Annotated in this window: 55 protein-coding genes, 6 pseudogenes and 1 riboswitch (1 of these 62 running past the window's edge); of the genes and pseudogenes, 31 read left to right on the top strand and 30 right to left on the bottom strand. The window is 69.8% G+C overall.

Annotation, left to right across the window (positions count from 1 at the left end):
* A protein-coding gene (locus ACZ4RZ_RS19890; RefSeq protein ID WP_467746195.1) for a substrate-binding domain-containing protein crosses the window boundary here: on the bottom strand, window positions 1-199 show its beginning. 899 nt of this gene lie to the left of the window's left edge; the window shows 199 of its 1,098 coding nt (coding positions 1-199); its start codon is at window positions 197-199; its stop codon lies beyond the left edge, outside the window.
* Window positions 200-405: 206 nt separating this feature from the next.
* Here ACZ4RZ_RS19890 and ACZ4RZ_RS19885 point away from each other — a divergent pair, with 206 nt between their 5' ends.
* Window positions 406-2,865 carry a SpoIIE family protein phosphatase gene (locus ACZ4RZ_RS19885; protein WP_467746194.1) on the top strand — a complete coding sequence of 820 codons (2,460 nt, stop codon included), beginning with the start codon at window positions 406-408 and terminating at the stop codon, window positions 2,863-2,865.
* A gap of 32 nt (window positions 2,866-2,897) precedes the next feature.
* On the opposite strand, the pseudogene ACZ4RZ_RS19880 reads toward ACZ4RZ_RS19885, so the two are convergent.
* From ACZ4RZ_RS19880 to rpmF, 3 genes and pseudogenes are all read right to left on the bottom strand, one after another.
* A pseudogene (locus ACZ4RZ_RS19880) lies at window positions 2,898-3,014 on the bottom strand (SCO5389 family protein); the annotation flags it as partial.
* A pseudogene (locus ACZ4RZ_RS19875) lies at window positions 2,995-3,225 on the bottom strand (adenylyl-sulfate kinase); the annotation flags it as partial. The pseudogenes ACZ4RZ_RS19880 and ACZ4RZ_RS19875, both read right to left, overlap by 20 nt.
* A 1-nt stretch (window position 3,226) precedes the next feature.
* A complete protein-coding gene (rpmF, locus tag ACZ4RZ_RS19870) occupies window positions 3,227-3,397 on the bottom strand; it encodes a 50S ribosomal protein L32 (RefSeq protein WP_362021517.1) in 171 nt (56 codons plus the stop codon).
* Between the two features lie 190 nt (window positions 3,398-3,587).
* On the opposite strand from rpmF, the gene ACZ4RZ_RS19865 reads away from it, so the two are divergent.
* From ACZ4RZ_RS19865 to ACZ4RZ_RS19855, 3 genes and pseudogenes are all read left to right on the top strand, one after another.
* Window positions 3,588-4,268, top strand: coding sequence for a DUF6445 family protein (locus tag ACZ4RZ_RS19865; protein ID WP_467746192.1), 681 nt, complete (start codon window positions 3,588-3,590; stop codon window positions 4,266-4,268).
* Between the two features lie 25 nt (window positions 4,269-4,293).
* Window positions 4,294-4,401, top strand: a pseudogene (locus ACZ4RZ_RS19860) (cytochrome); the annotation flags it as partial.
* Between the two features lie 136 nt (window positions 4,402-4,537).
* A complete protein-coding gene (locus ACZ4RZ_RS19855; RefSeq protein ID WP_467746191.1) occupies window positions 4,538-4,894 on the top strand; it encodes a luciferase domain-containing protein in 357 nt (118 codons plus the stop codon).
* A gap of 175 nt (window positions 4,895-5,069) precedes the next feature.
* On the opposite strand, the gene ACZ4RZ_RS19850 is transcribed toward ACZ4RZ_RS19855, so the two are convergent.
* Window positions 5,070-5,987: a hypothetical protein gene (locus tag ACZ4RZ_RS19850; protein WP_467746189.1), complete on the bottom strand. Its 918-nt coding sequence runs from the start codon at window positions 5,985-5,987 to the stop codon at window positions 5,070-5,072.
* Window positions 5,988-6,448: 461 nt separating this feature from the next.
* Here ACZ4RZ_RS19850 and ACZ4RZ_RS19845 point away from each other — a divergent pair, with 461 nt between their 5' ends.
* From ACZ4RZ_RS19845 to ACZ4RZ_RS19825, 5 genes are all read left to right on the top strand, one after another.
* A complete protein-coding gene (locus ACZ4RZ_RS19845) occupies window positions 6,449-7,117 on the top strand; it encodes a TetR family transcriptional regulator (protein WP_467746478.1) in 669 nt (222 codons plus the stop codon).
* Between the two features lie 163 nt (window positions 7,118-7,280).
* Window positions 7,281-7,661, top strand: a complete 381-nt coding sequence (locus ACZ4RZ_RS19840) for a Zn-ribbon domain-containing OB-fold protein (RefSeq protein WP_467746476.1) — start codon at window positions 7,281-7,283, stop codon at window positions 7,659-7,661.
* Window positions 7,662-7,698: 37 nt separating this feature from the next.
* Window positions 7,699-8,010, top strand: a complete 312-nt coding sequence (locus ACZ4RZ_RS19835) for an FAD-dependent monooxygenase (protein ID WP_467746187.1) — start codon at window positions 7,699-7,701, stop codon at window positions 8,008-8,010.
* A gap of 61 nt (window positions 8,011-8,071) precedes the next feature.
* Window positions 8,072-8,290, top strand: coding sequence for a hypothetical protein (locus ACZ4RZ_RS19830; protein ID WP_467746186.1), 219 nt, complete (start codon window positions 8,072-8,074; stop codon window positions 8,288-8,290).
* Window positions 8,291-8,472: 182 nt separating this feature from the next.
* Entirely contained in the window at window positions 8,473-8,928 is a 456-nt protein-coding gene (locus tag ACZ4RZ_RS19825) for a nuclear transport factor 2 family protein (protein ID WP_467746184.1), read from the top strand.
* Between the two features lie 11 nt (window positions 8,929-8,939).
* Here the strand turns inward: ACZ4RZ_RS19825 and ACZ4RZ_RS19820 are convergent, their stop codons facing one another.
* Complete coding sequence (locus ACZ4RZ_RS19820; RefSeq protein WP_467746182.1) at window positions 8,940-10,034, bottom strand: NAD-dependent epimerase/dehydratase family protein; 1,095 nt, start codon at window positions 10,032-10,034, stop codon at window positions 8,940-8,942.
* 339 nt (window positions 10,035-10,373) lie between these two features.
* Between ACZ4RZ_RS19820 and ACZ4RZ_RS19815 the strand changes: the two genes are divergently transcribed.
* The 3 genes from ACZ4RZ_RS19815 to ACZ4RZ_RS19805 all read left to right on the top strand — a co-directional run bounded on the left by ACZ4RZ_RS19815 (window position 10,374) and on the right by ACZ4RZ_RS19805 (window position 14,112).
* Window positions 10,374-11,054, top strand: a complete 681-nt coding sequence (locus ACZ4RZ_RS19815; protein ID WP_467746181.1) for a class I SAM-dependent DNA methyltransferase — start codon at window positions 10,374-10,376, stop codon at window positions 11,052-11,054.
* 53 nt (window positions 11,055-11,107) lie between these two features.
* The gene (locus ACZ4RZ_RS19810) at window positions 11,108-12,991 is read left to right on the top strand and encodes a SpoIIE family protein phosphatase (RefSeq protein WP_467746179.1); all 1,884 of its coding nucleotides are present in this window, start codon (window positions 11,108-11,110) and stop codon (window positions 12,989-12,991) included.
* Between the two features lie 230 nt (window positions 12,992-13,221).
* Complete coding sequence (locus ACZ4RZ_RS19805; protein WP_467746177.1) at window positions 13,222-14,112, top strand: NAD(P)-dependent oxidoreductase; 891 nt, start codon at window positions 13,222-13,224, stop codon at window positions 14,110-14,112.
* A 242-nt stretch (window positions 14,113-14,354) separates the two neighbouring features.
* On the opposite strand, the pseudogene ACZ4RZ_RS19800 reads toward ACZ4RZ_RS19805, so the two are convergent.
* From ACZ4RZ_RS19800 to ACZ4RZ_RS19780, 5 genes and pseudogenes are all read right to left on the bottom strand, one after another.
* Window positions 14,355-15,160, bottom strand: a pseudogene (locus tag ACZ4RZ_RS19800) (pectate lyase).
* 31 nt (window positions 15,161-15,191) lie between these two features.
* Window positions 15,192-16,172 carry a pectate lyase family protein gene (locus tag ACZ4RZ_RS19795; RefSeq protein WP_467746175.1) on the bottom strand — a complete coding sequence of 327 codons (981 nt, stop codon included), beginning with the start codon at window positions 16,170-16,172 and terminating at the stop codon, window positions 15,192-15,194.
* 367 nt (window positions 16,173-16,539) lie between these two features.
* Window positions 16,540-17,064, bottom strand: coding sequence for a hypothetical protein (locus ACZ4RZ_RS19790; protein ID WP_467746174.1), 525 nt, complete (start codon window positions 17,062-17,064; stop codon window positions 16,540-16,542).
* Between the two features lie 263 nt (window positions 17,065-17,327).
* Window positions 17,328-17,963: pseudogene (locus ACZ4RZ_RS19785) on the bottom strand (phosphotransferase).
* Window positions 17,964-18,087: 124 nt separating this feature from the next.
* Entirely contained in the window at window positions 18,088-18,963 is an 876-nt protein-coding gene (locus tag ACZ4RZ_RS19780; protein WP_467746173.1) for an oxidoreductase, read from the bottom strand.
* Between the two features lie 304 nt (window positions 18,964-19,267).
* On the opposite strand from ACZ4RZ_RS19780, the gene ACZ4RZ_RS19775 reads away from it, so the two are divergent.
* Window positions 19,268-19,726: a hypothetical protein gene (locus tag ACZ4RZ_RS19775; protein WP_467746171.1), complete on the top strand. Its 459-nt coding sequence runs from the start codon at window positions 19,268-19,270 to the stop codon at window positions 19,724-19,726.
* Between the two features lie 239 nt (window positions 19,727-19,965).
* Here ACZ4RZ_RS19775 and ACZ4RZ_RS19770 read toward each other — a convergent pair whose 3' ends face one another.
* Window positions 19,966-20,352, bottom strand: coding sequence for a PPOX class F420-dependent oxidoreductase (locus ACZ4RZ_RS19770; RefSeq protein WP_467746169.1), 387 nt, complete (start codon window positions 20,350-20,352; stop codon window positions 19,966-19,968).
* A gap of 52 nt (window positions 20,353-20,404) precedes the next feature.
* Complete coding sequence (locus tag ACZ4RZ_RS19765; protein ID WP_467746167.1) at window positions 20,405-21,040, bottom strand: HAD family acid phosphatase; 636 nt, start codon at window positions 21,038-21,040, stop codon at window positions 20,405-20,407.
* Between the two features lie 254 nt (window positions 21,041-21,294).
* On the opposite strand from ACZ4RZ_RS19765, the gene ACZ4RZ_RS19760 reads away from it, so the two are divergent.
* Entirely contained in the window at window positions 21,295-22,641 is a 1,347-nt protein-coding gene (locus ACZ4RZ_RS19760) for an NAD(P)/FAD-dependent oxidoreductase (RefSeq protein ID WP_467746165.1), read from the top strand.
* A gap of 11 nt (window positions 22,642-22,652) precedes the next feature.
* Here the strand turns inward: ACZ4RZ_RS19760 and ACZ4RZ_RS19755 are convergent, their stop codons facing one another.
* Window positions 22,653-23,411: a type 1 glutamine amidotransferase domain-containing protein gene (locus tag ACZ4RZ_RS19755; protein ID WP_467746164.1), complete on the bottom strand. Its 759-nt coding sequence runs from the start codon at window positions 23,409-23,411 to the stop codon at window positions 22,653-22,655.
* A 139-nt stretch (window positions 23,412-23,550) separates the two neighbouring features.
* Here ACZ4RZ_RS19755 and ACZ4RZ_RS19750 point away from each other — a divergent pair, with 139 nt between their 5' ends.
* On the top strand, window positions 23,551-24,936 hold the full coding sequence (locus tag ACZ4RZ_RS19750; protein WP_467746163.1) for a S1 family peptidase: 1,386 nt from the start codon (window positions 23,551-23,553) through the stop codon (window positions 24,934-24,936).
* A gap of 91 nt (window positions 24,937-25,027) precedes the next feature.
* Here ACZ4RZ_RS19750 and ACZ4RZ_RS19745 read toward each other — a convergent pair whose 3' ends face one another.
* The 4 genes from ACZ4RZ_RS19745 to ACZ4RZ_RS19730 all read right to left on the bottom strand — a co-directional run bounded on the left by ACZ4RZ_RS19745 (window position 25,028) and on the right by ACZ4RZ_RS19730 (window position 26,755).
* On the bottom strand, window positions 25,028-25,216 hold the full coding sequence (locus ACZ4RZ_RS19745) for a hypothetical protein (protein ID WP_467746162.1): 189 nt from the start codon (window positions 25,214-25,216) through the stop codon (window positions 25,028-25,030).
* 71 nt (window positions 25,217-25,287) lie between these two features.
* Window positions 25,288-25,422, bottom strand: coding sequence for a hypothetical protein (locus tag ACZ4RZ_RS19740; RefSeq protein WP_467746161.1), 135 nt, complete (start codon window positions 25,420-25,422; stop codon window positions 25,288-25,290).
* A gap of 71 nt (window positions 25,423-25,493) precedes the next feature.
* Window positions 25,494-26,189, bottom strand: a complete 696-nt coding sequence (locus ACZ4RZ_RS19735; protein WP_467746160.1) for a L,D-transpeptidase family protein — start codon at window positions 26,187-26,189, stop codon at window positions 25,494-25,496.
* Between the two features lie 146 nt (window positions 26,190-26,335).
* Window positions 26,336-26,755, bottom strand: coding sequence for a hypothetical protein (locus ACZ4RZ_RS19730; protein WP_467746158.1), 420 nt, complete (start codon window positions 26,753-26,755; stop codon window positions 26,336-26,338).
* Window positions 26,756-26,819: 64 nt separating this feature from the next.
* Here ACZ4RZ_RS19730 and ACZ4RZ_RS19725 point away from each other — a divergent pair, with 64 nt between their 5' ends.
* On the top strand, window positions 26,820-28,004 hold the full coding sequence (locus ACZ4RZ_RS19725; RefSeq protein WP_467746156.1) for a TIGR03118 family protein: 1,185 nt from the start codon (window positions 26,820-26,822) through the stop codon (window positions 28,002-28,004).
* Between the two features lie 34 nt (window positions 28,005-28,038).
* Here ACZ4RZ_RS19725 and ACZ4RZ_RS19720 read toward each other — a convergent pair whose 3' ends face one another.
* Window positions 28,039-28,305, bottom strand: a complete 267-nt coding sequence (locus ACZ4RZ_RS19720) for a GntR family transcriptional regulator (protein WP_467746155.1) — start codon at window positions 28,303-28,305, stop codon at window positions 28,039-28,041.
* A gap of 53 nt (window positions 28,306-28,358) precedes the next feature.
* Here ACZ4RZ_RS19720 and ACZ4RZ_RS19715 point away from each other — a divergent pair, with 53 nt between their 5' ends.
* Complete coding sequence (locus tag ACZ4RZ_RS19715; protein ID WP_467746154.1) at window positions 28,359-29,762, top strand: pyridoxal phosphate-dependent decarboxylase family protein; 1,404 nt, start codon at window positions 28,359-28,361, stop codon at window positions 29,760-29,762.
* Here the strand turns inward: ACZ4RZ_RS19715 and ACZ4RZ_RS19710 are convergent.
* Window positions 29,759-30,556 carry an SDR family NAD(P)-dependent oxidoreductase gene (locus tag ACZ4RZ_RS19710; RefSeq protein WP_467746153.1) on the bottom strand — a complete coding sequence of 266 codons (798 nt, stop codon included), beginning with the start codon at window positions 30,554-30,556 and terminating at the stop codon, window positions 29,759-29,761. The two genes, ACZ4RZ_RS19715 and ACZ4RZ_RS19710, sit on opposite strands and share 4 nt — an antisense overlap.
* 50 nt (window positions 30,557-30,606) lie before the next feature.
* On the opposite strand from ACZ4RZ_RS19710, the gene ACZ4RZ_RS19705 reads away from it, so the two are divergent.
* The gene (locus tag ACZ4RZ_RS19705) at window positions 30,607-31,143 is read left to right on the top strand and encodes a hypothetical protein (protein ID WP_467746151.1); all 537 of its coding nucleotides are present in this window, start codon (window positions 30,607-30,609) and stop codon (window positions 31,141-31,143) included.
* A gap of 2 nt (window positions 31,144-31,145) precedes the next feature.
* Here the strand turns inward: ACZ4RZ_RS19705 and ACZ4RZ_RS19700 are convergent, their stop codons facing one another.
* From ACZ4RZ_RS19700 to ACZ4RZ_RS19690, 3 genes are all read right to left on the bottom strand, one after another.
* Window positions 31,146-32,072 (bottom strand): SDR family oxidoreductase, encoded by a 927-nt coding sequence (locus tag ACZ4RZ_RS19700; protein WP_467746150.1) that lies wholly within the window; start codon window positions 32,070-32,072, stop codon window positions 31,146-31,148.
* Window positions 32,073-32,197: 125 nt separating this feature from the next.
* The gene (locus ACZ4RZ_RS19695; RefSeq protein ID WP_467746148.1) at window positions 32,198-32,827 is read right to left on the bottom strand and encodes an MBL fold metallo-hydrolase; all 630 of its coding nucleotides are present in this window, start codon (window positions 32,825-32,827) and stop codon (window positions 32,198-32,200) included.
* Window positions 32,827-33,912, bottom strand: a complete 1,086-nt coding sequence (locus tag ACZ4RZ_RS19690) for an S-(hydroxymethyl)mycothiol dehydrogenase (RefSeq protein WP_467746146.1) — start codon at window positions 33,910-33,912, stop codon at window positions 32,827-32,829. Before ACZ4RZ_RS19690 ends, ACZ4RZ_RS19695 begins: the two co-directional genes overlap by 1 nt.
* A gap of 215 nt (window positions 33,913-34,127) precedes the next feature.
* On the opposite strand from ACZ4RZ_RS19690, the gene ACZ4RZ_RS19685 reads away from it, so the two are divergent.
* Window positions 34,128-35,882 (top strand): ABC transporter ATP-binding protein, encoded by a 1,755-nt coding sequence (locus tag ACZ4RZ_RS19685; RefSeq protein ID WP_467746145.1) that lies wholly within the window; start codon window positions 34,128-34,130, stop codon window positions 35,880-35,882.
* A 4-nt stretch (window positions 35,883-35,886) separates the two neighbouring features.
* Here ACZ4RZ_RS19685 and ACZ4RZ_RS19680 read toward each other — a convergent pair whose 3' ends face one another.
* Complete coding sequence (locus ACZ4RZ_RS19680) at window positions 35,887-36,756, bottom strand: prolyl oligopeptidase family serine peptidase (RefSeq protein ID WP_467746144.1); 870 nt, start codon at window positions 36,754-36,756, stop codon at window positions 35,887-35,889.
* Between the two features lie 117 nt (window positions 36,757-36,873).
* Here ACZ4RZ_RS19680 and ACZ4RZ_RS19675 point away from each other — a divergent pair, with 117 nt between their 5' ends.
* Both ACZ4RZ_RS19675 and ACZ4RZ_RS19670 read left to right on the top strand, forming a co-directional pair.
* Window positions 36,874-37,782, top strand: coding sequence for a helix-turn-helix domain-containing protein (locus tag ACZ4RZ_RS19675; protein WP_467746142.1), 909 nt, complete (start codon window positions 36,874-36,876; stop codon window positions 37,780-37,782).
* A 113-nt stretch (window positions 37,783-37,895) separates the two neighbouring features.
* A complete protein-coding gene (locus ACZ4RZ_RS19670; RefSeq protein ID WP_467746141.1) occupies window positions 37,896-39,257 on the top strand; it encodes an MFS transporter in 1,362 nt (453 codons plus the stop codon).
* Window positions 39,258-39,325: 68 nt separating this feature from the next.
* Here the strand turns inward: ACZ4RZ_RS19670 and ACZ4RZ_RS19665 are convergent, their stop codons facing one another.
* On the bottom strand, window positions 39,326-39,619 hold the full coding sequence (locus tag ACZ4RZ_RS19665) for a hypothetical protein (protein ID WP_467746139.1): 294 nt from the start codon (window positions 39,617-39,619) through the stop codon (window positions 39,326-39,328).
* 171 nt (window positions 39,620-39,790) lie between these two features.
* Between ACZ4RZ_RS19665 and ACZ4RZ_RS19660 the strand changes: the two genes are divergently transcribed.
* Window positions 39,791-40,156, top strand: coding sequence for a nuclear transport factor 2 family protein (locus tag ACZ4RZ_RS19660; protein WP_467746137.1), 366 nt, complete (start codon window positions 39,791-39,793; stop codon window positions 40,154-40,156).
* Between the two features lie 24 nt (window positions 40,157-40,180).
* Here ACZ4RZ_RS19660 and ACZ4RZ_RS19655 read toward each other — a convergent pair whose 3' ends face one another.
* Window positions 40,181-40,645 carry a MarR family winged helix-turn-helix transcriptional regulator gene (locus tag ACZ4RZ_RS19655; RefSeq protein WP_467746135.1) on the bottom strand — a complete coding sequence of 155 codons (465 nt, stop codon included), beginning with the start codon at window positions 40,643-40,645 and terminating at the stop codon, window positions 40,181-40,183.
* Window positions 40,646-41,060: 415 nt separating this feature from the next.
* Between ACZ4RZ_RS19655 and ACZ4RZ_RS19650 the strand changes: the two genes are divergently transcribed.
* The 5 genes from ACZ4RZ_RS19650 (at window position 41,061) to ACZ4RZ_RS19630 (ending at window position 46,625) form a co-directional block, all read left to right on the top strand.
* Window positions 41,061-41,630 carry a 2Fe-2S iron-sulfur cluster-binding protein gene (locus ACZ4RZ_RS19650; protein ID WP_467746134.1) on the top strand — a complete coding sequence of 190 codons (570 nt, stop codon included), beginning with the start codon at window positions 41,061-41,063 and terminating at the stop codon, window positions 41,628-41,630.
* The gene (locus ACZ4RZ_RS19645) at window positions 41,627-42,610 is read left to right on the top strand and encodes an FAD binding domain-containing protein (protein ID WP_467746132.1); all 984 of its coding nucleotides are present in this window, start codon (window positions 41,627-41,629) and stop codon (window positions 42,608-42,610) included. The genes ACZ4RZ_RS19650 and ACZ4RZ_RS19645 overlap by 4 nt, the downstream gene beginning before the upstream one ends.
* A 24-nt stretch (window positions 42,611-42,634) precedes the next feature.
* Window positions 42,635-44,848, top strand: coding sequence for a molybdopterin cofactor-binding domain-containing protein (locus ACZ4RZ_RS19640; RefSeq protein WP_467746131.1), 2,214 nt, complete (start codon window positions 42,635-42,637; stop codon window positions 44,846-44,848).
* A gap of 60 nt (window positions 44,849-44,908) precedes the next feature.
* On the top strand, window positions 44,909-45,568 hold the full coding sequence (locus ACZ4RZ_RS19635) for a hypothetical protein (RefSeq protein WP_467746130.1): 660 nt from the start codon (window positions 44,909-44,911) through the stop codon (window positions 45,566-45,568).
* A gap of 98 nt (window positions 45,569-45,666) precedes the next feature.
* Window positions 45,667-45,753: riboswitch (ZMP/ZTP riboswitch) on the top strand.
* 23 nt (window positions 45,754-45,776) lie between these two features.
* Entirely contained in the window at window positions 45,777-46,625 is an 849-nt protein-coding gene (locus ACZ4RZ_RS19630; RefSeq protein ID WP_467746128.1) for a bifunctional 5,10-methylenetetrahydrofolate dehydrogenase/5,10-methenyltetrahydrofolate cyclohydrolase, read from the top strand.
* Between the two features lie 46 nt (window positions 46,626-46,671).
* On the opposite strand, the gene ACZ4RZ_RS19625 is transcribed toward ACZ4RZ_RS19630, so the two are convergent.
* The gene (locus ACZ4RZ_RS19625; RefSeq protein WP_467746127.1) at window positions 46,672-47,646 is read right to left on the bottom strand and encodes a CU044_5270 family protein; all 975 of its coding nucleotides are present in this window, start codon (window positions 47,644-47,646) and stop codon (window positions 46,672-46,674) included.
* The gene (locus tag ACZ4RZ_RS19620; protein WP_467746126.1) at window positions 47,639-48,202 is read right to left on the bottom strand and encodes an RNA polymerase sigma factor; all 564 of its coding nucleotides are present in this window, start codon (window positions 48,200-48,202) and stop codon (window positions 47,639-47,641) included. The genes ACZ4RZ_RS19625 and ACZ4RZ_RS19620 overlap by 8 nt, the downstream gene beginning before the upstream one ends.
* A gap of 105 nt (window positions 48,203-48,307) precedes the next feature.
* Here ACZ4RZ_RS19620 and ctaD point away from each other — a divergent pair, with 105 nt between their 5' ends.
* Together ctaD and ACZ4RZ_RS19610 are read left to right on the top strand one after the other, a co-directional pair.
* On the top strand, window positions 48,308-49,993 hold the full coding sequence (gene ctaD, locus ACZ4RZ_RS19615) for an aa3-type cytochrome oxidase subunit I (protein ID WP_467746475.1): 1,686 nt from the start codon (window positions 48,308-48,310) through the stop codon (window positions 49,991-49,993).
* On the top strand, window positions 49,990-50,343 hold the full coding sequence (locus ACZ4RZ_RS19610) for a hypothetical protein (protein ID WP_467746124.1): 354 nt from the start codon (window positions 49,990-49,992) through the stop codon (window positions 50,341-50,343). The genes ctaD and ACZ4RZ_RS19610 overlap by 4 nt, the downstream gene beginning before the upstream one ends.
* Window positions 50,344-50,565: 222 nt before the next feature.
* Here the strand turns inward: ACZ4RZ_RS19610 and ACZ4RZ_RS19605 are convergent, their stop codons facing one another.
* Both ACZ4RZ_RS19605 and ACZ4RZ_RS19600 read right to left on the bottom strand, forming a co-directional pair.
* Window positions 50,566-51,660, bottom strand: a complete 1,095-nt coding sequence (locus ACZ4RZ_RS19605; RefSeq protein WP_467746122.1) for a polyprenyl synthetase family protein — start codon at window positions 51,658-51,660, stop codon at window positions 50,566-50,568.
* 17 nt (window positions 51,661-51,677) lie between these two features.
* Window positions 51,678-51,883, bottom strand: a pseudogene (locus ACZ4RZ_RS19600) (response regulator transcription factor); the annotation flags it as partial.
* On the opposite strand from ACZ4RZ_RS19600, the gene ACZ4RZ_RS19595 reads away from it, so the two are divergent.
* Together ACZ4RZ_RS19595 and ACZ4RZ_RS19590 are read left to right on the top strand one after the other, a co-directional pair.
* Entirely contained in the window at window positions 51,828-52,217 is a 390-nt protein-coding gene (locus tag ACZ4RZ_RS19595; RefSeq protein ID WP_467746490.1) for an alpha/beta fold hydrolase, read from the top strand. The pseudogene ACZ4RZ_RS19600 and the gene ACZ4RZ_RS19595 sit on opposite strands and share 56 nt — an antisense overlap.
* 35 nt (window positions 52,218-52,252) lie before the next feature.
* Window positions 52,253-53,485, top strand: a complete 1,233-nt coding sequence (locus tag ACZ4RZ_RS19590) for a glycosyltransferase (RefSeq protein WP_467746474.1) — start codon at window positions 52,253-52,255, stop codon at window positions 53,483-53,485.
* Window positions 53,486-53,573: the final 88 nt, after the last annotated feature.

Raw genomic sequence — 53,573 nt, 5'->3', positions numbered from 1 at the left:
CGGCGGCCGCGTCGCCCGGCCACACCACGGCACCGTGCAGCCGCTGCACCCGGCCCTGTGCGGCGAGCGCCTCCACGTCACGCCGCAAGGTCACCGCGGAGACGCCGAGTTCGGCCGCGAGATCGGCGACCCGGAGGCTGCCGCGCTCCCGGACGAGTTCGAGTACCCGCTCATGACGCTGGTCGACGTGCAGTCGCATGGGCTCCCCCTGGAGCAAGGCCGGACGGACGAACTACGGGGCGAACGCGGAGCGTGATCCCGTGTGCTTACTGTACGCCCACAATCGTATCGATCGTCTTCGATCAATACGATCAGACAAGACCGGACAACCCACACTCCGGCCCTGCAACGTGAAGAATGGGCATGAGGGGGTAAGACCACCTTCGGGGAGCGGAGAGGGTCGCAGTGGGTGCGAGCGAGGAACGAGACGTGCTGGCCCGTCAGCGCTTCGACATGGCGGACGCCGCGCCACTGCTGCTCGATGCCCGGATGGCGGTGACCAGCTGGACCGCGGACGCCGAGCGGCTGCTGGGATATCCGGCCGCCGAGGTGCTGGGACGGCCCGCGGCCGATCTGCTGGTCCCCGAGGACGCGGCGAGGATCCCCGCCCTGATCGAGCGGTGCCACGAAGACAGCGGCTGGTCCGGACTCCTGTCCGCGCGCCACCGGGACGGGCACCCGGTCCTCTCGATGGTGCGGGTCATTCCGGTGCAGCGCAGCGGCGGCCCCGCGCACTGGGTGGTGCTGCTCGCGGATCTGGCCGGCGGCCCCGGCTGGGACCTGAACCGCTCCGCGCTGGAGCAGATGACCGCGCGCTCGCCGGTGGGCATCGCGATCGTGGACACGGACCTGCGGTACGTGTGGTCGAACGCCGCCCTGGAGCAGTTCGGCGGGGGCCCGCCGCAGCGGCGGCTGGGACGACGGCTCGCCGATGTGCAGCCCGGCCTGGACGCCGAGCGGCTCGAAGCGCAGATGCGCCGGGTGCTGGAGAGCGGCGAGCCGGTGGTCTCGTACGAGCACGTGGGCCGCGTCCAGTCCGCGCCGCACCGCGAGACGGCCCACTCCATGTCGTTCGTCCGGCTGGAGGACGACCACGGCCACCCGATCGGCGTCTACTACACCGTCGTCGACGTCAGTGAGCGCTTCCGTGCCCGCCGGCGGCTCGCCCTGCTGGACCGGGCCGGTCAGCACATCGGCCGCAGCCTGGATGTCCTGCAGACCGCGCAGGAACTCGCCGACGTCGCGGTGCCGGGGCTGGCCGACTTCGTCGCCGTGGACCTGCTGGAGTCCGTACTCAAGGGAGCGGAGACACCCGGTCCGGGTCAGGACACGGACGCGGTGCCACTGCGGCGCGCCGGACACCAGTCGGTACAACGCGGAGTCCCCGAAACCGCCGTCGAGATCGGCGAAGTGGCGACCTACCGAGCCGGGTCTCCCCCGATCCGGTGCCTGTTCGACGGCCGGTCCTGGCGCGAGGAGCGGCTCGACCCGCTCGCCATGGAGTGGGCCACGGGTCGTCCCGACGGTCGGGCCGCCACCTTCCTCGACCTCGGGCTGCACAGCGTGATGATCGTGCCCGTCCGTGCCCGCGGCGGCACGCTGGGCATCACCACGTTCTTCCGGCGCGGCCGCCAGGACCCGTTCGACGAGGACGATCTGGGCCTCGCCGAGGAGTTCGTCGGCCGGGCGGCCCTGTGCCTCGACAACGCCCGCCGCTACACCCGCGAGCGTGACGCGGCCCTCGTCCTGCAGCGCAATCTGCTCCCCCACCTCTTCCCCGAGCAGGAAGCGGTGGAGGTCGCCGCCTGCTACCGGCCCGCAGACGAGCTGACGGGGCTCGCCGGGGACTGGTTCGACGTCATTCCGCTGTCCGGGGCCCGGGTGGCCCTGGTGGTGGGCGAGGTCGCGGGGCACGGCATCGACGGAGCGGCCGCGATGGGACGGCTGCGGGCCGCCGTGCAGACCCTCGCCGACCTGGATCTGACCCCGGAGGAGGTGCTCGCCCACCTCGACGACCTGGTCAGCCGCGCCGCCCGGGAGGAGGGCTCTGGCGCCGACACTCGCACGAGCGGTATGCAGGCGGTGGGCGCGAGCTGTCTGTACGTGGTGTACGACCCGGTGAGCGGGCAGTGCTCCATGGCGAGTGCGGGCCATCCCGCGCCCGCGATCGTCACCCCCGACGGCACCGTCACATTCACCGAACTCCCCGACGGTCCCGCGCTCGGCGTGGGCGGACTGCCCTTCGAATCGGTCGAGTTGTCACTGGCGGAGGGCAGCGTGCTCGCGCTGCACACCGACGGGCTCATCGCCACACCCCGGACGCGGCGGGATCCGGCGGCGGGCCGGGAGCGGCTGCGCCGCGCGCTGGAGGCGCGCGGGCAGCCGTTGGACGGACTGTGCCGCACCATCGTGGACGATCTCGTGCCGACGCGTCCCTACGACGACGTGGCGCTGTTGATGGCGCGCACCCGGCGACTGGGGGCCGAGCAGGTCGCGACCTGGGACTTGCGCATCGACCCGGCGGTCGTCGCCGAGGCACGGAAGGTGGCGACCCAGCAGCTGAGCGTCTGGGGCCTGGACGAGCTGGCGTTCACCACCGAACTGGTCGTGAGCGAACTCGTCACCAATGCCATCCGGCACGCCGCCGGCCCGATCCGCTTGCGGCTGATCACCGAACACTCCCTGATCTGCGAGGTGTTCGACGGCGGCGCCACCGCCCCACACCTGCGCCATCCGAAGACGACCGACGAGGGCGGCCGCGGGCTGTTCCTGATCTCCCAGTTCACCCAGCGCTGGGGCACCCGGTACACCCCCGAGGGAAAGATCATCTGGGCCGAGCAGTCCCTCACGGAGCCGCCGGTCTGACGCACGCCGCGACGAACCGGTGGCTCACGACGTCAGCAGTCGCGGAACTCGGGCGACTGGTTGAGGATCTGCGAGCACGGCGAGGTGAACCGGGTGTGAGTGTCTCCGCCGTGGGCTTCGGGACGGAAGGCCGCGACCCGGTGGCAGTTCATGATGGTCCTTGATCTCGCCGAGGCGTGCGCCGAGGGGCGGCGCGGTGAAGCGTGCGTCGTCGCCGAGGCCGAGGGCCTGGGCCAGATGCTGGTTGATGTCACCGTCGATGGCGACGAGGGGCGCTCCGGAGTGCGCCAGGTGGCGGGAGGAGAGGGCCGGCAGCGTGGTCTTTCCGCTGCCGCCCTTTCCTGCGAAGGCGGCGCGCACGTCAGCCTTCCGGGCGCAGCAGACCGCGCTCGTACGCCTTGGCCAGCCGCTGCGGGACGAGGTACGACGAGCCGTCGACGGTGACCGGCACGAGCTGCGGCGTCGCGGCCTTCCACTGCGCGCGGCGGTGACGGGTGTTGCTGCGGGACATCTTCCGCTTGGGGACGGCCATGGGGATCTCCTGGATGGGCGAGCTGGCAGGTCCCACGCTATATGAAAATGGATCTCATTACCAAGAGAGAAATGGACCGCGAGTCGCGGCGATCCTCCAGAGGTCGACAACCATGCGGACAAGCCGAGTTGACGGAAGATTGACCAAGTCTCTGGAGATCGCTGACACAGGCGTCTATAGCGTCTGCCGCATGACCCCACAACCTCAGAGAACACCGGCACTCCCGGTCCTCCCCTATCGCAAACCCACCCGCGATCGCGACTACTGGGTCTTCGACGATGTGCTGCCCGACGTGGATGCCGTGCGGGCGCGGTGCGTCGCCAAGGACGACTGGGTCAAGGGCCACCCGTACACCTCGGAGAGCTGGCCCGGCCTGCGGACGATGCCGGGGCTCGAGCCGGAGGAGTTGACGCGCGTAGAGCGGCTGGTGAAGAAGGCCACCGGTGCCCAGAAGCTGTGGCAGCAGACGACGCCGTCCGGCGCCACCCTCAACCACAACTGCATCCAGGTGGTCGGCAAGGACGAAGGAGAGCCGCGCCCCCACACCGACTCACGCGCGCTCTGCCGTTACGCCGCGGTGCTCTACCTGAATCCGAACGTTCCCAAGAACTGCGGTACCAGCTTCTACCGGCAGAACCTGCCTGGCGGACGGCTGGGCGGCAACGTGGTGGCCGCGCCGCACAACAACCTGGTCGAGGCACTGGGTACGCGCTTCGTCCCGCCGGACTCTTTCATCGAGGACATCGCCGTACCGCACCGGTACAACCGGCTGCTGCTCTACAACGCCAACCTGATGCACAGTGCGACCGAGTACTGCGGCAGCACGATGGAGGACAAGCGGATGACCGCGGTCTTCTTCTGGATGGCGTGACCCCGGAAGGCTTTGCGTGACGCCTGAGTTGATCCCGCGCCACGCCCACATCCGTCTTGCCGCCGTGGTCCGGCGCGCCCGCTGGAATTGCGTCAACGGCGTCAAGAAACTGCCGGTCGAGGTCACCCTGGCCCGACCCGGTGGATCAGGGAGCCTGGCGCCGAGCACCTTCGGAGTTCGAGTCCGTATCCGGACATTCCTGCGCTACGGCCCGGTTACGTCTTCCTCAAGTGCTGGTGGCCGGGGGGTGAGCTGGTCATGATGGGCGCATGACGTTGGCCTTGAGAGCCATGACGCGACTGGCGGACTGGCCGGACCTCGCGGAGGTCCGGCCGAGCTGCGGCACGGGCCGGGCGCTGTCGTCGGCCCAGGGCGAGATCGTCCACTTCCATACGGACCACGACGTCGACCTGCACCTCACGGACCGGGCCATCCGGCGCTTCGAGGATCACCTCAAGGGCGCGACCGCGGTCCGAATGGTGCCGGGCTCGCGATGGGTGACCATTCACCTCGAAGTCGACTCGGACATCGACCTGCTGCTGACGCTGGTGAGCGTCGCCCTCCAAGCCCACCAGACACGGCCGGTTCCGGCTGACGTGCCCTCGGCGGGCTGCAACGGACACTGAGCGCTCGCCGCCACGTCACTCCACCCCCCTCTCTGCACGCTGTGAGACGTCACGCCAGGGCCTGTGTCATGGACGCCACCGGTCTGCGTCATGGAAGAGCCCCGGCACTCAGTCACGGGTGAGTGCCGGGGCTCGTCAACAGGTCATCGAGGTCCGATGACGATGACGCGGGGCGTCAGGAGCGGCCGCCCGCGGCGCGCCGACGACGGGTGGCCACGGTGATCGCGGTGCCCGCCGCGAGGACCGCCACGGCGCCGGCCGCGATCGGCAGGGAGTTGCCACCGCCGGTCTCCGCGAGGTCGCCGGGCGGGGTCGACTCGCCGCCGTTGGGCGAGGGAGCCGGCGGCGTGGTCGACTCGGACGCCGACGGGGTCTCGGGCGCCGAGGGCGACGTCGGGGTCGCGGGCGTCGACTCCGCCGGCGTACCGGGCGTCTGCGCGGGAGGCGTCGAGGCGGGCGGCGTCTGCGGAGTGGTCGGCTGCGTCGTGCAGTCCTTCTTGCCGCCGTTCCACGCCATGATCAGCTTGTCCTTGATGACCGCGTGGTCCGGGCCCGCGGGCAGATCACCGTGCTCGAAGCCGTCATTGGCGTCGTATTTGCCGTCGAACTTGACGGCGCCCCGGTAGAGGTCGATCTGCGCGAAGCAGCCGGCGTCGGGCACCGAGATGTCCAGCGAGTCGGTGGCACCCGGCTTGACCGTGACGGTGTCGAAGTCGTGGAACACCTGGACGCCGGAGGTCTTGAAGGTGGCGCCGTGGGTGCGGTACGCGGCCAGCGAAGCGGTGCAGGTGTCGGCCTCGCTCGCGGTGCGGACCTTGATGTGGACCTTGCCGTCGTCGGTGGGCCTGAGGTTCTCGTCGTCGACGCGGACCGAGTCGTAGAAGTTCGTCCCGTCCAGGGAGAACTGGCAGCGATCGGTCGCGGTCGCCGTACCCGCGCCCTGCCCGGGCGCGTAGCCGCCGGCAGCCTTGTCCCATCCGTCGCCACCGGGCCTGTCGGTGGCCGACGCGGTGGTCGTGGCCGCGGAGAGGGCGAGCGCCGCCGCGCCCGTCCCCAGCAGGCAGCGAAGGGTGACACGTCTCGCTATGGACATGCAGATCCCATCTTGATGATGCGAGACCCGGTCGACGGCAGCGGGCAGCACGAAGCAGCCGGGGGCCGCACCGGGGGTGAGTGGTCGAAGAGACACTGGGCTCATTGGTCACATGGGCCACAGTGCGACCACATAGTCGATCACCGTGAAGAGGCTGTCAACCTCGTTGAATACACAAGGACTTCACGGGCGATCACATTTCAGCCACATGAGGAATCGGAGGATCCGGCGGCATCGGCCGCGGCTCGGACCGGAGGCGCACGGGTCTCCCCCACGCACACCTCGCCGCCCTCGGATCCCGCCCTTCGCGCCCCTCATCGTCGCAACACCCGGAAAGGAACTCAGTTCCCTCCCTAATGCGCACTGAGTGCCATCCTGCCCGCTTCGATGCTAGTTTCCCGTCCATGAACGAGGGACCCCGGCGCCGCGAGCCCGCGGACGCGACGACCGTGAAGCCGCCCATGCGGGACGCCCTGGTCGCGGCGGCGTTCCAGCTCTTCCTGGAGCGCGGCTACGAGCAGACCACCGTCGACGACATCGTGGCGCTCGCCGGGGTCGGCCGCCGGTCGTTCTTCCGCTACTTCCCCTCCAAGGAGGACGTGGTCTTTCCGGACCACGAGCGCTGCCTGACCGACATGACGGCATTCCTGAGCGACGGCGCCGACGCGGACGATCCGGTGCAGCGGGTCTGCGACGCCGCCCGGCTCGTACTGCGCATGTACGCCGAGAACCCGACGTTCTCCGTCCAGCGCTACCGCCTCACCAAGAAGGTCCCCGGCCTGCGCGCGTATGAGTTGTCGGTCGTCTGGCGTTACGAGCGTGCCCTCGCCGAGTATCTGCGCGGGCGCTTCGCCGGCCGGCGCGACGGCACGCTGCAGGCCGACGTCATCACCGCGGCCGTGGTCGCCGCGCACAACAACGCCTTGCGCTCCTGGCTGCGCTCGGACGGACAGGGGGACGCGACCGCCGCGGTGGACCACGCCCTCGGTTATGTGCGGGACACCTTCGGGAGCCCGCCCCTCGACGCCCCCGACGCGGCGCCGGAGGACGTGGTCGTCGTCATCTCCCGGCGCGGCGCCCCGATGTGGCGCGTCGTCCAGGAGATCGAGTCCACGCTCGGGCGGGACTGATCACAGCTGCGCTCGCACCAGATTGAGGGTACCGAGTGCCTTTACCGGTGGCACTCAGTGCCATACTCTGTGGTCGTGCACGGTGATCCGGGCACCTTCAGATTCCGGCCGAGCGCAGGGAGATGACATCGTGTACCACCCAGGAATCGCCCTTCATCCGGGGATCTCAGCCGCGCCTGACGTGTTCGCCGCGGCCTCCGCGGAGCACAAGGCGGACACCCTTCTCTTCCAGCGGTGCCACTGGTGCGGCACCGCGATGTACCAGCGCCTCCTCTGTCCGGTCTGCGCGGGCAGCGATCTGCGGACGGAAGCGAGCGCGGGGACGGGCGTCGTGCGCCATTCCACCGTGATCCACCGCAACACCCCGGCGGCGCGCAACGTGTCCCTCATCGAGATGACCGAGGGGTTCACCGTCCGGGGCAGGGTCATGGGCCCGCCCGCCGCCATCCACAGCGGTGACCGCGTTCAACTCGCCACCGCCCAGGACCCGGTGCGCCAACAGCCCGTGTTCCAGCTCCTCGACGGCCCCTACGGGAGTTGGTGACGGCTGCGTTATCCACCCGCCCACCGGCGCCCAGGGCATGAACACCGGCGTCCAGGACGCCTGCAACCTGGCCTGGAAACTCGCCCTCGCCGCCCGCGGGGAGGCGGGCCCGGCCCTGCTCACAAGCTATGACGCCGAGCGCCGCCCGGTCGGCGAAGGGGTCGTCGGCCGCACGGTCCGCCATGCCACCCAGGGCATGGAATCCGATCCCGACGACCCGCGCACCGTGCTGCTCCGCGAGGCCCAACTGCTGGTCGGGTACCGGGGAGCCCGCTCTCCGGCAGCCCCCCGTACGGGCCCGCCGACGCGCCCCAGCCGGGCGACCGGGCCCCCGACTGCGCCGGCCTGACCGCCGCCGTCGCCACCTATCCGCTGCGCCTGCTCGCATCCTGCGCGGCCGCACCGGGCACGTGCTGCTGTTGTACGCGAGCGACAGCGCCGACTTGGCGGAGGCCACCGCGGCAGCTGAGGCTGCCGGGGCACCGCTCACGTCCGACGGCAGCCCGGGCATCTCCGACGGCCCGGCCCCCAAGGCCGACCTGCAGACCGTCGCCGTCCTCGCCCACGAGGCAGCACCGACCACCCTCGACGGGCCGGCCGTCCTCGGATACCGCGACGCCGCCGGGTAGTTCGACCGCCTCTACCGCCCCGACGGTCCAACCGGCTTCGTCATCCGCCCGGACGGACAACTCGGCGCCCGCTTCCCACTCGCCGAGACGGCGGCGGCCCTGTCCGGCTACCCCCGCCGAGGGCCCCACCCTCGGCTCCCTCATGGCCGAGCGCCGCAGGCTGCTCAACCTCGGCCGAGACGGTGGGCCGCACCCCCGCGGTCTGCCGCCGACTCGCCTCCTCCGCCCGCCGTCGCCTCGCCCACCTGCGCCCGGGCAGCAGCACGGCGCAGGAGCACCGGCAGGTGATCTCCGCGTTCCGTGAGGCGTGCGAGACCGGCGATCTCGACGCGCTGGTCGCCCTGCTGGATCCGGACGTCGAGTCGCGCAGCGACGGAGGCGGCAAGGTGCGGGCGGCCCTGCGTCCGGTCGTCGGCCGGGACAAGGTCGCCCGATTCGTCCTCGGCCTCATGCGCAAGGAGCCCGACCTGGAACTCGTGGAGGACGACGTCAACGGCACCCCCGGCGTGACGGTCCGCCTCACCGGCACCACCCTCGCCGTCCTCGCCATGGACGTGCACGAGGGCTTGATCAGCAACCTGTGGCTCGTACTCAACCCGGACAAACTCCACGCGTGGAGCGGCGATGACACCCACTGAGTGGCACGCGGTCAACCGGCCGTCGTGCGTTCCCGGGCAGCTCCGGGCCGCGGCGGCGTCTGCCTGTTCCGGCGCCAGGCCGTGTAGTGATCGATGAGCGTCTCTCCGATCGGCCGATAGGCGACGCCCAGTTCCTCGACGCTTCTCCGGTTGTCCACCCTGAATCTGATCCCGAGGTGCTTGCGGATGTAGTCCTGCGTGAGTCCGAACGCCGGTCCCAATATCCTTACCGGCCAGTGCGGGAGGTCATGCCGGGGCAGCCGAACATTCCGGGGGAATCTCTCCAGGACGGCCCTCGACATGTCCAGGAAGGACACCATCTCCGCCTGCGCGACGATATAGCGCCCACGTGCGTCGGGATTCTCCGCCGCCGCGATGTGTGCGCTCGCGACGTCTCTGACGTCCGCGACCGTGAAACTGAAGTCGGGCGCCCCGTAGAAGAAATACCCCTTGAACAGTTCGTCGAGGAGAAACAGACTCCCGGAGTCGGAGGCGGGAGTCAGCGAAGGGCCCAGCACCAGGCCCGGGTTGATGGCGATCATGCGCCAACGGCCCTGCGCCCGTTCCGCCTCCCATGCCGCCTGCTCCGCGACTGTCTTCGCATAGTGATACGGGTTGTTCTCCACCGTGCTGGTGGTGTTGAAGTAGCTTTCCGACAGGACTTGGTCGGCCATGTTCCGGACGTCGGCGTAGTCCCCGAAGACGGCGCCGACGGTCGAGGTGAAGACGAGCCTTTCGACCGTGGGTGTTCGTTCCATGCCGGCCAGGACGTTCCGGGTACCGGACAGCGCCGGCTCGACGACGTCCCTGTGACCGTCTTTGATCTTCTCGGGCATGAGGAACGGCGAGGCGACATGGAAGACGACGCGGCAGCCGTCCATCGCCCGGTCGAAGGACCCTTCCCTCAACAGGTCGGCTTCGAACAGCTCCAACGAACCGGGGAATCGATGCTGCATGGCCCGAAGGGGCCCCACCTTCGGCTGGTTGGCCAGGGCCCGGACCGTGGTGCGCACACAGTAACCGCGCTCCAGCAATTGCCGGACCAGATGACTGCCGACGAATCCGCTGCCGCCGGTCACCAGAACAGGCCCATCGACGCTACTCATCCATGGCTCCGATCACACAAGTCCGTCGGCGTGCCCAGCGCGCACCGTACCGAGTCGGCGGGTGCGAATCCAGACCGTCTGCTCCCGGGGCCATCGGTCGAAGGCAGGAATCAATTCACCTGATGCTCAGCGGGTACCGGCCTGCGCGGGCACGGAGAGGATTGGACGGCCGGACGGCTGCCCCGACGGACCCGCCGTGGCGCGCCAGACGCCGACCCGCTACTTTCCTGATGCTCACGGCCTCTGCGGGACAGCGTGGTGGAGGTGCCGACATTCAGCCAGAACCATTGTTCATCCGCTTATGGGACAATCCACTATGCGCGACGAAAGGTAACTTTCGTGACCGACAGTAACTATGGGACGGATTACGAGACCATAGGGCCCGACCGCACGGGTCAGGCCGAGGCCTTCGACGCCATCGGGGACCGCTACGACGAGGCCTTCCCGCACAAGGAGGGCCAGCTTTCCGCGGGCGAATGGCTCATCGAGTCCCTCCGGGCAGGATCCCGCGTGCTGGACCTCGGCTGTGGCACCGGAGTGCCGACCGCGCGCCAGCTGTCGGACGCCGGCTTCGAGGTCGTGGGCGTCGACCTGTCCGGCGGGATGGTGAAACTCGCCCGGGAGTACGTCCCGGATGCGACATTCCATCAGCTGGACCTCGCCGACCTGCGGCCGGACGGCCCGCGCCACCTGGGGCGCTTCGACGCCGTCACGGCTTTCTTCTCTCTGCTGATGCTGCCGCGCGGAGAGATCCCCCTCGCACTGCGAACGATCCACCATCTGTTGGTTCCCGGCGGCCTGTTCGCCCTCTCGATGGTGGAAGCGGATGTGGACGATTTCGCGATCCCGTTCCTCGGGAACACGATCCGGGTCTCCGGCTACCTGCAGGAGGACCTCCGCCACGTCATCGAGACGGGAGGCTTCGAGATCGTGAAGGAGACCTCCTACACCTACGCCCCGGCGGTCGCCGACGTCCCGCCCGAGGAACAGCTCTTCCTCTGCTGCAGGCGGCGGGACTGAGAACCCGCGAGCCGGCGCGGACGACCTGCGGCACCACTGAAGGAACGAAAGGCGTGACGGAGCACCACAACCCCCACGAAGGCCCCAGCGAGGGCGCTCAACGGGCCGACGGCCCGCTGAGCGGGCTGGGGGCTGTCACACCCGTCACGCCGACGGACTCGCGGGTCACCCGCACCCCCCAGCCTTCCCCTCCGCCCAGCCGCCGCGCGCTGCAGGACGCGGCGAGAGGCAGCACCGGGCCGCAGACCGACCGGCTTCGGTATCTCGACGTGGCGACTCGGCGGATCGCCCGCGGGATGGACCTGGACGAGACACTCCGGGAATTGCGCCGGTCAGCCGTTCCCGCGTTCGCGGACGCGATCATCATCCATCTGCACGATCCATTGCCCGTCGGGGACCAGAAGTCGACCCCACCCGTCGTTCTGCAACTGCACAGCATCGACAACGCAGAGGAGACACCGCGCGCCGATCGGTCTCGGACGCCTCTGCTGAAGAGACTTCCTCCGCGTTCGGATGTGGCCGAGCGCGTGCATCCGGCCCGCAACGGCCGACTCAGGAAGCTGCTGCTCGCCGGGCGTCCGGCGTTCGGCGACACACCGGGGGTCGCGCCCGCAGTGGCCGAGTTGCTCGGGCCCGTGGCGAGTGTGCCGGGGACACTGCCGCCCGGGCGCAGGCTGATCATCGCCCCGCTGCACGGCCGTCACCACGTCATGGGCACCGTCGTCCTCCTGCGTCGGCCCGACCGGCTCGCCTTCACCGGTGACGACCTGCTCGTCGCCTCACAGCTCGCGACGCACACCGCCATCGGCGTCCAAAAGGCGGTGATGTACGGGCACGAGGCCTCCGTGGCGGACACGTTGCAGCACACCATGCTCCCGTCGTCACTGCCCGAGCCCACCGGCGTCCGGTTGGCCAGCCGTTACCTGCCCGCCTCGAAGACCGCCCAGGTCGGTGGCGACTGGTACGACGCGATCCCCCTGTCCGGCAACCGCATCGCGCTGGTCGTCGGCGACGTCATGGGGCATTCCATGACGTCCGCCGCGATCATGGGCCAGTTGCGCACCACGGTGCAGACCCTCGCCGGACTCGACCTGCCTCCGGACGAGGTCCTGCACCACCTCGACGAGCAGGCCCAGCGCCTGGGCAGCGACCACATCGCAACGTGTCTGTACGCGATCTACGACCCGATATCGCACCGGCTGCTCATGGCGAGCGCCGGCCACCCGCCCGCGGTCCTTCTGCACGCGGAGGGCCACGCGGAGGTACTGCGCGTCCCTCCCGGCGCTCCGATCGGCGTCGGGGGCGTCGTCTTCGATTCCGTCGAGATGGCCGCGCCCAGCGGAGCGACGCTTCTGCTCTACACCGACGGGCTCGTCGAGTCCCGCGACACGGACGTGGGAACAGGCGTCGAGGCCCTGCGCGCCCATCTCCAGGCCACCCTGCACGGACGCGTCGCTCCCTCACTCGAACTGCTCTGCGACCAGGTGTTGGGCACCATGGCCCCGGGCGACCGAGACGACGACGTCGCGCTGCTCACGGCGCGGTTCGAGGGCTTCCCCCCGGACAGCGTCGGATACTGGTTCCTGGACCCCCACCCGCTCACCGCGGGGCGGGCACGCCGCCTGACCCGCAGGGCACTGCGGCGCTGGGGCCTGGAATCGTTGCTCGACTCCACGGAACTCATGGTCAGCGAGGTCGTGACGAACGCCGTACGGTTCGCCTCACGGCCCATCTCGTTGCGACTGCTCCGCACCGACGTGCTCCGCTGCGAGGTGACCGACGACTCGCCCCAGGTGCCCCGGATGCGGCGGGCCACACCGGGCGACGAAGGCGGTCGCGGCCTGTTCCTGGTCGATCAACTCGCGCAGCGCTGGGGGGCGACGAGGCTGAGCACGGGCAAGGTGGTCTGGTTCGAGCAGCAGATCCCCAGGGAGTAGCCCTGCCCTCGCATCGGCGGGCCGATGGCAGGCGTCGGGCTCCCCCATTGGCTTTTCTACGGCCGACAGACCCATGGTCGCGGGCGTCGCCAAATGGCGGTCCCGAGCGCGAACGGCAACGATGCAGCCAGGAGCACCGCGGACAGTACACGGCGAAGATCCTTTCCATGATGCCTGGCGCCGCCCGGTGGCCCCTGGCCGATGGCAGAGCACCGCAGGAAGTTGACACCATGACCGACGAACGCACCGTGTGTGTCCTGGGCACCGGGATCATGGGGGCCGCGATGGCCCGCAATCTCGCCAGGGCCGGGCACACCGTCCGGGCCTGGAACCGGACCCGCGCCAAGGCCGAACCCCTGGCCGCCGACGGCGCCCACATCGCCGACTCCCCCGCCGAGGCGGTCCAGGGCGCCGACGTCGTCCTGACCATGCTCTACGACGGTCCCGCCGCCCTGGATGTCATGAACCAGGCCTCCGATGCCCTGCGCCCGGGCACGGCCTGGGTGCAGTCCACCACCGCGGGCATCGACAGCATCGGCGAACTGGCCGCCTTCGCCCGCGAGCACGATCTGGTCTTCTTCGACGCCCCGGTCCTCGGCACCCGTCGGCCCGCCGAGGCCGGGCAGCTGCTCGTCCTGGCGGCCGGCCCGAGCGAGCACCGACCTGCCGTGACCCCGGTCCTCGACACCGTCGGCGCCCGTACGGTGTGGACCGGCGAGGACGGCGCGGCGGGCAGCGCGACCAGGCTGAAGCTGGTGGCCAACAGCTGGGTCATCGCGTCCACCAATGCCGGCGGCGAGGTCCTTGCCCTGGCTCACGCGCTCGGCGTGGACCCGCAGAGCTTCTTCGACGCGATCGCGGGCGGTCCGCTCGACATGCCGTATCTGCGTGCCAAGGCGGAGCTCGTGCTGAACCAGCAGCTGTCGCCGGCCCAGTTCGCGGTGGCCACGGCAGCCAAGGACGCTCGCCTGATCGTCGAGGCCGGCGAGCGGCACGGTGTGCGCCTCGACCTGGCCGTCGCCAGCGCGGAGCGGCTGGAGCGCGCCGCCGCCCAGGGCCACGCCGACGAGGACATGGCCGCCAACTACTTCGCCAGCTTCGACGAGAAGCCGTCCGCCTGAGAATCGAGGTACACCCTGGCCGACAGGCCGGCGGCGCTCGGAAAGGAACCCACCCGCGCCCAAATCGACGAAGTACTGCTCAGGGCCCGGGAGTTGATGGCTCGCCACCGCCGCCTGCTCACGGACGAGGACTTGGCAGCGCCGACGAGTGAGGCAAGGTGAGGTGCCCGCATCCGAAACCGGCATGCGGCTGAACGAACCGGCGTGCGGGGCCGATTCGTTCAGCCGCCGGGGAAGAACCGTCAGCTGTAAGTGATGTCGGAGGATGCGTACTTGCAGTAGGTGCCGTCGGGGCCGGTGCCGTTCTTGGCCGGCTCCGCACCTGTGTTGTTGCCGATGTACTTCTGACAGGGGATGATCTTCTTGCTGGTGTCCCCGACGATCTTGATGGCCTTCAGCGTCGCGCTGTCGCCGTAGTTGGTGTTGATGCCGACGATCCGGCTTCCCTTGTAGGTCGACTCGATCGTGTTGAGGTTGATCGTCCGCTTGTACTGCGTCTTGCAGTTGCCGCACGACCGGACGAAGGTGCCGAAGTTCTGCACCGCGAAGTTCGAGACGTTCAGCGTTCCGGCGCCGTTGAACTGGAACACCTTGTCGCTGGCTTCCTTCGCGCCACCGCCGGAGACGGTGTACACGTTGGACGACGAGGAGCCCAGGAACGTCGCCGCATCCTCACCGACGTCCTCCCACCAGACGTTCTGCAGCGTGCAGTTGCCCAGACAGTGAATGCCGTCCGCGGCGGGAGAGCCGATGATGACGTTCTTCAGAACGGTGCCCGCCGCCAGTTCCAGGATCGGCCCCTGGTCCTCGTCCTGGCTGTCGCTGCCCAGGTCACCGGTTCCGTAGAGGCGCTTCATCCCGTAGTCCTTGGTGCCGGAGACCGAGATGGTGGCGGAGACCGCCTGGCTGCCGTTCGCGGTGGGCCAGGTGGCGGCACTCGCCGGAGACAGGGCGCCATCTGCCATGATCATGACAGCCGACAGCCGAGTGCGGCCAGTGTGCCGGTAAGTGCGCGCCGTCGGGCGCGCGGACGTACTGGTGAAGTCATGTCCCAATGCCTTCTTCCAGGTGGGGAGTGGTCAGAGCTTCCCGGCGCCCGCGCCGGACGTCACCGAGGCGACGACCGTCGAGGCCGGCTCGGCGGTGTAGCTGTAGGGCGGGGTGGTGAAGGTGCCGACCTGCGAGATCTCGGTGGCGGCCCCGCCCAGATCGTTGCCGCGCAGGTTGGCGTAGCCCTCCACGTCGCTGTCCCGGTTCGTGGTGACGGCGACCTTCGTGGAACGGAAGACGTTGTTCTCGACGAGCATCTGGGCACCCATGCGCGAGTGGACGGCCGTCTCGGCCCCGACGACGTAGTTGTCGTAGAAGTGGCCGGTGCCGAAGCGCAGGCTGGGGATGCGCGAGTAGACGTTGCTGAAGTAGTTGTGGTGGTACGTCACCCGCAGATGCCCCGTGTCCTCGCTCGCGTTGTTGTCGCTGTGCCCGACGAGCGAGCCCTTGTAGTGGTCCTTGAAGGTGTTCCAGGACACGGTGACGTAGTCGGAGCCGTGATTGATGTCGAGCAGACCGTCGTAGTAGTCCTTGTCGTGGTCGCGGTCCGCCGAGAACGAGTTGTGGTCGATCCACACCTTCGTCGACGCCTGGACGGTGATGCCGTCGGCCGGCGCGACCGGCTTGCTGATGTTCAGATTGCGGACGACGACATTGGTCACCTTCTTCAGGCGCAGTCCGCCGCCGGTCAATCCGGACGACGAACCGACGCCCATGACGGTGGTGTTGGAGCCGATGTCGACCTGACCGCCCAGCGAGATCAGGCCGTTGACCTTGACCACCTTGGCCGCGTCACCCGTGACGGCCGTCTTGAAGGCGTCGAGCGTGCTGACGGTGACCGCGGTCGCGCTGCCGCCGCCGGTGGTCCCGGCGCCGAAGCCGACCGGGGAGGACTCGGCGGCTCCCGCGGCCTGCGGCAGGACGAGCGCGGCGGTGACGGCCAGGACGGCTGTCGCTGCCGCTGTCAGGGCCAGTCGGCGAGTGTGCCTTCGTGGGGGGCGAGTACACATGCGGGTGTGTCCCTTCGGGAGCGTCCGTGGGTCACGTACTCGAACTCTGGGCTGCATACTGAACGATGTGCGGCGCGCGACAACACTCGTACACGGATTCACGGGACCTGGTACGGCTACTTGCCCAGGTGGTGCGGCTCGGAGATCTGGTGTCTCGTATACGAGATGTCACACGCGAGTCACGCTGTTGAACGGGAAACGTAGGGGGTAAGCGCTTTCTAGTCAACGCTTCGCACAGCACTCATCCGGCCAACTCCCTTACCGGGCACGGTCGATGAACGCAAAGGGGCCGGGCCCGACCCACGGAGTGGATCGGGCCCGGCTGGGCGCCCGGGTCAGTTGCCCACGTCGCGCCACGTGCGGAGGGTCAGCTGAGACCGAGGCTGGAGAGAGCGGTCGTCCAGTCGGTGATGATCGCGTCCTGAGCGTCGGTGAGCGTGACGGTGCCGGCGCAGACGGCCTTCTTGAGCTTGTTCTCGACCGTGTCCTTGTTGGCGGCGGTCTTCGTGCCGTACTCGGGCTCGGGCCAGAGGTTGAGCTCACTCTTGGGGGAACCGCCGAGTTCGAGCGGAACGAAGTGGTCTTCCTCGTAGTCGGAGGTGGAGGTGTCGGCGTAGCCGTATTCGACGATCTGCTTCTTCTTCAGGGCCGTGGTGTACGAGCTCGAGGGCCGCACGGTCGCGGTCCAACCGGAGACGCAGATCGTGGAGTCGATGGTGTCCTGGGTGACGTCCGGGTTGAGGTCACCGGGCTGGCAGCTGGGGTCGGGCAGGGGAAGGTAGTCCTGGCTGCAGGTGGCGGCGTGCGCCGTACCGGTGGTGATGGTGAGCCCGGCGGCAGCGAGGGCCAGCGCGGACAGACTGGTGACGAGGGGACGGGATATGCGGGACATCGTGGGGGTCTCCCGATGTGGTGCCCGGCAGAATTCCGAGCGGTCGTGCGCATGACAGCAGTGGGGCCTTCTATGCGGGTAGACCCTTTGACCGGACCGGGAGACGCTTGACGGAAGATTTATCCATGCCCTGGCTACCGCATGTGAAGTAATGGCCTGGGCTTGGTTGTTGAGGAGCGGATGACCTTCACGCGAGGGTGACTCCGCAGCGGGCGGGGACCGTCATGTCGTCCTCAACTCCCGCCCTCCATACCGGAGAACCGTCAGCCGACCGCCAAGAGACGATCAAGCGCCGTCCAACCTGCGGCTGCCCACGTCGGCCGGCCGCCTGGGAGACCCGTTCCCAGGCCTGACCGATACCGACGAGCGAAACGGCGCGAAGGACAGCCCACCCTCGCGCGCGCCGGATCATCGCCTCGTGCGCATTCGCGGACGCGTCCGCGTCCGCGTCTGCCTATGTGTCGAAGAACCGTGAAGCCGCACCCGCGGGAAGGAGCAGCCACGCGGCCGCGAGATCAGTCGCCGGGTCACCGGCGCAGAGTTCACCGAAGTGATGGAGTGCCCCGAGGAACTCCGCCAGACCGTCGGCTGCGTGGTGGGCGCGGGTGATCGAGGCACATCGCCCGGTTCGCCGTGACCCATGTCGCAATGGTCCAGGGCCTCGGGAAGTGGGCGGACGGTTCGCCGATCCGCACGGGGGTCGGCACCGGGAGCGGAAGGCGCGGGGCCAGGACCGGTAGCCAACGGTGCTCCTTGCGCAGAAGAGCCGGGGCGCGTGCCGTGCGCGGCAGGCGCACGGCCAACTCATCCCCGAGCCGCCATAGTTCGTTGTCCCAGCCGGCAACCACCTGACGAAGACCCAGTCCCGCGAGATCAGGATGCTGCTCCTGGAGCGGCATCGCACCAATCCCTCATCGATCTCGACGTCCCCCACGGCTCATCGCGCCCCCTCATGGCACACCGCGGTCACCAACTCGCACGCCACAGCGGGCACTACGGCACTCCTGGCTCCACCAACCGGCTCTACCGACTCTTCTCCCCGACGGTGTCGAGCTCCGCGACCGCCTCCGCGGGCAGCACCAGATCCGCCGCCGCCGTGTTCTCGCGCAAGTGGGCGACGGAGGATGTGCCGGGGATCAGGACGATGCTGGTGGAGCGCTGGAGCAGCCAGGCGAGGGCGACCTGCTGCGGGGAGGCGCCCAGGCGGGCGGCGACATCGTTGAGTGTGTCGGACTGGAGCGGGCTGAAGCCGCCGAGGGGGAAGAACGGGGCGAAGGCGATGTTCTCGGCCGCGCAGCGGTCCACGAGCGCGTCGTCCTGGCGGTTGGCGAGGTTGTAGAGGTTCTGCACGGTGACGACGGGGGCGATCGTCTGCGCCTCGGTGAGCTGGGCGTCGGAGGCGCCGCTGAGGCCGAGGTGGCGGATCAGGCCTCGCTCCCGCAGATCGGCCAGGACTCCGTACTGCTCGGCGATCGACTCGTCGGTCGCACCCTCGAAGGAGGCGAGGCGCAGGTTGACGACGTCCAGGGTCTCCAGGCCGAGGTGCTGGAAATTCTCGTGGACCTGCGCCTTGAGGTCTCCCGTCTCCAGCGACGGGATCCAGCTGCCGTCGCCGCCGCGCCGGGCGCCGACCTTGGTGACGATGCGGAGGTCCGAGGGATAGGGGTGCAGGGCTTGCCTGATCAGTTCGTTGACGACGACGGGGCCGTAGAAGTCACTGGTGTCGATGTGCGTGATGCCGAGGTCGACCGCCGCGCGCAGCACCGCCAGGGCCTCGTCGCGGTCCTTCGGAGGTCCGAAGACGCCGGGTCCGGCCAGTTGCATGGCGCCGTAGCCCATACGGCTGAGGGTGAGGTCGTCCGCGAGCGTGAGGGTGCCGCCGGGGGTTGTGGTGGTCATGTCGCGCCTTCCGTGTTCTGGCCGCCGCCCGCCGGATCCCGTGGATACGCAAGCTCGGCCTGACGTGACTCCCAGCCTCCCTCGCCCGGCGCGGACACGGCAGTGCCCGCTGTTCCTGGGACTGGCAGGGACAGTCACCAGCTCGGCGGACAGCCGCGCCCTCGTGGATGCCCGCCCTCGGCGCGTTCCGTTTGTGAGCGTTGGTCCGTTTGCCGGATGAGGCACCCCTGGGGCATTAGCGTGCACCTGTCAGTGTCACGTGTGTTCACCATGTGCACGAGGGGGGAAAAGTCCCATGGGGAAGATGCGCGCGCCCAGAGTGCTGGGCCGCCTGGCCCTCGCGTTACTCGCGGGAGCCGTTCTCGTGCTGGCCGGACCGGGCTCCGCCCAGGCCACGACCAGCGTCGAGATCCCGGCGCCCACCGAGGGAGGCATCTCGGCGACCGTGAAGTTCTTCGGTGCCGTGGTGCCCCAGCCCTACGATCCCGACCCGAACGCCGCCTTCGGCGACCGCAAGTGCCAGCTCATCTACCACGATTTCGACCCGACACCCGGCTGCGGCGGTTTCAAGCTGGGCGTCACCCTGCACAACGTACGCAACCAGCCCGGCTATCTGGCCGGACTCAGCAGTACCGGTGGCTATTTCAGGGCGTACGCGGACACCGCGCGCACCTTCGGCTGCCTGCGGTCCGACGGCACCTTCGACCACAGCACGAGTTTCGTCGTACGCACCGAGCAGACTCCGCTCTCAGGGGTGTACTAAGAGCCGGACAGCAACTGGCTCCTCGGCCAGTTCGCGCGCTACCCCGACCGGGACTTCGGTCCACCCTTCTTCCTCAACTACCCTGCCGTACAGGTAAATTGCCCCGACGGCATGACCTCGACCCAGTACGGCCTCAAGGTCACCAACGTCAACATCAGCATCGATGACGCGAACGTCTTCGGTACGACGACCTGGAGCGCTCCGGGGCCGTTCTACGCCTAGGGGCGGTGCGCGGCACGTCAGGGGGCCAAGGTGATGCGGATCCCCACCGTGCCGCGCTCGCCGCGTCGCAGGCGACTGCCGAAGAGGGTGAGACGGCCGATGAGACCGTACTTCCGGGCGATGAGCTGCCGGTAGCGGGCGGTCGCGGCCGCGTCGACGATCTCGGCCGTGGCGGGGATCTGGTCGCCGGTCGGCCTGCCCCGCATGTCGCAGGGGCCGACCAGGACGTCCGACCGGTTGCGGATCCGCTTCACCTTCCAGGTGTCCGCGGCGGTCCAGGCGGCGAGCGCCGCGCCGTCGCGCACCACCCACACCGGAGTCGCGACTCCCGTACCGTTCTTGCGGTAGCTGGTGATCAGCAGGTATTTGCCCGAACCGAGCGTGTCCAGCGAGGCCTCGTCCATGGCGAAAGTCTAGGCGGCCGGGTCCGGAGCCCCAGGCACCCGGCCGCCCGGTTCAGGACAACTGGCCGTCGTAGTCGGGCAGCTTGAAGGTGCGCTCGGCGTGGCCTCCGACGAGGTCGGAGGTGTTGTTGCCGACGTTGGCGATGATCGTGTAGCCCAGGGATTCGATCTGCGCGCGCTTGCTGGTCTTGTAGGTGCTGACCTCGTCGAAGAGGTCCGGCAGATCACGCACGTAGAGGCCCGAGACCGGATAGCCGACGGTCTTCAGGTTCCACTTGGTCTCGCTGGCGATGATGCCCGGGCGTGCGGTGACGAAGAAGATGTCGACGCCCCGGGAGTGCGCGTAGCGGGCGAGCTCCAGGGATGCCTTGACCGCCGGAGTGGGGAGCTCGTACCAGGGGTGGAAGTCCGTCTCCAGCGTGGTGTTGTCGATGTCGAAGACGAGGGCGAGCTTCTGCCCGTCGGCGTGCGCGGTGCGCTGTTCGACGTAGGGCAGCGCCTGGTCGATAACGGCCCGGACATCACGCTGCCAGGTGGCGTAGTCGACGTCCTGTGCCGCCGCCGTGCTCGCCACCGCCTGGACCGGGGCCGCGGCGGCGGACCCGGCCGCGGTCACCGTCCCCCCGATGCCCAGCGCCACGACCGCCGAGACCGCGCCTATCCTGCGCCCCACACCGCGTCCTGTCATGCCCGTCCCCTTCTCACGTCGGAGCGGCGAGCGTGCCTCGACACTCGCCGCTCCAGACATGATCACGCCCAGTGATGTACGGATGGGGAAGGAGAAGTTACTACTCGGTAGAGAATCCCGCGGCGGCGATCCCGCGCCTCCTTTGTGGGGTGGCAGGCGCGGGCTTTGTGGGGTGGCAGGCGCGGGCGTCCCGTGTGAGCCTGGGCTCGCGGTCGGCGGGCCGCGGTGTCGGCTCAAGGAGAGAGGCTGCTCGGATGGACGCACCGAACATCGTCATAGTCGGCGCCGGTTTCGCCGGGGTCGAGGCAGCGCGGGGGCTGGAGCGGACGCTCGCTCCCACCGACGCCCGGATCACTATGGTCAGTCCGACCGACTACCAGCTCTATCTGCCGCTGCTGCCGCACGTCGCAGCCGGTGTCGTCACCCCGCAGTCCGTCGCGCCCTCGCTGCGCCGGATTCTGCGCCGCACCGTCCTGGTGCCCGGTGGGGTGATCGGCGTGGATCCGCGAGCCAAGGTCTGCGTGGTCCGCAAGATCACCGGGGAACTCGTCGATCTGTCGTACGACTACTTGCTCCTCACCCCGGGCAGCGTGACCCGCACCTTCGACATCCCCGGTCTGCTGGACGAGGCGCGCGGTATGAAGACGCTCGCCCAGGCCGTGTATCTGCGCGACCACGTGATCGCCCAACTCGACCTGGCGGCCGCCACGTTGGACGAGGACGAGCGAGCGGCGCGGCTGCAGTTCGTGGTGGTCGGGGGCGGTTACGCGGGAACCGAGACCGCGGCATGTCTGCAGCGTCTGACCACCGCGGCGGCGAAGCGCTACCACCCACGGCTCGACCCCGGCCTCATCAAGTGGCATCTGATCGACGTCGCCCCCAAGTTGCTGCCCGAGCTCGGCGACAAGCTCGGGGCGAGCGCGCTGCGCATGCTGAGCGAGCGCGGGGTGCAGATCTCCCTCAAGACGACCGTCGCCTCCGTCACCGAGGACAAGGTCACCCTCACCGACGGCCGGGTGCTGCCCTCACGGACGCTGGTGTGGACGGCCGGTGTCGCCGCGAGCCCGCTCGTCGACTCGCTGGGCGCGGAGACCGTGCGCGGCCGGATCGTCGCCGAACCCGACTTCAAGGTGCCGGGCCTGGACGGGGTGTTCGCGCTGGGTGACGCGGCCGCCGTGCCCGACCTGGCCAAGGGCGACGGCTCGTACTGTGTGCCGACCGCCCAGCACGCCGCCCGACAGGGCCGGCACGCGGCGAAGACCCTGGCGGCGCTGCTGAGCGGGCAGCCCACGACGCCGTACAAGCACAAGGACCTCGGTCTCGTCGTCGACCTCGGCGGCCGCGACGCGGTGTCCAAGCCCCTGGGCATCGGCCTCAAGGGCGTGCCCGCCCAGGTCGTGGCCCGCGGATACCACCTGTACGCGCTGCGTACCGGCGTGGCCCGGTTCCGTACAAGCGCCAACTGGTTCCTCAACGCGGTCGCGGGTGACGACTTCGTCCGCACCGGCTTTCTCGCCGACCGGAAGGGCACCCTGCGCGACTTCGAGCACACCGATGTCTATTTGACTCCGGAGGAAGTGGCCGCCCGCACGCGCGCCTGACGCTCGCGCCCCTAGCGCTCGGCGGCGCTCCGCAGCAGGGCGAGATAGCGGCGGCCGAAGAGGTAGGCGTCTCCCGGCCAGCGGGCCGAGAGGTAGTGGCCGTCCTGGACGACGAAGGCATGCGTGTCGTCGGTGGCGGTGCCGCGCTGTGTGAGGGTGCGCGGGCCTCGTTCGAACTGCGTGTCCGGGTCGGCGAGGGCCGCCCTGACCTCGTCCTCCACGTAGGCGGAATAGGTGCGGTAGTAGCGGCCGAGGCGCCAGGCGGTGGTGAAGTAGGCGGTGCGTTCCATGTACTTGGGCAGGCAGGTGGTACGCCGGCCGGCCAGGACGCTGTGGCCCGTCGCGGTGTCGCGGGCGCGGGCGAGGACGAGGACGCCGTGGCAGATCGCGCCGACGGGCCGCTCCAGCGCCCAGAAGCGTGCGATCCGCTGCTGCAACGCCGATGAGCCGAGGTACTGCCGCATGCCGGGCGCGTGTCCGCCGGGCAGGAGCAGCCCGTCGAACTCCGCCACGTCGACGTCCGACCAGGAGACGGTGGCGTGGAACTCGGGCGCCTCGGTGAGCTCCTGGTAGAACCGCCGGGGTTCCGCCTCGGCGCCGAGCTGCCCGAAGAGCACACCCGTCAGCAGCCTCGGGTCCGCTTGCGGCCGCGTGCCGGCCCGCTCGGTCGCGAAGACGACCTCGTGCCCCGCCTCCGTCAAAATCCGCCAGGGCACGGCTACTTCGGTGACATCGAAATCGCGGTCCGGGACCGGAATCAGCACGCGCATGCGCCCATCATGGCAGGGCGGTCGGTCAAGTTACCCGGCGGTGAACGCGCGGGCGCGGGCGCACGTATGAGGGGAAGGGCTCTCGACCGGGGCCCTCGGCGGTGGTGACGCCGCGCCGTTCGGCTTCGGGAGCCCATGGATGAGGCACGCACGACGACGGATCGTCCGACGAGGGGCGCGACTCGCGGCCGTCGGCGGACTGCTCTGCGGAGGGCTGATGGTGACGCACGCGATGGCGAGTGAACCGTCCGACACGTCGCGTGCCAGCGGAAGTTCGGCCAAGGCCGCGGCCGACACGGGCGCCGAACTGGTCTCACGCCTCGGCACCTCGCGCACCGCCGGCAGCTGGATCGCCTCCGACGGGCGTCCGGTCGTCGCCGTGACCGACACGGCCGCGGCCGCCGAGGTGAAGGAGGCCGGTGCCCGCGCCAAGGTCGTGCGGCACAGCATGCGGGACCTCAAGTCGGCGACGGCGAGTCTGAGTTCGGCACCCCGGGTGGCCGGCACCGCCTGGGCCGTGGACTACACGAAGAACGAGGTGGTGGTGCAGGCCGACAGCACGGTCTCCGCCTCCGACTGGTCACGCATGACGCAGCTGGCCGACGGCATCGGCGACTCCGTGCGCATGCAGCGCACCCAGGGCGCTTTCGCCACCCGGCTGAACGGCGCGCAGCCCATCTTCTCGACGGGTGGGCGCTGTTCGGCGGGCTTCAATGTGACCAACGGCCGGAGCGAGTTCATCCTCACGGCCGGGCACTGCGGGCCCCCCGGGTCCGTCTGGTTCGCCGACAACCAGGGTTCGCAGCAGGTGGGCCGGACCATCACCACGGCGTTCCCCGGCAGCGACTTCTCCCTGGTGCAGTACGACAACGGTCGGCAGACCACTCCGGGGACGAATGTCGTGGCCATCGGCGGCGGAAACGGCGTACGGATCACGGGTGCCGCCGATCCGACCGTCGGTCAGCGGGTCTTCCGCAGCGGCAGCACCAGCGGGCTGCGCGACGGGAAGGTGACCGCGCTCAACGCGACGGTCAACTACCCGGAGGGCACGGTCACCGGGCTCATCGAGACCACGGTGTGCGCCGAACCCGGCGACAGCGGTGGCCCGCTGTTCTCCGAGGGCATCGCGCTCGGTGTGACCTCGGGAGGCAACGGGGACTGCACCTCCGGCGGTACGACGTTCTTCCAGCCGGTCACCAAGGCACTGACGGCACTGGGTGTGCAGCTCGCGGGACAGCCGCAGGCCTCCGCCAGTTCCCCGGCTCAGGCCTCCCCCGCGCCGTCGGTGTCGGCCTCGCAGGGCGCCGCGGTCGCGCCGGGCTCCGCCGCACCGGGCGCTGTCGAGCCGGTGGGGGCGACCGGAAACGCCGAGACGCTCGTCTCCCGGCTCACGAACCCGAGGAACGTCGGCCCGGGACTGCTGGTCGTCGCGGGGAGTCTGATCGCACTGGTGGCGACGCGCTATATCCGTACGGAACAGGACCGCAAGGCCTATCGACGGCAGTATGCGCAGAGTTGGGGCTAGGGCCTGGATTTCGGATCACGCCGATTGCGGGCTACACGACAGGCCCTGGGAAGACGCGGTTCTCGATGGAGTTGGAGCGGAGGCCGGGCGGTCACGCCGCCTGCGTGGGCGACTGCGGAGAGGCTTCCGCCCACTCCAGGACGAGCCGCTGGTACTCCCGCCGCTCCTCCATGCTCAGCGTCCCGCCGGCCCGGAACCAAAGGGCCCGGATCTCCTCGTTGACCTCCGCCGCGGAGCGCTCGGAGTCGGCTTCAGGAGTGGTGGACATGGTGTGAAGCATACGGGCCTTGACGTGAAGACGATGTGAGTAAAGGTACAGCGGACGACAATACGGACCGTGAAGCTCATCACCTACACGACCGGGGCCCCGAGCACCAGTACGTGGATCGCCAACACCGCGGCCCCGCGCGCCCGGTCGTGGAAGTCCGGCACATTCGAGGGCAGCCACCACTTCCGGGTGCACGACTTCGTGAAGGCGGTCGACACCCGGACACTGCCCTCGGCGAACGTGACGCTCCGGGGCGTAACGTTTCGGCCCGTTGGAGAGCCGCGCCCCGTCAGGTGCCCGGCTTGCGGCCGTACACGAACACGTCGTCGCCGGTCTTCAGCAGCGACCAGTACATCTTCGCGGTGGCCGTGGTCATGTTGACGCAGCCGTGCGAGCCGGGCGGGTTCCACATGCTGACGCCGACCGAGTGGAAGGCCTGGCCGCCGTCGAAGAACTGGCTGTAGGGCATCGGCACGTTGTAGATGGTCGAGACGTGGTCGATGTCCCGCCAGTAGATCTTCTTCAGGCCGGTGCGGGTCTCGTATCCGTCACGCCCGGTGCGGACCGGCACCGGCCCGTAGACGAGGGTGCTGCCGTCCTGGATCCAGCTGAGCTGGAGCGTCAGGTTGACGCAGGCGATGCGGCCCTTGTTGACCGGGCAGTTGCCGTCCTTGTTGGGGTTGTTGCCGACGGCCTTCTGCTTGTTCATCAGGTCCATCACGCCCCAGGTGACGGGTCCCGCGTACCCGATGTTCGGGGTGATGCCGTGCTTGGTCTGGAAGGCCTGGATCGCCTTGCAGTCGGCGCTGGACTGCCGCCCGTCGACCGGCCGGCCGAGGAACTTTTCCACCTGCTTCTGATACGGGCCGGTCTGTGTCGTGCAGCTCGCGGCCTGCGCGGGCGTCGTGCCCAGCGCGAGGGTCAGCGGTGCGACCAGTCCGGTGATCCCGAGCGCGACGGCTCCTCGTCTGCGTATGTCCCCCATGGCGGGCCTTTCCTTTCCTGCTGCTCGCGTTTCCTGCCTGGTAGACCCGCGTCGGGGGGTGTGCGTTGTAGGGGAAATCGGGCTGCGACCAAACGGTGACTTTTCTCGTAACCTTGCGACACTTTTGGACGCCTTTGATCTGGGGCCTAGAGGAATCGGTCCTGCCCGGCACGATCGAGGTATACGAGAACAACGTCAGCCTCTGTCTGGAATGGTGTGACGAGGCTGACGTCCGTCCAGTCCTGGACAAGCCGACCGCCAGCGCCCACCTCGCCGTCCTTCTGGAGGAGCGGAACTACGCGACGGCCACCGCCGCTCTGCGGCGGCAGGCCCTTCTCCTTGGCGAGGGTGGCCACGGCGAGACGACGGCAGCGGCGCGGCAGGAAGGCGACCGGCGGGTCGGCGAACATCCGGTCGATGCCGGAGTGCACGTCCACATGGCAGTTCGGGCAGATGTCGACGGTGGGGGTGTCGATCGGCTGGCCCGCGTGGCTCGGTGTGCGGCCAGTTGGGCGCAGCCCGATCGGCGGGGCGGTGCGCCGGACGTTGTGTGTCGGCTGGCGCATACGATTTGCATCATATCTGATGACCTCGACCGGTTTGTCCCACACTGGTGGAGGAGTTACGTACATGGCACAGCAGGTATCGGTCCGTCGATCCCGCCCCTTCAGTAAACGGCTGCTGGCAGCCGCGCTGACCCTGGGCACCGTCGGCACCCTCGCCGCCGCGGCGCCGCCCGGGCCGGGGGAGGCCGCCCCGCGCAAGACGGACCACGGCTTCCTGGAGAGGGACCTCGTCTCCGACCTCGCGGGCAGAGCGGAGGTGCAGGACACGAACCTGGTCAACCCCTGGGGCCTGGCGCTCGCGAAGACCGGAGAGGTCTGGGTCTCGGACAACGGCTCCGACAAGGCCACGATCTACACCGGAGCCGTGGACGGGCAGCCGGTCAGCATCGTGCCCCTGGTGGTGAACTTCCCGGAGGGCGGCGCCCCGACCGGGGTGGTACGCAACGACACCGACGACTTCCAGATCGGGCCCTCAGGCTCCACGGCTGCCGCCAAGTTCCTCTTCGCGGGGGAGCACGGCGACCTCTTCGCATGGAACCCGGACATCACCGGGACGGGCGTCGACACGGTCGCGCACGAGGACGCCATCTTCAAGGGCCTGGCGCTGGTACGCGGCAAGGACGGCAAGGAGAACGGGAAGGACGGCAAGGACGAGAAGTGCGACGAGTCGCGGATCCTCGTCGCGAACTTCAGTGACGCGCGCATCGACGTCTTCGACAAGGACTTCAACCCCGTACCGCCGACCGACAGCCGGTTCGAGGACCCGAACCTCCCCGACGGCTACGCACCGTTCGATGTCAAGACGATCGGTTCCAAGGTCTTCGTGACCTACGCCCTCCAGGACGCCGACAAGGAAGACGACGTCCCGGGACCCGGGCACGGCTTCATCGACGTGTACAGCACGGAAGGGAAGCTGCTGCAGCGCTTCGCGAGCGGCACCGACCCGAAGAACGGGCATGTGCTCAACTCCCCCTGGGGCCTCGAAGTCGCCCCCAAGGGCTTCGGAAAGTTCGCCGGTGACCTGCTCGTCGGCAACTTCGGCGACGGCCGCATCAACGTCTTCGACAAGAAGACCGGCAAGCTCAAGGGAACCCTGAAGGACCGCAACGGCGACCCGATCGAGATCGAGGGCCTCTGGGGCCTGCAGAGCGGCACGAAGCAGTCCGGCGGCAAGGACTCCGTCTGGTTCGCCGCGGGCATCGAGGACGAGGCGCACGGCCTGCTCGGAACCCTGCGGGCCGAGGGCTGACCGCGCACTCTGCGCCGGCCCGGCGGGTGTCCGACTACACCAGCCGGGCCAGCACCTGCCCCGGCCACCGGTCGTCCCCGACCGTATGCGTCTCCGTCGCCGTGAACCCGGTGAGGGCCGTGACGACGGTGGCGCGGCTGAGGTCGAGGGTGCGGGCGAGTTCCCGCTCGGAGGGCAGCGGGGTTCCGGCGGGGAGACGGCCGTCGACCACCGCCTCGCGTACGGCGGCGGACAGCGACCGCGCGAGCGGGCCCTCTTTCGTGCGCCAGGTGCCGAGCGCGGCGGCGAATCCCCTCTGCATTGGTCCACTTTCCCTCCATTGGACCAGGACGTGCGTCCGCCTACGCTGCCGCCATGCACCCCACTCTCGCCGACGACTTCCACCGGCTACCCGAACTCCTGCAGTCCGCCCGCGATGTCGCCGCGCGCGAGGTGAGCGGTCTCCACGACCGTCCCGTCGCCGGCCTCGACAAGGCGCCCGCCCCGGAGCCCCTTCCTGTCGAGGGAGCAGGCGCCGACGGTGCGCTGGCGCGGTTCGCCGAGCGCTGGTCGCCGGGTTTCTCCGGTTCGGCGGGCCCGCGCTATCTCGGCTTCGTCACCGGCGGCGCGACGCCCGCCTCGCTCACCGGGGACTGGCTGACCAGCGCGTACGACCAGAACGTGTCCGGTAGCGGTGGCTCGTTGGCGAGCGCCCTGGAGCGCGAGACGCTGGGCTGGCTGCGCGAGCTGTTCGGGCTGAGTGAGGCGCACAGCGGTGCGTTCGTGAGCGGGGCGACCGTCTCCAACACGGTGGGCCTGGCCGTCGCACGGGAGTGGCTCGGCGAGCGCCGGGGCGTGTCGGTCTCGCGGGAGGGGGCCGGCGCGCTGGGTCCGGTCGACGTTCTGTCCGGCAGCCCGCACTCCAGCGTCGCCAAGGCACTGTCCGTGCTCGGGATCGGGCGGGACCGGCTGCGTCCGGTGCCGGTGCTGTCGGAGGACCGCGAGGCCGTCGACGTCGAGCGGCTCGCCGCCGCCCTCGACGCGCTCGACGGACGCCCGGCCGTGGTCGTGGCGAACGCCGGGACCGTGAACACGGTCGACTTCGACGATCTGCGGGCCATCGCCGCGCTCAAGGAACGGTACGACTTCTGGTTGCACGTGGACGCCGCGTTCGGCGGCTTCGCCGCGCTGTCACCGTCGTACGCGCATCTCGTCGAGGGTCTGGACGCGGCCGACTCCGTCTGTGTCGACCTGCACAAGTGGCTGAACGTCCCCTACGACGCGGCCGTGCAGTTCACCCGCCGCCAGGACCTCCAGGTCCGGGTCTTCCACAACGCGTCGCCGTATCTGGGACTGGCCGGTGCCGATCCCGACTTCCTGCACCTCACTCCGGAGAACTCCCGTCGGCTGCGGGCGCTCCCGGCCTGGTTCTCCCTCACGGCGTACGGGCGCGAGGGGCATCGAGAGATCGTCGAGCGGAACGTGGCGCTCGCCGGGCGGCTGGGCGAGCGGATCTCCAAGGAGGTTCCTCGGCTGCGGCTCCTCGCGCCGGTCCGGCTCAATGTCGTCTGCTTCACCCTCGCCGACGAGCCCAGCGAGGAGCGGGCGCACGCGCTGGCCCACGCGGTCGCCGCCTCGGGCGAGGCCTTCGTGACGCCGACGTTCTACGCCGGGACGCACGCGCTGCGGGCGGCGTTCAGCAACTGGCGTACGTCCGAGGCGGATACGGACCGGGTGTTCGAGGCCCTCAGGCGCCACTGCGCGGACCTCCGCCCCTAAGCACCGCCATGTTGCTTGATCGTCTGCCGGAATCCCGTGTTGACTGCCAGCAGGCCCCCGTCCACGCACAATGTCGTTCCGGTGATCCACGCTGCGTCACGCGAGGCGAGGAAGGCGACGGCGGCCGCGATGTCCTCCGGCTCGCCGACTCGCCCCAGCGGATAGACGTCCGAGACCAGGGCGAGATCGGCCTCGCGGCCTTCCCAGGCCGTGGTGCGGACCGTGCCGGGTGCCACCAGGTTGACGCGCACGCCACGCGCCGCGGCGTGGCCGGCCAGCGTGCGGGTCAGCGACATGAGCCCCGCCTTGGCCGCACTGTAGGCGTGGTTGCCGAAGTCCTGGATGCCGTTGACGGAGCCGATGCTCACGATGGCGCCGCGGCCCGAGGCCACCAGGTGCGGAAGCGCGGCGCGGGCGCAGCGGTAGGCACCGGTCAGGGTGATGTCGAGGTCGCGGGCCCACACCTCGTCCGGCTCGTCCTCGAAGAGCGGGGCGTCGGGCGTGCACCGGCACGCGTTGTTGACCAGGACGTCGAGCGAGCCGAAGGCGTCCACGGCGTAGGCGATCGCCGTCTCGATCTGTGCCCGATCCCCCACGTCGCACCCGAACGGCTCCGCCCGCGCGCCGAGTTCACGGATCGAAGCCGCTGTCTTCTCCGCCTCCGCCAGGTCCACGTCGGTGACGAGGACCTGGGCACCTTCCTCGGCCAGCCGACGCGCGGTGGCCGCGCCGATGCCGCGGGCCGCGCCCGTGATCAGAACTCCGTATCCCTCGAAACGCCTCATCGCAGTCATGGCACGGAAGGTACTGCCGTGATCGTCCCGGGGACAGATACCGTGCGCCCATGTCCGCGTTCATACAACAACTCCCGGCGCTGATCGGCGTGGTCATCGGTGCCCTCGGTTCGTACCTGGCGATCGTGCGGGGCGATCAGGCCCGGTTCCGCAGGGAGCGGGCGGCCCGCTGGGAGGAACGGCGGCTCGCGGTGTACGCCGACTACGCGCGGTCGCTGAAGAAGAGCGTCACTCTGACCTACCGGGTGGCGTCACACCTGGGCAACGACCCGCACCCGCACCCCTTGTCCCCGGAGGAGGCCGCGCCGCTGCTGGCCGAGGCCACCGTCGCACGGGATCCGTCCGGGGAGGCGCTGATCCTCCTGGGCAGTCCGGAGGTGGTGGAGCGGGCGCGGGCGTGGGTGGTCATGGTGATGGAGATGGAGCAGTTCCTGCGCGAGGGGACGCGTGACCCGCAGGCGTGGCAGGCCCTGTTGGAGCGGCAGCGGGCCGGGCGCGAGGGCTACTACGCAGCCGTGCGGGACGATCTGGCGCTGCCCCCGGGCCACTCTGCGCGCTGGCCACTGCCGCCGGTGCATCACACCTGAGCTCACCGGTACCCCGTCGTGTCCGCCGGCTTGCCCGCGTCCTGGATCTCGACGAGGTAGCGCCAGGCGTCCGGGCGGCTGCCGTCACGGTCGGTGAAGCCGTACACCTGCGCGAGCTGCCCGCTGGACAGCGACTCCCCGTTCCAGCGGGCGACGTCCGGGTCGGCGGCCAGGGCGGCGACGGCACGGCCGACGTAGTACGGCGTCTCGGAGATGCCGAAGTGCGGGTTGCGCTCCAGGGCGTCGCGCCAGTTCTCCTCGGTGACGCCATAGTTGTCGAGCATCATCTCCGAGCGCAGCCAGCCGGGTGTGAGCGCCACGGCGGTGGCTCCGCGCGGGCCGAGCTCGTGCCCCAGGGCGAACGCCATGCGCAGGACCGACGACTTGGCGAGGTCGTAGAAGAAGGAGACTCGGTAGGTTTCCCGGTTGTACGCGGCGGTGCCGTCGGTCATCTCGACGACCAGGCCGCCCGGATGACGCAGCAGCAGGGGAAGCGCGTGGTGGTTGGTGATCGCGTGGGTCTCGACGGCGAGTCGCAGCAGCCTGAGGCCGTTGTCGAGGTCGTGCTCCCAGACCGGGGTGTTCCACTCGAAGAGCTTTTCGCCGCCCCAGATGTCGTTGACCAGGACGTCGAGGCGGCCCTGTTCGTCCGCGATGCGGGTGACCAGGGCCTCGACCTCCGCCGTGACGAGGTGGTCGGTGGGGACCGCGATGCCCCGGCCGCCCGCCGCTGTGACGAGGTCCGCGGTGTCCTCTACGGTCTCCGGGCGGTCGTACTCCGAGCGCCGCTCGCGTGTGCTGCGCCCGGTCACATACACGGTGGCGCCGGCCGCGCCGAGTTCCACGGCGATCCCGCGTCCCGCTCCGCGGGTCGCCCCCGCGACCAGTGCGACCTTGCCCCGCAGCGTGCCCTCCAGCGGCCCTGACATGTCCGACCTCCGTGCTCGTGGCACCGACGTGCCTTCCCGTCGGTGGTCTTCCGAGCGTCTCCCGGAAGTCGGACATCTCCTGTCAGGTTTCTACAGTCCGTTCCCTCGTGTCCGGCGCGTCGGCGTCAGTGGCCGCGCGCGATCCACTCCTCCAGGTGCGGCGCCTCGGCCCCGATCGTGGTCGTCTCCCCATGTCCCGTACGGACGACCGTGTCGGCCGGAAGGCCCAGCAGGCGCTCGCGGATCGACTCGACGATCGTCGGGAAGTGGGAGTAGGAACGGCCGGTGGCTCCCGGTCCGCCCTTGAAGAGCGTGTCGCCCGTGAAGACGGTGCCCAGACCGGGGTCGTACAGGCAGACCGCGCCCGGGGCGTGGCCCGGGGTGTGCAGGACGGTCAGGTCGGCGCCGGCCGCCTCGATCACCTGACCGTCCTGCAGCCAGGCGTCCGGGAGGCGGTCGGGGTGGGTCATCTTCCACAGCGGCAGATCGTCGGGGTGCAGCCAGATCTTGGCACCGGTGCGCTCGGCGAGGGCCGGAGCGGCGTCGATGTGATCGTTGTGAGCATGTGTGCACACGATGGCCAGCAGCCGCCGGTCGCCCACCGCATCGGCGATGGCGTCGGCGTCGTGGGCGGCGTCGATGACGACGGCTTCGTGGTCGTCGGCGACGATCCAGACGTTGTTGTCGACCTCCCAGGTGCCGCCGTCGAGCGAGAACGTGCCCGAGGTGACGAGGTGTTCGATGCGCGCGGTCATCACAGCACCACCACCGAGCGCAGCACGTCGCCGTGGTGCATCCGCTCGAAGGCCGGCTCGATCTCGTCCAGGGCGATCGTCTCGCTCACGAACGCGTCCAGGTCGAGGCGTCCCTGGAGATGCAGGTCGATCAGCATCGGGAAGTCGCGGGAGGGCAGGCAGTCGCCGTACCAGGACGACTTGAGGGCGCCGCCGCGTCCGAAGACGTCGATCAGCGGCAGTTCGAGCTTCATGTCCGGCGTGGGTACGCCGACGAGCACGACCGTGCCCGCCAGGTCACGGGCGTAGAAGGCCTGCTTGTACGTCTCCGGGCGGCCCACGGCCTCGATCACGACGTCCGCGCCGAAGCCGCCGGTGAGCTCGCGGATGGCCTCGACGGGGTCGGTCTCGCGGGAGTTGACGGTGTGCGTGGCGCCGATCTTCTCGGCGGTGGTGAGCTTCCGGTCGTCGATGTCCACGGCGATGATCTTCGCCGCGCCGGCGAGACGGGACCCGGCGATCGCCGCGTCGCCGACGCCTCCGCAGCCGATGACGGCGACCGTGTCGCCCCGGCCGACGTTCCCGGTGTTGATGGCGGCCCCGATCCCGGCCATCACTCCGCAGCCGAGCAGCCCGGCCACCGCAGGGGAGACGGCCGGGTCGACCTTGGTGCACTGTCCAGCGGCGACCAGCGTCTTCTCGGCGAAGGCGCCGATGCCGAGGGCCGGTGACAGCTCGGTGCCGTCCGTGAGGGTCATCTTCTGCCGCGCGTTGTGTGTGTTGAAGCAGTACCAGGGCCGCCCGCGCAGACAGGCCCGACACTGCCCGCACACCGCACGCCAGTTGAGGATGACGAAGTCGCCGGGTGCGACGTCCGTGACACCGTCGCCGACCGACTCCACGATGCCGGCCGCCTCGTGGCCGAGCAGGAACGGGAAGTCGTCGTTGATGCCGCCCTGTTTGTAGTGCAGGTCGGTGTGGCACACCCCGCACGTCTGGATCTTCACCACGGCCTCTCCCGGCCCCGGATCCGGCACGACGATGGTCTCGATGCGCACCGGCTCGTTCTTGCCCGGTGCGATCACGCCCCGTACTTCCTGCGCCATGTGATGGGCCCTTCCGTAGATCGGCGTTCCGTCAACCGACCCTACGGTGTGACCGACCGGAAGAAGGTCAGGTGACGTTCGGCGGTCTCGCTGCGGGTGTGCCGGGCGGCCGTGCCGAAGGCCTCGCCGACGTTCTCGGTCCGCACGGGGTTCTCGGTCCGCCCCGGCGCCGACGTAGCCTGAATGCCCTGCACCGAACTCCCGCAAGGAGCGCCGTGAGCCTCACCGACGCCGGGCCCGAAGTGCCCACGTGGCGCCTGCTGCTCGAGTACGTACGACCGCATCGATGGGCGCTGCTGGCGGGTGCGCTGCTGGCGCTCGCGACCGGGGCCACCGGTCTGGTGCTGCCGCTGGTGGCGCGGGGGCTCATCGACGACCTGTCGCACGACCGGCCCATCGGGCGCGCGCTGCTCGGCATGGCGGCGCTGGTGGTCGCCAACGCGGCGGTGGGGGCGCTGGGTTCGTATGTGCTGCGGCGCACCGCCGAGTCGGTGGTGCTCGGCGCGCGGCGCGCCCTGTCGTCGTATCTGCTGCGACTGCGCATACCGGCCGTGGACCGCAGCGAGCCCGGCGACCTGATGGCCCGGATCACCTCCGACACGACGCTGCTGCGCGAGGTCACCACCGATTCCCTGGTCGGCCTCGGCACCGGCGGTCTCACCCTCGTCGCGACGGTCGTGATGATGGGGCTGGTGGACTGGGTACTGCTGGGCGTCACCCTGGGAGTGATTCTCTGCGCGGGCACCGTGCTCGGCGTGATCGTGCCGCGCATCAACCGGGCGAGCAAGCAGGCACAGGACGCCGTCGGCGTGATGGGCGCCTCGCTGGAACGGATCCTCGGCGCGCTGCGCACCGTCAAGGCGTCGGGTGCCGAGCACCGCGAGGAAGAGACCATCCACGCGGCGGCCGAGGAGTCGTGGCGGCAGAGCGTGCGGGCCGCCAAATGGTCGGCGGCCGCGGGCAATACGGCCGGTCTGGCGATGCAGATCGCCTTCATCACGGTCCTCGCCGTGGGTGGCGCGCGGGTCGCGACCGGCGCGATCGACGTGGGCACGCTGGTCGCCTTCCTCCTCTACGTGTTCTATCTGATGTCTCCGATCCAGCAGGTGGTCGGCGCGATCACGCAGTACCAGACCGGTGCCGCCGCGCTCGCCCGGATCCAGGAGGCGCTGCGGCTGCCCGCCGAACCGGCGGCCCTGCCCGCACCCTTGCCGACCCCGGGCACCGAGCCCGCCGCGCTCGCCTTCGACGAGGTCCGCTTCCGGTACGCCGACGATCTGCCGTACGTCCACCACGGTGTGACCTTCGCCGTCCCGGCCCGCGGCATGACCGCGTTCGTCGGCCCCTCGGGGGCGGGCAAGACCACCGTCTTCTCGCTCATCGAGCGGTTCTACGACCCCGAGGCGGGCGTCATCACACTCGACGGCCGTGAGCTGGAGCGCTGGGATCTGCCTCAACTCCGTTCCGCCATCGGCTATGTGGAGCAGGATGCCCCGGTCCTGTCGGGGTCGCTGCGGGACAACATGCTGCTCGGCAACCCGGACGCCGACGACACGGACCTCACGCGCGTACTGAAGACGACCCGACTCGATGGGCTGGTCGCCCGTCTGCCGCGTGGCCTGGACACGCTCGTCGGCCACCGGGGCACCAAGCTGTCCGGCGGCGAGCGCCAGCGCGTCGCCATCGCCCGAGCGCTGCTGCGCCGCCCCCGGCTGCTGCTCCTCGACGAGGCCACCTCGCAGCTCGACGCCGTCAACGAAGCCGCGCTTCGCGACACCGTCGCCGATGTGGCACGCACGACCACGGTCCTCGTGGTCGCGCACCGGCTGTCCACCGTCACGATGGCCGACCGCATCGTCGTCATGGACGCGGGCCGCGTCCGCGCCGTGGGCACCCATCGCGAACTCGTGGCCGGGGACCCGCTCTACGCCGAACTGGCCGCCACGCAGTTCCTCGCGACCGCCGGCTGAGCGCCTACAGGTGCCGGTGGAAGAAGTCGACGACGGTGTCCCAGGTCGGCTCGCACGGCCGCGCCTCGGTCTCCTTGCCCTCGCGTGAGGAGACCGTGAACGCGTCCCGCTTCACGACGGGGTCGGTCAGGAGGTCGTTCCACGGACCGTGGTCGGCGTGCGGCAGGGTGATCAGTTCGACATCGGCGCCCCCCTTCGCGAGCGCCTCGTAGAAGAGTTCGCCCTGGCCGTACGGAACGATCCGGTCGGCCTTTCCGTGCAGGATCAGGAACGGCGGGGCGTCCTCGTCGACGTACGTCAACGGGCTGGCCTCGCGGGCGAGTTCGGGCCGCTCCTGGAGTGGGCCGCCGAGCAGCCGGGACTCCGCGGACTCGGGGTCGTCATGGCCGTACGGACTGCCGGGGAAGCGCGTGAACTCCTGGAGCGTGCCGGGGAGCATCTGCTCGTCCATGCTCAGCAGGTCGGTCGGCGGGTAGACGGGTACGGCGGCGCGGATGCCGTCGACGGTCAGCGCGGCCAGCGCCGCGGCCCAGCCACCCGAGGACTCGCCGAACATCCCTATGCGCTCGGGGTCGAGGCCGTACGACATGGCGTGCGTGCGCAGATGGCGGATGGCCTCCTCGATGTCCCGCAGTTGCCCGGGAAAGCGGGTCTGCGCGCTGGAGCGGATGGCCAGCCCGGCCACGGCGAAGCCGCGCGGGTTCAGCCGCCGGGCCACCACCTCGGTGTCGTCCCGCCCGGTGTCGGCCAGCCAGCCCGAACTGCGGCTCCAGATCACCAGCGGCCGGGGACCGTCGCCGTCCGGGACGTACAGATCGATCAACTGGCCGTCGAGTCCGTCGCCGTACGCGATGTCCTTGAGTTCCTTGGCCATGGATCAGCTCTCCTTTTATGGTGATGCTCTCTTTCCGCCACGACGGGCGGTCGTCCATGCGGCGACCACTCCAAACTAGGCGGAGAGACACGTCCCACCCGGATACACAGGCGACAGATGATGGTCACAAACCGACACTCGGCCGGGCAGGTCATCCCCGAGGTCGCCTTCGCGGCGCCGGTCGGCACTCCGGCGGGCCTGGAAGTGATCTCGCTGGCCGACCTGCGTTCCAGGGCCGACGGTCGCGGGGTGGATCTCGGCGCGCCGCAGCGCCCCGGCTTCCACCACGTGCTCACGCTCACCTCCGGCACGCTGCGGCAGACCGTGGACTTCACGGGGTACGTCCTCGATCCGGACTCATGGCTGTGGGTGCGCCCCGGTCAGGTGCTCCAGTGGGGCGATCTCGAGAAGGCCGAGGGCCTCCTGATCGTCTTCGAGCGGGACTTCCCGGACCCGGCCACCGTCGGCGCGGCCCGGGTGGACGATCCGGAGGCGCCCGTGCTGCGCATCCCGGCGGCCGAGGACACCGAGGCGCTGCGCCTCGCGGCCACGCACCTGGAGCGCGAGTTCCGGGCCCCGGGGCGGCTGCCGCTCGACGCCCATGTCGCCGTGCTGCGCCATCTCCTGGACGTACTGATGCTGCGCGTCGCCCATCTGGAGGGCCCCGGCGGTCGCGCCGCAGAGCCCAGCGAGACCTTCCTGCGCTTGCGAGCCGCGGTCGAGCGGGACTTCGCCCGGACGCGCCGTGTGGACGACTACGCCGCCGCGCTCGGGTACTCCACCCGCACGCTGTCCAGGGCCACCCTCGACGCGGTGGGCGTCGGCGCCAAGGAGTTCATCGACCGCCGGGTCGTCCTGGAGGCCAAGCGGCTGTTGGCGCACACCGACCTCGCCGCCGCCCGCATCGCCGCCCAGCTGGGCTTCTCCAGCGCCACGAACTTCGCCAAGTACTTCCACCAGCGCGCCGGGCAGGCCCCCATCGCATTCCGCGGCGCCGTACGAGGCCGGGCCGCAGACGTCCGGTAAGGCTGGGCCCGGACCATTGACACCCGTCCATCCCACCCCGACACTCATGCCATCGATTGAGTGAACACAGTTTCACTGCGCGAACGAGCCGCTCGCTTCCCAGGGACTTCAACATGACATCTCCCGGTATGTCCGGTCCGCAGCACCCCTCACCCGATCGCCCGCCACACACCTTCCGCACCGTCTTTCCGGTCCTGGCGCTGTGCTGGATGGCCGTCTTCTTCGACGGCATGGACGTCAACATCTACGGCGCGGTCATGCCGCACATGCTCGACGACTCCGGGCTGGGACTGACGACGGCGAGCGCGGGCACGATCGGCAGCTGGACCACGTTCGGCATGCTCCTCGGCGCGCTGACCGCCGGGAACATCACCGACTGGCTGGGCCGCCGCCCGATGCTCGTCACCAGCGTGACGCTGTTCTCGGTCGGCTCGGCGATCTGCGCATCGGCCGGGGACCCCACGCTGTTCGGAACGGGCCGGTTCATCGCCGGGCTCGGGCTCGGCGGCCTGATGCCCCTGTGTCTGGCCATGGTCATGGAGTTCGCCCCGCCGCGCCGCGCGGCGCTCACCACCGGGCTGCTGATGACCTCGTACCACGCCGGCGGCATGTTCGCGACGACGCTCGGGCTGACGCTCGCGCCCGCGGCCGGCTGGCGCTGGGTGTTCTGGGCAGGCGTGCTGCCCGCCGTGATCGCCGTACCGCTGCTGCTGAAACTGTTGCCCGAGTCGCCCGGTGTACTGCTCGCCCGCGGTGAGCGGGCGAAGGCCGACGCCGTCGCCGACCGCTACGGCCTGGCCCGCCCGACCCCGGTCGCCGCTCCGGCGGCGGGCGCCAAGGGCCGCCTCGCCGCCGTCCAGGCGCTCTTCCGTCCCGAGTCGCGCTGGGCCACTCCCCTGCTCTGGGTGGCCTCCTTCTCGGGCCTGCTGCTCGTGTACGGCGTCAGCACCTGGCTGCCGCAGATGATGCGCGCCTCCGGCTACGGCCTCAGCTCCTCCGTGAGCTTCCTGCTCGTCATCAACGCGGGCGGCATCGTGGGCCTGCTGATCGCGGGCCGCACCGCCGACCGCTTCGGCGCCGTCCGCGTCTCGGCGGTCTGGTTCGTCCTCACCGCGGCCGGGGCGCTGCTGCTCAAGGCACATCTCCCACTGGGAGTGACGTACGCCGTGGTCGCGGTCACGGGCATCTGGCTCTTCAGCGCGCAGGTGATGGTGTACGCCGCCGCCAACACCGTCTACCGCGAGAGGGAGCGGGCGGCCGGGCTCGGCCTGGTCACCGGGGTCGGCCGGACCGGCGCCGTCGTCGGGCCCTGGCTGATCGGCTCGCTCGCCGCCAACGGCAACCAGAGCTGGGGCTTCACCACATTCGCCCTGGCCGGGCTGCTCGGCGCCGCGGCGATCGCGCTGGTGCCGCTGGCCCGGCGCACGAGCCGTCGGGAGCGGACCTCGACAGCCGTCGTCGCGGCCGAGGCATGACAGACGGCGAGCCCCGGCAGAACGTCGATGTTCTGCCGGGGCTCGCCGCGACGGCCCGCGTGCGCCGCCTACTCGATGCCCGAAAGCAGTCCGGTGACCGGCGCGGCCAGGTCGGTCACCTGGTGCAATTCGTTCAGGTCGTTCAGCCGGTTGAGCCCGGCGAGCTGGCTGGAGGGCCTCGGCACCTCGGCCTGGTGCTCCGCGGGAATGTCGCTCATCGCGAGTGAGTCGAGCTGGGCGATCGGGTTCAACTTCCCCGCGTCCTGGGCCTCGGAACCCGCCGCGTTCGCCATCGGCGCGGCGAGGCCCGTAACACCGACGGCGAGACCAACGGCGGCGACCATACGTCGTGTTGAGATCATGCTTTCAGCAACGGACCCGGGGTCCGGGCGGACACGGCCGGGTCCCCTCGCTCACCCGTCAGGCGCATCGGGCGGCTGCGCTTGCCGTGGGCCCAGCAGCGGAGGAGTCTCGGAGGAGAGGCCTACGCGGCCCACTCCTCGCTGGGCCGCGGCCTTCCAAGGAGGTCGATCATGGGCACCGCGGCACCCCTTGCCTTCGACACCGAAGCGCTGCGCCGGGGCATAGAAGGACACAGTGCGGCAGCTCTGCTGGCGCTCTACGCGGACGACGCGGAACTGCGCGTCGTCGACCGCAACACGCAACCCAGCCACCCGATGATCAAACACGGTCGCGACGAAATCGCCGAAATGCTCAGCGATGTCTACAGCCGCGACATGACACACAAGCTGGACCAATGTGTCATCCAAGGCGACCATGTCGCCTATACCGAGTCCTGCGAGTACCCGGACGGCGTGCGGGTGCTGGCCAGTTCGATGCTGTCACTGCGCGACGGCAAGATCGTCGAACAGACCCTGGTCCAGGCATGGGACGAGTAGGAAGGAACTGGCCGAGGGTCCAGATCAGATCCCGTCTGACCTGGACCTTTTCGGCGAGTACGGCGATGGGTCGCTCGCGCACGCACCGGACTCGGCGGCCACGACCAGTTTCCGCAGCAGGTCTGCGAGCATCGGCCTCTCTGCTGGGCTCAGCACTGCGAGCAGCGCGTTCTCACCCTCGTCCTCCGACACCGCGTGCTGCTCGAACGCATCGAATCCGGCGTCGGTGAGCCGCACCCGTACCCGACGACGGTCGGCACGCTCGTTCGTGCGGGTGATCAGCCCCGCGTCCTCCAGTGGGCCGAGCCGCGCCGACAGGGCGCCACGGGTCAGCCCGAGCATGTCGGCGAGCGGTGACGGGCTCGCCTCGTAGGGCGGGCCGAGCCGACGCAGCATCAGGAGCACCTTGAACCACCAGTGCTGGAGGCCGTCCGAGCCGAGGGTGTCCCGGCGGGCCTGCGCCGCATGCCGGGCCAGGGTCGCGCGCATCTGCCACGCAGATCGCGATCCGACCCAGCAGATCGTCCACGACGGCCACGTTGTCCGCGGTGAAGGGCGGCCGCACCGCCGCCGCGTCGCGGACGAGGAGCGTCACGGTGGCCCCGTCGCCCTCGGTCGCCTCGGCGTGCAGACGGCGCTGCGCGGTCCGGCGCAGTACCGCCGGGCCGCGTAGGACCGGGGCGGGCGGCTCGCCCCGCAACACGGCTTCCAGCACATCGACGACAACGAGATCGGCGCAGCGGGGGATGACGACGTCGGCCAGTGCCCGAGCGGCGAAGCGGGCACCGAAGAAACCCTCGCGGTGCGACGGTCATGTTTGTGCGAGAGCCTGAGGATGGGGGAGCGTGCCCGACACGACGCAGATCCAGATGGCACCCGCATCGAGCGAGGAAGGCGGGCTGTGATGAGCGCTTCAGATACGGGCGCCGCGGGGCGGAGCCAGGGCGGGATGGCTGAACTCTCGGTGATCACGTTGAGCGTCAACGATCAGGTGCGGCGGCTTGAGGTGGATCCGCGGACCTCGCTGCTCGACGCGCTGCGCGAGCACCTGCGCCTGAGCGGGACCAAGAAGGGGTGTGATCACGGACAGTGCGGCGCCTGCACGGTGCTGATCAACGGCCGGCGCGTCAACTCCTGTTTGACGCTGGCCGTGATGCATGAGGACGACGAGATCGTGACGATCGAAGGACTGGGCGACCCCGATGCCCAGCACCCCATGCAACGCGCCTTCGTTGAGCGTGACGGCTTCCAGTGTGGCTACTGCACTCCCGGTCAGATCTGTTCGGCTGTCGGCATGCTCGCCGAGGTGGAGGCGGGTTGGCCCAGCCACGCCACCGCTGACGTGGCCTCGCCGCGAATCGCGTTGACCGATGAGGAGATCCGCGAGCGGATGAGCGGCAACATCTGTCGGTGCGCCGCCTATCCGAACATCGTCGCGGCCATCCGCGGCATCGCGAAGGGAGGCCTGGAATGAGGTCCTTCACTTACGAGCGAGCGACGGACGCACAGGCCGCTGTCGCCGCGGTGTCCAGAACCGGCGCCAAGTTCATCAGTGGCGGCACCAATCTGCTCGACCTGATGAAGCTCGACATCGAGCATCCCAGCCATCTGGTCGACATCAGTCGGCTTCCGTTGCGGGACATCGAGGAGCTGCCGGACGGCGGACTGCGCATCGGCGCCCAGGCGGCGAATTCCGACGTGGCCGCCGATGCCCGAGTGCGTACCCGCTATCCGGTGCTGTCGCAGGCGCTGGTGGCCGGCGCCTCGGGCCAGTTGCGCAACAAAGCGTCCACCGGGGGAAATCTGTTGCAGCGCACTCGCTGCCCCTACTTCTACGACACCGCTGCGGGCTGCAACAAGCGCAATCCCGGGTCCGTATGCTCGGCGATCGGCGGGTTCAACCGGATACACGCGATTCTCGGCGCCAGCGACTCCTGCATCGCTACCCATCCTTCGGACATGGCCGTCGCGATGACCGCGCTGGAGGCGGAGATCGAGCTGCTCGATGCCGACGAGTCGGTACGCCGCGTCGTCATCACGGACTTCTACCGGCTGCCGGGCGATACGCCGCACATCGAGACCGTGCTGCGGCCTGGCGAGATGATCACGGGCGTGATCCTGCCCCTGCCCCTGCCTGGCCGGCAGATCTACCGCAAGGTGCGCGATCGGGCGTCCTACGAGTTCGCGCTGGTCTCCGTGGCGGCTGTCGTCTCGGCCGATCAGGGAACGATCGGTGAGGCACGGGTGGCGTTCGGCGGTGTGGCGCACAAGCCGTGGCGGTCCATCGAGGCGGAGGCCGCGTTGACCGGCCGTCCGGCCACGATGGCCACCTATCGCGCCGCCGCCGAGGCGGCGATGCGCGACGCCGTGGGGCAGGGGCACAACGACTTCAAGATCGAGCTGGCCAAGCGCACGCTGTGCCGAACGCTCGCACAAGCGGCCCAGTCGAGCTGAGGAGGCGACATGATCGGGCAAGCCTTGAACCGCGTCGACGGCCCGTTGAAGGTCGCCGGCCGGGCCACTTTCGCCTACGAGCATTGGGAGGCCGGCCAACCGCTCTACGGGTTCATCGTCGGCGCAACGATCGGCAAAGGCCGCATCACCCGGATCGACACCGAGAGCGCCGAACGCGCACCCGGCGTGCGCATGGTGATGACCCATCTCAATGCCCCGGCGCAGGGCCCCCGCGATGAGTCCATTCCGTTCGAATACTGGCGCGCCCAGCCGGTGCTGACCGGCCCGGACATTCACCATTACGGCGAGCCGGTGGCACTCGTCGTCGCCGCGACCTTCGAGCAGGCCCGAGCGGCGGCCGATCTCGTTGACGTCGAATACGTCAGCGGGCGGGGGCGTTTCGACTTCGCCGCAGACGAAGATGAGACATATATCCCGAAAGTGGTCAATGCCGGACTCCCCACCGACACCGCGGTGGGCGACTTCGATGCCGGGTTCAGCAACGCGGCGGTCCGAGTCGACCAGCACTACACAACGCCATACGAGTTCTCGATGCCGATGGAACCGAACGCGTGCCTGGTGGAGCCGCGTGGCGAGGACCTCGTCGTCTACGTCAGCTGCCAGATCGTCGATGCGGCGCAGGCCTCGATCGCCGGCACGCTTCGCATCGACCCGGCGCGGATCCACATCGTCACCCCCTTCGTCGGCGGGGGATTCGGCTCCAAGCTGGGCATTCATTCCGAGACGATCCTCGCAGCGCTCGCCGCTCGCGAGTTGTGCCAACCGGTCAAGGTCGCGCTGACCCGGCAGCAGATCTTCCAGCTCATCGGCATGCGCCCCACATCGAGCCAGCGCGTTCGGCTGGGCGCGGCGCGCGACGGACGGCTGGCTGCGCTCGCGCACGAGGTCACCATGCACACCAACCCCGACATCGAGTACGCAGAGCAGACCGCCGCCACGACCCGCAGCCTCTACGCCGCACCCCACCGGTTGACGAGCCACCGGCTGACGCCCCTCGATCTGCCGCCCGGGACAGATGTCCGCGCGCCGGGCGAAGCGCCGGGCCTGCTGGCGGTGGAGTCGGCGATGGACGAGCTGGCACATGCACTCGGGATGGACCCGGTCGAGCTGCGGATCCGCAACGAGCCCACCGTCGATCCCGAGCGAGACGTGCCGTACAGCGACCGGCACCTGGTCGACTGCCTGCGCGAAGGCGCGCGCCTGTTCGGCTGGGAGCACCGCCCCGCCACCCCGGCGAGTGTGCGCGAGGGACGCTGGTTGGTCGGCTACGGCATGGCGGCCGCCATCCGCGGGCATTTCCAAGGGCCGACGACGGTGCGGGTGCGGTTGCAGGCGGACGGCACCGCCGTCGTCCAGACGGACATGACGGACCTCGGCACGGGCACGTACACCGTCCTGACGCAGGTCGCTGCCGACGGGCTCGGACTGCCGCCCGATCGAGTGCGCATTGAGCTCGGGCGTTCCGAGTTTCCCACCAGCTGGGGGTCCGGTGGCTCGTGGGGCGCCACCAACTCGAGCACCGCGGTCGACCGGGCGTGCGCGACCCTGCGTGAGAAGCTGCTGGCCGCGGCGCGCGACGACGCGCATTCCCCGCTGCACCGCCTGGACCCGGCAGACGCCGTGTTCTCCGACGGCAATGTACGCATCGGGGGCGCGTCCGAGTCGCTGAGCGAGATCGTCGCACGCAACCATCCTGAAGGTGTGGAGGCGGAGGGCGAGACCCGCTTCATGGGCGATGATCCGAACTACGCGGCCTACTCGATCAACACCTACGGGGCCCATTTCGCTGAAGTGGGGGTCGACGCGGACACCGCCGAGATCCGTCTGCGGAGGATGCTGGGCGTGTTCTCGGTGGGACGCGTACTCAACGCGAAGACCGCCCGCTCTCAGCTGATCGGCGGCATGATTTGGGGGGCCGGCGCGGCCCTCGAAGAAGAGGCCGTCGTCGACCCGCGATCCGGCGCCTTCGTCAACCGGGATCTCGCCCAATACCTGGTGCCGGTCCACGCCGACATCCCCGACGTCGACGCCGTCGTCCTCGACGGGTACGACGACAAGGCCAACGTCCTGGGCGCGAAGGGCGTCGGTGAGGTGGGCATCTGCGGGGCCGGTGCGGCGGTCGCGAACGCGGTGTTCAACGCCACCGGGGTGCGCGTGCGCGACTTCCCCATCACGATCGAGAAGGTGTTGCCCGGGCTGCCACCGATGGACACCTGACGCGAGTTGAGGATCGGCAGCCGGGGGAAACGCGCGACGAGGCTGCTGGAGTCGGCCGTTGTGACCGAGGCACGGGCTCGCGCCCGGATAGCCCTGGCGGCGGCCGAAGTCGCGCTGGAGAGTGACTGGTTCGGCGGGACCGCCTTGGCGGGGGCTGGGCTCGATGCCGCGGACAAAGTCTTCGACGAGTCCGGCCTCGACGCCCGTTGGGGCCTGGACTTCCTCCGGCTGCGCCACGACTACCTGGGCCTGGTCCGCGTCGACGGTGCGTTCCGCACCGGTCCCGACGGCAAGAACCCGGAGGCGCTCGCCGCGCTGCGCCGCCGCGCCGGGAACCTGCGCCACCGTGGCGCGGACACCGTGCGCCGAGACTGGGCCGAGATGTATCTGGGCCTGATCGCCGACAATCTCTTCGCCGAGCGGGGCGTCTCCCCGCCCACTACGAGGTCGCCCGGCGCGCGGGCGAGTCGGGCGACGACCTCCTGTCGCGCGAGGCGCTGCGGCACCTCGGCGATCACGACCACGACCGCGGCGACCACGCACCGGCGCGGGAACGCTGGAGTCGGGCGACCGCCCTCGGCGCCCGGGCAGGCGCCGTCCCCGGCACCCTGCGTCAGCAGATGCTCCTGGCGGTGCCGGCCCGCGACGCGGGCGACGAGGCCGGAGCCGCCGCGCCGACCCGGGAGATCGCCCGCTGGGCCGGAGGCATCGGAGCCGTGACGATCGAGCCGCAGGCCAACGGGTTCCTGACCGGCGCCGATCCCACGGCCCCGCCTGCGTCGAGCGGTGCCGGCAGGTAATCGCACAAGCTACCCTGGTCGGCGGGCCGTGACTGGCGCTGAGGTGGGGTACCACCGGGGAGCGGTCTGACGAATGGGTCTTTGCCGCGCGCCTGGGCGATTGTGTCGACAACGCTCAGGAGGAGCACATGTCCCAGGCCCAGCTCATGGACGGCACCGGTCTCGCGCGCCGCATCGTCGAGGAGACAGCCAAGCGTGCGGCCGACCTCAAGGACCATACGGGTGCGGCTCCGTGTCTGGCGACGGTGCTCGTCGGCGAGGACCCCGCCTCGGTCACCTACGTACGGATGAAGCAGAACCGCAGCCGCAAGGCAGGTATCGATTCGCGGCACGTCGCCCTGCCCGCCGACACCACGACGGCCGAACTGGTCGCCACGCTCGAGGCGCTGTCCGGCGACCCGACCGTGCACGGCATCCTGCTCCAGCACCCGGTCGGACCGCACATCGACGAGCGCGCGGCGTTCGAGGCCATCGCGCCGGAGAAGGACGTCGACGGAGTGACGCTGAGCTCCTACTCGGCGATGAGCTTCGGCCTGCCCGGCTTCGTGTCCTGCACGCCCGGCGGCATCATGCGGCTCCTCGACGAGTACGACGTGGACCCGGCCGGCAGGCGGGCCGTCGTCGTGGGCCGCAGCGCGATCCTCGGCAAGCCGGTCGGCATGCTGCTGCTCGGGCGCGACGCGACGGTGACGTACTGCCATTCGCGTACGGCGGATCTGTCCTCCGCGGTGCGCGAGGCGGACATCGTAGTGGCCGCCGTAGGGCGTCCCCGGCTGATCCGCGGCGAGGACATCAAGCCGGGAGCCGTCGTGATCGACGCGGGCTACAACCCCGGGAACGTCGGCGACGTCGACTTCGACACCGCCGTCACCCGGGCCGGTCTGATCACCCCCGTGCCGGGTGGCGTCGGCCCGATGACCATCGCGGTCCTGCTGGAGCAGACGGTGACCGGGGCCGAGCGCCAACTCGGCCTCTGAGCACACACTTTGGAGACTTTGGGGCCTTTGTGAACTTTTGGGTCGATCAGCGCATCCACGCCCGGTACGACATCACATCGCCGGCCTTGACGCCGTACTCGGGATCGGCCTTGGTGACCGTGTCCTCAAGGCCGAGAACGGCGCCGGTCGCCGGGTCCAGGATCAGCATCCGGCGGCCGGAGTGGGCCTTGTCGTCGTACACGTACGCCTGTCCCTTGCGGCCCAGCCGGTCGGTGACCGCTCCGACCGGGCGCAGCCCCTTCGCGTCGGCGAGGACATGGGCCAGCGCGGCGGTCTCGCCGGCACCGAGCGTCCAGTTGTCCAGCAAGTCGGCGACGGCGTCGAGGAGTTGCGTCGTGTCCATCGCCTCGATCGGGTCGATCTCCTCGAGGTAGGCGCGCAGCCGCTCGGCGTCGTGCGGCGGTCGCGCCTGGGGCGGCGCGTCGCTCCAACTCGGAGGGTACGTCTGCCTGCTGAGCACATGGCCGTCCTCGACCGTGCGCGGAACGGGGTCGGCGTCGGTGATGACCGGCGTGCCGGGATGGCGCGGGTCGGTCGCCACGACGAGTTCGGTGTGGCTGCCGTCGGCCTTCCAGCGGACGACGCGTTCCTCGGGGAGCGTGATCGGTGGCCGGGCCTCGGGTCCCGAGGTCATGCTCAGGCTCCAGGTCTGGACGTGGGTGCCCTGGCGCAGCGGGAGCGCGCTGTCGGATGCCGCCGCGCGGTCGGCGAGCCGGTCCAGGGGGACGGGGGTGGAGCCCGCCTCGATGACCAGCGGGCGCGGGGCGGCCACGGCGGGGGCAGTGGTCGGTCCCGACAGGGTGAGGGCGAGGACGACCACGCCGACGACCGCCGCGGTCCCGACGCTCCAGGCCCAGCGCCGCAGCGGGCGGGGGTGCGCGCTGTGCAGCAGCTGGTTGAGGCGGCGCTCGGCGTGCTGGTCCAGCGGGCGGTCGTGGAAGCGGAGGTCGGCGGACGGCACCGGGTTGGCGCGGCGCAGCAGTTCGAGTTCGTCAGCCATGGCCGTGCTCCTTCGGGGTGTCGCGGCGGGGCGCTTCGGTGCCGGCGGCCACGGTGATCTGCAGGCGGTCGATCTCGGCTCTGAGGCGGCGGCGGGCGCGGTGCAGACGCATCGCGGCGGCGCGGTTGCCACAGCCGAGGGCGACGGCCACCTCGTCGATGCCGAGCTCCTCCCAGGCCGTCAGCCGCAGTACTTCCTGGTCGGCGGGGGAGAGCCGGGCCAGCGCCTCGTGCACCCAGTCGCCCGGCGACTCGGAGTCGGGGCCGGCCACCACCTGCTTGCCGTGCGCGCTCTCGTCGTTGCCGAGCCGGTCGACAAGCCTGCGGCGGCGCCCGTAGCCGCGCACCGCATTGGCCAGACAGTGGCGTGCCACCCCGTAGAGCCAGGGAAGGGGGGACGGCGGGAGGTCGGACCGGCGCCGCCAGGCGACGGTGAAGACCTCCGCCACCACCTCCTCCACATCACTGTTTCGGCCGTCCAGTCGCCGCGCAACGTAGCGGCTGACCGCCCAGTAGTGCTCGCGATAGGCAGCGGCGAAGGTCTCGTCGTTGCTCATAATCCGTAGGTGTCCGGCAGGTTCGTGATCGTCACACCCGCCGATGTGACGCTCGTCGCTTCGCTCCAGTGTGACGGTGGCGCGGCCCCCGGACACAGGCGGGGCATGGAGAGCAACACTGTTACGGCGCTGCCCGCACCCCCTCCCGTGCGTGCCCGGCGTCCTGGACTCGCCGCGGTGAAGTGGCTGACCACCACCGACCACAAGACGATCGGCACGCTGTATCTGGTCACGTCGTTCGGGTTCTTCTGCATCGGCGGGGTCATGGCGCTGCTGATGCGCGCCGAACTCGCCCGGCCGGGACTGCAGATCATGTCGAACGAGCAGTTCAATCAGGCCTTCACGATGCACGGCACCGTGATGCTCCTGATGTTCGCGACCCCGCTGTTCGCCGGTTTCGCGAACTGGATCACGCCGTTGCAGATCGGCGCGCCCGATGTGGCATTCCCACGCCTCAACATGCTGGCCTACTGGCTCTATCTCTTCGGCTCATTGATTGCCGTCGGCGGGTTCCTGACTCCTCAAGGCGCCGCCGATTTCGGATGGTTCGCGTATGCACCCCTGTCCGACGCGGTGCATTCACCGGGCATCGGCGCCGACATGTGGATCATGGGCCTGGCCTTCTCCGGATTCGGCACGATCCTCGGCTCGGTCAACTTCATCACCACCATCATCTGCATGCGCGCTCCGGGCATGACGATGTTCCGCATGCCGATCTTCGTGTGGAACGTGCTGCTGACCGGTGTGCTGGTCCTGCTGGCCTTCCCGGTCCTCGCGGCCGCGCTGTTCGCCCTGGAGGCGGACCGCAAGTTCGGTGCCCACATCTTCGACGCGTCCAATGGCGGCGCGCTGCTGTGGCAACACCTCTTCTGGTTCTTCGGCCATCCTGAGGTATACATCATCGCGCTGCCGTTCTTCGGCATCATCAGTGAGGTCATTCCGGTTTTCTCGCGCAAGCCGATGTTCGGCTACATGGGGCTGATCGGTGCGACCATCGCGATCGCGGGGCTGTCGGTGACCGTCTGGGCCCACCACATGTACGTCACCGGTGGCGTATTGCTCCCGTTCTTCTCCTTCATGACCTTCCTGATCGCCGTGCCGACGGGTGTGAAGTTCTTCAACTGGATCGGCACGATGTGGCAGGGGTCCTTGTCCTTCGAGACCCCGATGCTGTGGGCCACCGGGTTCCTGGTCACCTTCGTCTTCGGCGGTCTGACCGGCGTGATGCTCGCCTCGCCGCCGATGGACTTCCCCGTCTCGGACTCGTATTTCGTGGTGGCGCACTTCCACTACGTGATCTTCGGTACGGTCGTCTTCGCGATGTTCTCCGGATTCCACTTCTGGTGGCCGAAGTTCACCGGCAAGATGCTCGACGAACGCCTCGGCAAGATCACCTTCTGGACGCTGTTCGTGGGCTTCCACGGCACCTTCCTCGTCCAGCACTGGCTGGGCGCCAATGGAATGCAGCGCCGGATTCCCGACTACCTGGCGGTGGAAGGCCTCACGACCCTCAACACGGTGTCGACGATTTCCTCCTTCCTGCTCGGCCTCTCGTTCCTGCCGTTCTTCTACAACATCTGGAAGACCGCCAAGTACGGCGAGAAGATCGAGGTCGACGACCCGTGGGGCTACGGCCGTTCGCTGGAGTGGGCCACCTCTTGCCCGCCGCCGCGGCACAACTTCCTCACGCTCCCGCGTATCCGGTCCGAGTCACCGGCCTTCGATCTGCACTACCCCGAAATCAGCGCCACGGGTGTGCAGTTGGAGACCGCGGCGAAGCAACTCCGATGACCGCCATGGACGACCGCCCGCTGGAGGCGGGTGCGCTGATCAGCGAGCTCGAAGGCCACCTGCTCATCGAGGCCACCCGCGGCGAGGGACGCGCGGAAGCCGTCCGATTCACGCGCTCGCTGGCCTGGCTGACGGACACTCAGCGGGAGGAGGTGGAGGCGCGCTATCAGGAGAACTACCTCGCGCTCACCCGGCGTTCCTGGGAGCGCACCGCGCAACGCGGCAGGGAACTGCGGTCCGAGTACGAAGAGAGATACCGCTCGCTGCGACGGCGGCTGTGCGCGGGAGTTCTTCTCGGCGCCGTCCTCGCGCTGATGACGGTCGTGCTGGCGACTGTGTCGAACGGCTAGGGCCTGTCCGGCGGATCGGGTCGGAGGGGAGCTGCGGCGCCTCATAAGCGCAGGTGAGCGGGTCCCGGTGCGTCCAGCTGCAAGGCGAAGGAGGGCGACGACGCGATGAGGGTCCCCCTTGTTCGAGCGAAGCCGAGAACTTGGGGGCGTCGGCAACCGACGACCACGCCGCCGATGGGCGCACCAGGACCCGCGTCTCCGACATGATCCGCCGGACAGTCCCTAGCGCCGCCCCGAAGCCACGCAGGCGGTGGCGAGGCCGGCCGGGAGAAGCATCTGGGAGGACTGGTCGACCAGATGTCGAAGCATGTGCACATAGGCTTCGTCGCCACCCAGCGCGTCCAGAATGCGATGAGCGTCGTCGTGGAACTCGCCGATGTCGTCCTCGTACCGGCGCAGAACGGCCGGCGCGAGAAGTGCGTCGGTGAGTTCCGCTCGGGCCTCAGAAGAGTGCCGCGCGGCGGCGTGCAGCCCCATGACACGCTCCGTGGACCGGGGAGCCTGCTCCTCAAGGGCGCACGCGAGCAGGTACGTGACCGTGCCGTTCAGGAGGTCTTCGTTGCGGCCGGACAGGATGTCTTCCTGGTCATTGAATATCTGCCACAGGATCCCGAAGACGTTCCCGAACTCGCGCCAGAGCTCCACTCTCTCCTTCTCAACTGCCGCGAGTTCGGCGGCCATTGCCGTGACCATGCTGAAGGGGGCGCCGGATTTCCCGCGGTACGCCGTAATCACCGAGTCGCGCGTGGTGGCACCCGCGCCTCCGCGCAGGTCACTGAGTTGCCCTTCAATCGCAAGGATCCAGCACTTCACTATCTCGGCCGACAGAGCGCCGCGCACCGGCTCGGGAATGCGCTGCGACTGAACGACAAGAAGCGGCAGGGGATTTCCGCTGATGACCGCCGCGAGCTGGGCCTCACTCTCACTGAGGTCACCGGCGACGAACGCGCCCTGCCCATCGGCCAGGTCGTCGAGGTAGCACGCCGAGGTCCACCACAGCTCATGAACGACAGCCAGCGGAAGAGCCGGTTCGAGAAGGCCGGTCTCGGCGGCATGGACGATCATCGGCAGCACGGACAGCGGGTACTTGAACGTGCGATGCTCCAGGAGTGTGGCGACAGCCGCTCGCACCGATACGGCCGATGGACCGAGTCGCGCGAGGGCGGCTTCCATTTCCGCCTCGATCTCCGCGGACACCTGGCGATGCAGTTCCCCGTACGACATCGCGTTCACGCAACCCCACCCCACTGCCGAGATCAATTCGAGCATCGATTCGATCATTACGAATGAAGGGAAGCCAGAGCGATTTTCCGCCATGGCCGGATCACCGTCGGTCAGCGCGGGCCTCCGGGGCACACCAGGCCGTGGTCGAAGGCGAAGACCACCGCGTGGACCCGGTCGCGCAGACCGAGCTTGTCCAGGACGCGGCCCACGTGTGTCTTCACGGTGCCTCGCCGACGGGCGGCCGGGCGGCGATCTCCGCGTTGGACAGGCCGCGGCCCAGCAGAAGCAGCACCTCGTGTTCACGTTCCGCGACCTGCCATCCCGACCGCCCGCTCGAGAACCTCCCGGCCTCGCTACCCGGTTTCTACGCCAACCAGCTCACCACAGCCGACCAGATCAAGGTCCCCGCTCCGCGTCCCGCGCTGCGCCGCGCCCACGTCCCGGTGCTGATCCTGCGCGGCGCCAGCGAGAACAAGAACCCCGGCATCGCCCGGGAGTACGACGAGGTCCTGCCGGACTCCACACTGCGCACCATCGCGGGCGCCGGTCTCGACGCCGAGCGGCCCCGGCCGTACCGTCAGGCGGTCACCGCATTCGTCGATGCCGATGGCGCCGCATCGGACCGCACGGCTGCGGGCCACCGGTCGTGAACTTCGGCATACTGACCGTCGTGCGAGTTGCGATCATGTCCGCGGGATCGCGGGGCGATGTGGCGCCGTACACGGGTCTGGGGCACGGCCTGGTGCGGGCCGGGCACGACGTCACCCTGGTGACACACGGGTGTTTCGAGCCGCTGGTGGCCGGTTCGGGTGTGGGATTTCACGCGCTGCCCGTGGATCCCCGCGCGGAGCTGGAATCCGAGCGTGGGCAGAGCCTGCACCGCAGTACCACGGGGGCGGGAAAGCTCATCCGGGTCGTCGAGATGGCGCGGGCGCTCGTCGGGCGGATGACCGACGACCTGATCGAGGCCGCCCACTCCAGCGACGTACTCCTGCTGTCCAGTTCCCTCGGGCCACTCGGGCACGCCATCGCCGAAGGGCTGTCGCTGCCCAGCATGGGTGTCTATCTCCAACCACTCGCCCCCACACGGGAGTTCGCGCCTCCGGTGACTGGGGTCCGCTCATGGGGGCCCGCCGTGAACCGGGCCGCCGGACACGGCGTGAACATGGCCGTCGAGCGGGTCTTCGCTGAGACCGTGCGCACCCTGCGGGCCCGGCTCGGCCTGCCGCGCATCGCCCCCGGCGCCGCACGCCGCGCCCGCGAGCGGCAGGGCTGGCCCGTGCACCATGGATTCAGTCCCCTCGTGGTGCGCCGCCCCCGCGACTGGCGCCCCGGCCTCGACGTGACCGGGTACTGGTGGCCCTACGACGGTGCGGACGCCCAACTTCCCTCCGCGCTGGGGGACTTCCTCGCCGCCGGGCCTCCCCCGGTCTTCGTGGGACTGGGCAGCGCCACCGTGCCCGATCCCGAGCGGCTGAGCGCCGAGGTCGTACGCACCCTGCGGGCGGCCGGGCTGCGCGGGGTGATCCAGCGAGGCTGGGGCGGGCTACGGGCCACCGGTGACGACATGTTCACGGTCGGGGAGGTGCCGCACTCCGTGCTCTTTCCCCGGATGGCGGCGGTGGTTCATCACGCGGGGGCGGGGACGACGGCGGCGGGGTTGCGGGCGGGGGTGCCGGCCGTGCCGGTGCCGATCCAGTTCGACGAGGGCTTCTGGGCCGCGCGGCTCGTCGCGCTCGGGGTGGCGCCCGGAGCCGTGCCCCTGCGCGGGCTCGGCTCCGCCCGGCTGGCCTCGGCTCTCGTGAGGGTGACGAGGGAAGCGTCGTATCGGCGGCGCGCGCAGGTACTGGCCGCTCGCATCCGCGCCGAGGACGGGGTGGCACCGGTTCTCGGCACGGTGCACCGGCTGACGGGCTGAGGTACGTGAGGGTTTCCCCCTTCCGCCGCCAGCCCCCCATCGGCCTCGTCCTCAAACGCCGGACGGGCTGGGATACGCGAGCCAGAGA

The sequence above is a fragment of the Streptomyces sp. NPDC027189 genome (assembly GCF_055566975.1).
The sequence above is the reverse complement of the archived record's forward strand: the minus strand, read 5'-3'. Positions and strand labels throughout refer to the sequence as shown.

Coding starts and splice junctions, on each gene's coding strand:
- rpmF (WP_362021517.1), bottom strand. CDS start 3,397: ATGGCCGTCCCCAAGCGGAAGATGTCCCGCAGCAACACCCGTCACCGC.
- ACZ4RZ_RS19865 (WP_467746192.1), top strand. CDS start 3,588: ATGACCCCACAACCTCAGAGAACACCGGCACTCCCGGTCCTCCCCTAT.
- ACZ4RZ_RS19855 (WP_467746191.1), top strand. CDS start 4,538: ATGACGTTGGCCTTGAGAGCCATGACGCGACTGGCGGACTGGCCGGAC.
- ACZ4RZ_RS19850 (WP_467746189.1), bottom strand. CDS start 5,987: ATGTCCATAGCGAGACGTGTCACCCTTCGCTGCCTGCTGGGGACGGGC.
- ACZ4RZ_RS19845 (WP_467746478.1), top strand. CDS start 6,449: ATGCGGGACGCCCTGGTCGCGGCGGCGTTCCAGCTCTTCCTGGAGCGC.
- ACZ4RZ_RS19835 (WP_467746187.1), top strand. CDS start 7,699: ATGAACACCGGCGTCCAGGACGCCTGCAACCTGGCCTGGAAACTCGCC.
- ACZ4RZ_RS19820 (WP_467746182.1), bottom strand. CDS start 10,034: ATGAGTAGCGTCGATGGGCCTGTTCTGGTGACCGGCGGCAGCGGATTC.
- ACZ4RZ_RS19805 (WP_467746177.1), top strand. CDS start 13,222: ATGACCGACGAACGCACCGTGTGTGTCCTGGGCACCGGGATCATGGGG.
- ACZ4RZ_RS19795 (WP_467746175.1), bottom strand. CDS start 16,172: ATGTGTACTCGCCCCCCACGAAGGCACACTCGCCGACTGGCCCTGACA.
- ACZ4RZ_RS19790 (WP_467746174.1), bottom strand. CDS start 17,064: ATGTCCCGCATATCCCGTCCCCTCGTCACCAGTCTGTCCGCGCTGGCC.
- ACZ4RZ_RS19780 (WP_467746173.1), bottom strand. CDS start 18,963: ATGACCACCACAACCCCCGGCGGCACCCTCACGCTCGCGGACGACCTC.
- ACZ4RZ_RS19775 (WP_467746171.1), top strand. CDS start 19,268: ATGCGCGCGCCCAGAGTGCTGGGCCGCCTGGCCCTCGCGTTACTCGCG.
- ACZ4RZ_RS19770 (WP_467746169.1), bottom strand. CDS start 20,352: ATGGACGAGGCCTCGCTGGACACGCTCGGTTCGGGCAAATACCTGCTG.
- ACZ4RZ_RS19765 (WP_467746167.1), bottom strand. CDS start 21,040: ATGACAGGACGCGGTGTGGGGCGCAGGATAGGCGCGGTCTCGGCGGTC.
- ACZ4RZ_RS19760 (WP_467746165.1), top strand. CDS start 21,295: ATGGACGCACCGAACATCGTCATAGTCGGCGCCGGTTTCGCCGGGGTC.
- ACZ4RZ_RS19755 (WP_467746164.1), bottom strand. CDS start 23,411: ATGCGCGTGCTGATTCCGGTCCCGGACCGCGATTTCGATGTCACCGAA.
- ACZ4RZ_RS19750 (WP_467746163.1), top strand. CDS start 23,551: ATGAGGCACGCACGACGACGGATCGTCCGACGAGGGGCGCGACTCGCG.
- ACZ4RZ_RS19745 (WP_467746162.1), bottom strand. CDS start 25,216: ATGCTTCACACCATGTCCACCACTCCTGAAGCCGACTCCGAGCGCTCC.
- ACZ4RZ_RS19735 (WP_467746160.1), bottom strand. CDS start 26,189: ATGGGGGACATACGCAGACGAGGAGCCGTCGCGCTCGGGATCACCGGA.
- ACZ4RZ_RS19730 (WP_467746158.1), bottom strand. CDS start 26,755: ATGCGCCAGCCGACACACAACGTCCGGCGCACCGCCCCGCCGATCGGG.
- ACZ4RZ_RS19725 (WP_467746156.1), top strand. CDS start 26,820: ATGGCACAGCAGGTATCGGTCCGTCGATCCCGCCCCTTCAGTAAACGG.
- ACZ4RZ_RS19720 (WP_467746155.1), bottom strand. CDS start 28,305: ATGCAGAGGGGATTCGCCGCCGCGCTCGGCACCTGGCGCACGAAAGAG.
- ACZ4RZ_RS19715 (WP_467746154.1), top strand. CDS start 28,359: ATGCACCCCACTCTCGCCGACGACTTCCACCGGCTACCCGAACTCCTG.
- ACZ4RZ_RS19710 (WP_467746153.1), bottom strand. CDS start 30,556: ATGACTGCGATGAGGCGTTTCGAGGGATACGGAGTTCTGATCACGGGC.
- ACZ4RZ_RS19705 (WP_467746151.1), top strand. CDS start 30,607: ATGTCCGCGTTCATACAACAACTCCCGGCGCTGATCGGCGTGGTCATC.
- ACZ4RZ_RS19700 (WP_467746150.1), bottom strand. CDS start 32,072: ATGTCAGGGCCGCTGGAGGGCACGCTGCGGGGCAAGGTCGCACTGGTC.
- ACZ4RZ_RS19695 (WP_467746148.1), bottom strand. CDS start 32,827: ATGACCGCGCGCATCGAACACCTCGTCACCTCGGGCACGTTCTCGCTC.
- ACZ4RZ_RS19690 (WP_467746146.1), bottom strand. CDS start 33,912: ATGGCGCAGGAAGTACGGGGCGTGATCGCACCGGGCAAGAACGAGCCG.
- ACZ4RZ_RS19680 (WP_467746144.1), bottom strand. CDS start 36,756: ATGGCCAAGGAACTCAAGGACATCGCGTACGGCGACGGACTCGACGGC.
- ACZ4RZ_RS19675 (WP_467746142.1), top strand. CDS start 36,874: ATGATGGTCACAAACCGACACTCGGCCGGGCAGGTCATCCCCGAGGTC.
- ACZ4RZ_RS19670 (WP_467746141.1), top strand. CDS start 37,896: ATGACATCTCCCGGTATGTCCGGTCCGCAGCACCCCTCACCCGATCGC.
- ACZ4RZ_RS19665 (WP_467746139.1), bottom strand. CDS start 39,619: ATGATCTCAACACGACGTATGGTCGCCGCCGTTGGTCTCGCCGTCGGT.
- ACZ4RZ_RS19660 (WP_467746137.1), top strand. CDS start 39,791: ATGGGCACCGCGGCACCCCTTGCCTTCGACACCGAAGCGCTGCGCCGG.
- ACZ4RZ_RS19655 (WP_467746135.1), bottom strand. CDS start 40,645: ATGCGCGCGACCCTGGCCCGGCATGCGGCGCAGGCCCGCCGGGACACC.
- ACZ4RZ_RS19650 (WP_467746134.1), top strand. CDS start 41,061: ATGAGCGCTTCAGATACGGGCGCCGCGGGGCGGAGCCAGGGCGGGATG.
- ACZ4RZ_RS19645 (WP_467746132.1), top strand. CDS start 41,627: ATGAGGTCCTTCACTTACGAGCGAGCGACGGACGCACAGGCCGCTGTC.
- ACZ4RZ_RS19630 (WP_467746128.1), top strand. CDS start 45,777: ATGTCCCAGGCCCAGCTCATGGACGGCACCGGTCTCGCGCGCCGCATC.
- ACZ4RZ_RS19625 (WP_467746127.1), bottom strand. CDS start 47,646: ATGGCTGACGAACTCGAACTGCTGCGCCGCGCCAACCCGGTGCCGTCC.
- ACZ4RZ_RS19620 (WP_467746126.1), bottom strand. CDS start 48,202: ATGAGCAACGACGAGACCTTCGCCGCTGCCTATCGCGAGCACTACTGG.
- ctaD (WP_467746475.1), top strand. CDS start 48,308: ATGGAGAGCAACACTGTTACGGCGCTGCCCGCACCCCCTCCCGTGCGT.
- ACZ4RZ_RS19610 (WP_467746124.1), top strand. CDS start 49,990: ATGACCGCCATGGACGACCGCCCGCTGGAGGCGGGTGCGCTGATCAGC.
- ACZ4RZ_RS19605 (WP_467746122.1), bottom strand. CDS start 51,660: ATGGCGGAAAATCGCTCTGGCTTCCCTTCATTCGTAATGATCGAATCG.
- ACZ4RZ_RS19590 (WP_467746474.1), top strand. CDS start 52,253: ATGTCCGCGGGATCGCGGGGCGATGTGGCGCCGTACACGGGTCTGGGG.